Annotated in this window: 51 protein-coding genes (2 of these 51 running past the window's edge); 20 read left to right on the top strand and 31 right to left on the bottom strand. The window is 50.5% G+C overall.

From position 1 onward, the window contains the following. On the top strand, window positions 1-343 hold the 3' portion of the coding sequence (locus tag ACFORK_RS12095) for a GGDEF domain-containing protein (protein ID WP_379199083.1). Its footprint begins 800 nt before the window's first position; only the last 343 of its 1,143 coding nucleotides appear in the window; its start codon lies beyond the left edge, outside the window; the stop codon is at window positions 341-343. On the opposite strand, the gene ACFORK_RS12090 is transcribed toward ACFORK_RS12095, so the two are convergent. The 3 genes from ACFORK_RS12090 to ACFORK_RS12080 are packed head-to-tail and all read right to left on the bottom strand — an operon-like array spanning window position 336 to window position 3,905. Then, complete coding sequence (locus ACFORK_RS12090) at window positions 336-1,433, bottom strand: Ger(x)C family spore germination protein (RefSeq protein ID WP_379199081.1); 1,098 nt, start codon at window positions 1,431-1,433, stop codon at window positions 336-338. The genes ACFORK_RS12095 and ACFORK_RS12090 overlap by 8 nt on opposite strands. Beyond that, window positions 1,430-2,539: a GerAB/ArcD/ProY family transporter gene (locus tag ACFORK_RS12085; RefSeq protein WP_379199079.1), complete on the bottom strand. Its 1,110-nt coding sequence runs from the start codon at window positions 2,537-2,539 to the stop codon at window positions 1,430-1,432. Before ACFORK_RS12085 ends, ACFORK_RS12090 begins: the two co-directional genes overlap by 4 nt. Further along, on the bottom strand, window positions 2,532-3,905 hold the full coding sequence (locus ACFORK_RS12080) for a spore germination protein (protein WP_379199077.1): 1,374 nt from the start codon (window positions 3,903-3,905) through the stop codon (window positions 2,532-2,534). The genes ACFORK_RS12085 and ACFORK_RS12080 overlap by 8 nt, the downstream gene beginning before the upstream one ends. 161 nt (window positions 3,906-4,066) lie before the next feature. Between ACFORK_RS12080 and ACFORK_RS12075 the strand changes: the two genes are divergently transcribed. The 3 genes from ACFORK_RS12075 (at window position 4,067) to ACFORK_RS12065 (ending at window position 6,832) form a co-directional block, all read left to right on the top strand. Beyond that, a complete protein-coding gene (locus tag ACFORK_RS12075; protein ID WP_379199075.1) occupies window positions 4,067-5,623 on the top strand; it encodes an FAD-dependent oxidoreductase in 1,557 nt (518 codons plus the stop codon). 125 nt (window positions 5,624-5,748) lie between these two features. After that, window positions 5,749-6,468, top strand: a complete 720-nt coding sequence (locus ACFORK_RS12070; protein ID WP_379199073.1) for a 3-ketoacyl-ACP reductase — start codon at window positions 5,749-5,751, stop codon at window positions 6,466-6,468. Between the two features lie 52 nt (window positions 6,469-6,520). Next, on the top strand, window positions 6,521-6,832 hold the full coding sequence (locus ACFORK_RS12065) for an antibiotic biosynthesis monooxygenase (protein ID WP_379199071.1): 312 nt from the start codon (window positions 6,521-6,523) through the stop codon (window positions 6,830-6,832). 750 nt (window positions 6,833-7,582) lie between these two features. Here the strand turns inward: ACFORK_RS12065 and ACFORK_RS12060 are convergent. The 9 genes from ACFORK_RS12060 to cidR all read right to left on the bottom strand — a co-directional run bounded on the left by ACFORK_RS12060 (window position 7,583) and on the right by cidR (window position 18,329). Beyond that, complete coding sequence (locus ACFORK_RS12060; RefSeq protein WP_379199069.1) at window positions 7,583-8,257, bottom strand: hypothetical protein; 675 nt, start codon at window positions 8,255-8,257, stop codon at window positions 7,583-7,585. Window positions 8,258-8,360: 103 nt separating this feature from the next. Beyond that, complete coding sequence (locus ACFORK_RS12055) at window positions 8,361-10,577, bottom strand: MMPL family transporter (protein ID WP_379199067.1); 2,217 nt, start codon at window positions 10,575-10,577, stop codon at window positions 8,361-8,363. Window positions 10,578-10,895: 318 nt separating this feature from the next. Further along, a complete protein-coding gene (locus tag ACFORK_RS12050) occupies window positions 10,896-12,788 on the bottom strand; it encodes an ABC transporter ATP-binding protein (RefSeq protein WP_379199064.1) in 1,893 nt (630 codons plus the stop codon). Next, on the bottom strand, window positions 12,785-14,545 hold the full coding sequence (locus ACFORK_RS12045) for an ABC transporter ATP-binding protein (protein WP_379199062.1): 1,761 nt from the start codon (window positions 14,543-14,545) through the stop codon (window positions 12,785-12,787). Before ACFORK_RS12045 ends, ACFORK_RS12050 begins: the two co-directional genes overlap by 4 nt. Continuing rightward, the gene (locus tag ACFORK_RS12040; RefSeq protein WP_379199060.1) at window positions 14,538-14,978 is read right to left on the bottom strand and encodes a MarR family winged helix-turn-helix transcriptional regulator; all 441 of its coding nucleotides are present in this window, start codon (window positions 14,976-14,978) and stop codon (window positions 14,538-14,540) included. The genes ACFORK_RS12045 and ACFORK_RS12040 overlap by 8 nt, the downstream gene beginning before the upstream one ends. 438 nt (window positions 14,979-15,416) lie before the next feature. Further along, window positions 15,417-15,545 (bottom strand): hypothetical protein, encoded by a 129-nt coding sequence (locus ACFORK_RS12035; protein ID WP_379199058.1) that lies wholly within the window; start codon window positions 15,543-15,545, stop codon window positions 15,417-15,419. Further along, window positions 15,499-16,899: a DNA-binding protein gene (locus tag ACFORK_RS12030; RefSeq protein ID WP_379199056.1), complete on the bottom strand. Its 1,401-nt coding sequence runs from the start codon at window positions 16,897-16,899 to the stop codon at window positions 15,499-15,501. The genes ACFORK_RS12035 and ACFORK_RS12030 overlap by 47 nt, the downstream gene beginning before the upstream one ends. 147 nt (window positions 16,900-17,046) lie before the next feature. Continuing rightward, a complete protein-coding gene (locus ACFORK_RS12025) occupies window positions 17,047-17,331 on the bottom strand; it encodes an aspartyl-phosphate phosphatase Spo0E family protein (RefSeq protein ID WP_379199054.1) in 285 nt (94 codons plus the stop codon). Between the two features lie 110 nt (window positions 17,332-17,441). Further along, on the bottom strand, window positions 17,442-18,329 hold the full coding sequence (gene cidR, locus ACFORK_RS12020; protein WP_379199052.1) for a cidABC operon transcriptional activator CidR: 888 nt from the start codon (window positions 18,327-18,329) through the stop codon (window positions 17,442-17,444). Window positions 18,330-18,441: 112 nt separating this feature from the next. Between cidR and ACFORK_RS12015 the strand changes: the two genes are divergently transcribed. Continuing rightward, a complete protein-coding gene (locus ACFORK_RS12015) occupies window positions 18,442-18,813 on the top strand; it encodes a CidA/LrgA family protein (RefSeq protein ID WP_379199050.1) in 372 nt (123 codons plus the stop codon). Next, a complete protein-coding gene (locus tag ACFORK_RS12010) occupies window positions 18,813-19,493 on the top strand; it encodes a CidB/LrgB family autolysis modulator (protein WP_379199355.1) in 681 nt (226 codons plus the stop codon). Before ACFORK_RS12015 ends, ACFORK_RS12010 begins: the two co-directional genes overlap by 1 nt. A 100-nt stretch (window positions 19,494-19,593) precedes the next feature. Here the strand turns inward: ACFORK_RS12010 and ACFORK_RS12005 are convergent, their stop codons facing one another. Both ACFORK_RS12005 and ACFORK_RS12000 read right to left on the bottom strand, forming a co-directional pair. Further along, the gene (locus ACFORK_RS12005; RefSeq protein WP_379199048.1) at window positions 19,594-20,562 is read right to left on the bottom strand and encodes a Gfo/Idh/MocA family protein; all 969 of its coding nucleotides are present in this window, start codon (window positions 20,560-20,562) and stop codon (window positions 19,594-19,596) included. Window positions 20,563-20,614: 52 nt separating this feature from the next. After that, entirely contained in the window at window positions 20,615-22,921 is a 2,307-nt protein-coding gene (locus ACFORK_RS12000; RefSeq protein WP_379199046.1) for a helicase C-terminal domain-containing protein, read from the bottom strand. 284 nt (window positions 22,922-23,205) lie between these two features. On the opposite strand from ACFORK_RS12000, the gene ACFORK_RS11995 reads away from it, so the two are divergent. Continuing rightward, window positions 23,206-25,071, top strand: a complete 1,866-nt coding sequence (locus ACFORK_RS11995) for an LTA synthase family protein (protein ID WP_379199044.1) — start codon at window positions 23,206-23,208, stop codon at window positions 25,069-25,071. A gap of 77 nt (window positions 25,072-25,148) precedes the next feature. On the opposite strand, the gene ACFORK_RS11990 is transcribed toward ACFORK_RS11995, so the two are convergent. Beyond that, entirely contained in the window at window positions 25,149-25,580 is a 432-nt protein-coding gene (locus ACFORK_RS11990) for a MarR family winged helix-turn-helix transcriptional regulator (protein ID WP_379199042.1), read from the bottom strand. A gap of 233 nt (window positions 25,581-25,813) precedes the next feature. Between ACFORK_RS11990 and ACFORK_RS11985 the strand changes: the two genes are divergently transcribed. Continuing rightward, entirely contained in the window at window positions 25,814-27,508 is a 1,695-nt protein-coding gene (locus ACFORK_RS11985; protein WP_379199040.1) for a methyl-accepting chemotaxis protein, read from the top strand. A gap of 184 nt (window positions 27,509-27,692) precedes the next feature. Here the strand turns inward: ACFORK_RS11985 and ACFORK_RS11980 are convergent, their stop codons facing one another. The 4 genes from ACFORK_RS11980 to ACFORK_RS11965 form a co-directional block, all read right to left on the bottom strand. Then, window positions 27,693-29,705 (bottom strand): putative bifunctional diguanylate cyclase/phosphodiesterase, encoded by a 2,013-nt coding sequence (locus ACFORK_RS11980; protein WP_379199038.1) that lies wholly within the window; start codon window positions 29,703-29,705, stop codon window positions 27,693-27,695. Window positions 29,706-29,910: 205 nt separating this feature from the next. Further along, window positions 29,911-31,575: a hypothetical protein gene (locus ACFORK_RS11975; protein ID WP_379199036.1), complete on the bottom strand. Its 1,665-nt coding sequence runs from the start codon at window positions 31,573-31,575 to the stop codon at window positions 29,911-29,913. Then, window positions 31,568-32,368 (bottom strand): ABC transporter ATP-binding protein, encoded by an 801-nt coding sequence (locus ACFORK_RS11970; RefSeq protein ID WP_379199353.1) that lies wholly within the window; start codon window positions 32,366-32,368, stop codon window positions 31,568-31,570. Before ACFORK_RS11970 ends, ACFORK_RS11975 begins: the two co-directional genes overlap by 8 nt. 356 nt (window positions 32,369-32,724) lie before the next feature. Further along, window positions 32,725-33,678 (bottom strand): 1,4-dihydroxy-2-naphthoate polyprenyltransferase, encoded by a 954-nt coding sequence (locus ACFORK_RS11965; RefSeq protein WP_379199034.1) that lies wholly within the window; start codon window positions 33,676-33,678, stop codon window positions 32,725-32,727. A 214-nt stretch (window positions 33,679-33,892) separates the two neighbouring features. Between ACFORK_RS11965 and ACFORK_RS11960 the strand changes: the two genes are divergently transcribed. The 3 genes from ACFORK_RS11960 to ACFORK_RS11950 all read left to right on the top strand — a co-directional run bounded on the left by ACFORK_RS11960 (window position 33,893) and on the right by ACFORK_RS11950 (window position 36,792). Beyond that, window positions 33,893-34,516 (top strand): acetate uptake transporter, encoded by a 624-nt coding sequence (locus ACFORK_RS11960; RefSeq protein WP_379199032.1) that lies wholly within the window; start codon window positions 33,893-33,895, stop codon window positions 34,514-34,516. 209 nt (window positions 34,517-34,725) lie between these two features. Then, a complete protein-coding gene (locus ACFORK_RS11955) occupies window positions 34,726-35,202 on the top strand; it encodes a DsrE/DsrF/DrsH-like family protein (protein WP_379199030.1) in 477 nt (158 codons plus the stop codon). A 75-nt stretch (window positions 35,203-35,277) separates the two neighbouring features. Then, window positions 35,278-36,792 carry an aminotransferase class V-fold PLP-dependent enzyme gene (locus ACFORK_RS11950; protein WP_379199028.1) on the top strand — a complete coding sequence of 505 codons (1,515 nt, stop codon included), beginning with the start codon at window positions 35,278-35,280 and terminating at the stop codon, window positions 36,790-36,792. A gap of 82 nt (window positions 36,793-36,874) precedes the next feature. Here the strand turns inward: ACFORK_RS11950 and ACFORK_RS11945 are convergent, their stop codons facing one another. Continuing rightward, window positions 36,875-37,792, bottom strand: coding sequence for an aldo/keto reductase (locus ACFORK_RS11945; protein ID WP_379199026.1), 918 nt, complete (start codon window positions 37,790-37,792; stop codon window positions 36,875-36,877). A 63-nt stretch (window positions 37,793-37,855) separates the two neighbouring features. Continuing rightward, window positions 37,856-38,494 (bottom strand): TVP38/TMEM64 family protein, encoded by a 639-nt coding sequence (locus ACFORK_RS11940; RefSeq protein WP_379199024.1) that lies wholly within the window; start codon window positions 38,492-38,494, stop codon window positions 37,856-37,858. Window positions 38,495-38,669: 175 nt separating this feature from the next. Here ACFORK_RS11940 and ACFORK_RS11935 point away from each other — a divergent pair, with 175 nt between their 5' ends. The 3 genes from ACFORK_RS11935 to ACFORK_RS11925 all read left to right on the top strand — a co-directional run bounded on the left by ACFORK_RS11935 (window position 38,670) and on the right by ACFORK_RS11925 (window position 41,752). Next, the gene (locus ACFORK_RS11935; protein ID WP_379199022.1) at window positions 38,670-39,173 is read left to right on the top strand and encodes a GNAT family N-acetyltransferase; all 504 of its coding nucleotides are present in this window, start codon (window positions 38,670-38,672) and stop codon (window positions 39,171-39,173) included. Window positions 39,174-39,313: 140 nt separating this feature from the next. After that, the gene (locus tag ACFORK_RS11930) at window positions 39,314-40,159 is read left to right on the top strand and encodes a DUF72 domain-containing protein (protein WP_379199020.1); all 846 of its coding nucleotides are present in this window, start codon (window positions 39,314-39,316) and stop codon (window positions 40,157-40,159) included. 123 nt (window positions 40,160-40,282) lie between these two features. Beyond that, window positions 40,283-41,752 carry an alpha-amylase gene (locus tag ACFORK_RS11925; protein WP_379199018.1) on the top strand — a complete coding sequence of 490 codons (1,470 nt, stop codon included), beginning with the start codon at window positions 40,283-40,285 and terminating at the stop codon, window positions 41,750-41,752. Window positions 41,753-41,852: 100 nt separating this feature from the next. On the opposite strand, the gene mprF is transcribed toward ACFORK_RS11925, so the two are convergent. Further along, window positions 41,853-44,504, bottom strand: coding sequence for a bifunctional lysylphosphatidylglycerol flippase/synthetase MprF (gene mprF, locus ACFORK_RS11920; RefSeq protein WP_379199016.1), 2,652 nt, complete (start codon window positions 44,502-44,504; stop codon window positions 41,853-41,855). Window positions 44,505-44,903: 399 nt separating this feature from the next. On the opposite strand from mprF, the gene ACFORK_RS11915 reads away from it, so the two are divergent. After that, window positions 44,904-45,347 (top strand): hypothetical protein, encoded by a 444-nt coding sequence (locus ACFORK_RS11915; protein ID WP_379199014.1) that lies wholly within the window; start codon window positions 44,904-44,906, stop codon window positions 45,345-45,347. Window positions 45,348-45,446: 99 nt separating this feature from the next. On the opposite strand, the gene ACFORK_RS11910 is transcribed toward ACFORK_RS11915, so the two are convergent. The 8 genes from ACFORK_RS11910 to ACFORK_RS11875 form a co-directional block, all read right to left on the bottom strand. Continuing rightward, window positions 45,447-46,352 carry a DMT family transporter gene (locus ACFORK_RS11910; RefSeq protein ID WP_379199012.1) on the bottom strand — a complete coding sequence of 302 codons (906 nt, stop codon included), beginning with the start codon at window positions 46,350-46,352 and terminating at the stop codon, window positions 45,447-45,449. An 86-nt stretch (window positions 46,353-46,438) separates the two neighbouring features. Next, window positions 46,439-48,100 carry a glycerol-3-phosphate dehydrogenase/oxidase gene (locus tag ACFORK_RS11905; RefSeq protein ID WP_379199010.1) on the bottom strand — a complete coding sequence of 554 codons (1,662 nt, stop codon included), beginning with the start codon at window positions 48,098-48,100 and terminating at the stop codon, window positions 46,439-46,441. A gap of 232 nt (window positions 48,101-48,332) precedes the next feature. Continuing rightward, a complete protein-coding gene (gene glpK, locus ACFORK_RS11900) occupies window positions 48,333-49,826 on the bottom strand; it encodes a glycerol kinase GlpK (RefSeq protein ID WP_379199008.1) in 1,494 nt (497 codons plus the stop codon). 15 nt (window positions 49,827-49,841) lie between these two features. Further along, window positions 49,842-50,405 (bottom strand): glycerol-3-phosphate responsive antiterminator, encoded by a 564-nt coding sequence (locus ACFORK_RS11895; protein ID WP_379199006.1) that lies wholly within the window; start codon window positions 50,403-50,405, stop codon window positions 49,842-49,844. Between the two features lie 228 nt (window positions 50,406-50,633). Next, on the bottom strand, window positions 50,634-51,236 hold the full coding sequence (locus tag ACFORK_RS11890; protein WP_379199004.1) for an alpha/beta hydrolase: 603 nt from the start codon (window positions 51,234-51,236) through the stop codon (window positions 50,634-50,636). Beyond that, a complete protein-coding gene (locus ACFORK_RS11885; protein ID WP_379199002.1) occupies window positions 51,233-52,183 on the bottom strand; it encodes a ring-cleaving dioxygenase in 951 nt (316 codons plus the stop codon). Before ACFORK_RS11885 ends, ACFORK_RS11890 begins: the two co-directional genes overlap by 4 nt. Before the next feature lie 17 nt (window positions 52,184-52,200). Then, window positions 52,201-52,602: a DoxX family protein gene (locus ACFORK_RS11880; protein ID WP_379199000.1), complete on the bottom strand. Its 402-nt coding sequence runs from the start codon at window positions 52,600-52,602 to the stop codon at window positions 52,201-52,203. Between the two features lie 148 nt (window positions 52,603-52,750). Next, the gene (locus tag ACFORK_RS11875; protein ID WP_379198998.1) at window positions 52,751-53,227 is read right to left on the bottom strand and encodes a MarR family winged helix-turn-helix transcriptional regulator; all 477 of its coding nucleotides are present in this window, start codon (window positions 53,225-53,227) and stop codon (window positions 52,751-52,753) included. A gap of 371 nt (window positions 53,228-53,598) precedes the next feature. Here ACFORK_RS11875 and ACFORK_RS11870 point away from each other — a divergent pair, with 371 nt between their 5' ends. From ACFORK_RS11870 to ACFORK_RS11850, 5 genes are all read left to right on the top strand, one after another. Beyond that, window positions 53,599-54,279, top strand: a complete 681-nt coding sequence (locus tag ACFORK_RS11870; protein ID WP_379198996.1) for a futalosine hydrolase — start codon at window positions 53,599-53,601, stop codon at window positions 54,277-54,279. Then, entirely contained in the window at window positions 54,279-55,130 is an 852-nt protein-coding gene (locus ACFORK_RS11865) for a 1,4-dihydroxy-6-naphtoate synthase (RefSeq protein WP_379198994.1), read from the top strand. Before ACFORK_RS11870 ends, ACFORK_RS11865 begins: the two co-directional genes overlap by 1 nt. A gap of 310 nt (window positions 55,131-55,440) precedes the next feature. After that, complete coding sequence (locus ACFORK_RS11860; protein ID WP_379198992.1) at window positions 55,441-56,262, top strand: class I SAM-dependent methyltransferase; 822 nt, start codon at window positions 55,441-55,443, stop codon at window positions 56,260-56,262. 374 nt (window positions 56,263-56,636) lie between these two features. Beyond that, complete coding sequence (locus ACFORK_RS11855) at window positions 56,637-56,894, top strand: hypothetical protein (RefSeq protein ID WP_379198990.1); 258 nt, start codon at window positions 56,637-56,639, stop codon at window positions 56,892-56,894. Next, the gene (locus ACFORK_RS11850) at window positions 56,891-57,277 is read left to right on the top strand and encodes a retropepsin-like aspartic protease (protein ID WP_379198988.1); all 387 of its coding nucleotides are present in this window, start codon (window positions 56,891-56,893) and stop codon (window positions 57,275-57,277) included. Before ACFORK_RS11855 ends, ACFORK_RS11850 begins: the two co-directional genes overlap by 4 nt. A gap of 148 nt (window positions 57,278-57,425) precedes the next feature. Here ACFORK_RS11850 and ACFORK_RS11845 read toward each other — a convergent pair whose 3' ends face one another. Then, on the bottom strand, window positions 57,426-57,671 hold the 3' end of the coding sequence (locus tag ACFORK_RS11845) for an ABC transporter substrate-binding protein (RefSeq protein ID WP_379198986.1). The gene runs 828 nt beyond the window's last position; 246 of the gene's 1,074 nt are visible here — the last part of the coding sequence; its start codon lies off the right edge, out of view — the gene reads right to left on this strand; it ends in the stop codon at window positions 57,426-57,428.

Below are 57,671 nucleotides of genomic sequence, written 5' to 3'. Positions count from 1 at the left end.
CGAAGCAGCTCGTCCTCAGGATATTGTCTCCCGCAACGGTGGCGAGGAATTCTCAGTACTGCTGCCCGTCTGTTCGCTACATGAAGCAGAGAAAGCTGGGGAACGCATTCGCGCAGCTGTAGAGCAGGACTTGTTCTTGCTCCCGGATGGACAGCGGATTCCCGTTACCATCTCCGTCGGTGCGGCTTGCTGCCACCCTGATTATGATGAAGCTGTCAGTCGCCTGCTGACCCATCACGCGGACCAAGCGCTCTACCGTGCCAAAAATTCAGGGCGAAACAAGGTCTGCTCCGAATCACCTTATTCTCACGAGAATGAAGCCTATGAGAGGCAGCTTATTTAATCATGCCAGAGTATTTGATATCCACATCCACCATCGTTTTAAATTCCAGCTTTGGATAAATAGCCTTCCATTCCTTCATCTCAGTGTCATTGTTAAAATGTCTTGAAGCGTAGCGCAATCCCCAGCCAAAAGGGTCCAGCCCGCTTCGTTGAATTTTGACCAGAAGCTTCTCAATCCCCTCCTTCAACTCCTCTCCACCAGCCTTGGAGATCTGCAGAAGGTCCTGATGAGTAACCATATCCTGAGAGCTATTCTCTTCGAGAATACCCACGATCTTTAACTTGTATTTAATGAAAGGCGTTCCCTGCTCAGGCGTATGAATTCGATAGCTTGCTGAGGAACTCTCCGTATAGTATTGGTACATCCCCCCTTTGTAATGAGCGGGAAGATTGGTCCGGAGCTCCCGGCGTGTCAGCAGATTAAAAAGCCGAGTCTCATCCGGCGAAAGTGTCATCCGGATTTTCTGCTTATCAAGCAGGGCAATTTTGTTAATCAGAAATTGCTCTTTTCCTCTAGACTCAACAATCGGAAGAGTGGGATCTATTCCCTCCTCATAGACGTTTTTCATCAGCTGGTAGGAGTACACGCTAGCGATAAATGGCGACTCCGTCCCTTCCCCGCTCATCGCCATGATCAGTGAATTAGAGGGAATATGCTCCGACTGAGGCTTTATACTTAGCACCTTCAGCGCCTCTGGTCTACCTACACCAAAGTTCAGGATCAGCTGGATATCCCTGCGCCGTACAGCCCAGTCCAGGACATGGCGGATATCTTTTTCCGCAAGCTTCTCTCCCATAATGATGGATTTGCAATGCACGTAATCCAATTCCTTCTCCACTCTGGATTTCATTAAGCGGAGCGCTTCTGAGATGCTGTAGGATTCTTCCGTCAATATCTGCATTTTCTCATCTATCTTGGTAATATCGCCTTGCGGTACGGCCAGCTTCAGACTAACCTTGAGGTTGCCTTCTTTCTCTCCAGGGTCCACCCCCATGGCAACGACGAATATTCGCCGATCGATATCTTTGAAATCACAGCCGGCCGTTAGTAGCAACAGAATGGCTATTAGCAACAAACCGGTTTTCTTCACAGATCCCGCCTCCTGGCCTTCCGCATTTTTATAGCGCAGTAGAACAGTGTAGCTATCATCGACATTTCTCCGAGCCAGCGAATCTGCAGAAACCACTCAGCCAGTTGATTAAGCTCATACTGATCCATATACATCAGCAGCAGAGTAGCTGCGCAGAATACCCCTAGAATGATCCCTTCTTTCCATAGCTTCGCTCTAGACGAATTTTTGTCTGCGAATGGCATAATACTTTTGAACAGCTCCAGCCCCACATGCCAGTGTACGATCACACTCATGATAGATAGGGTCATATAGGCAATATAAAAAATAAACAACATCCGTTCAATCAAAAACGTCTCGATCCGAATGCTGTCTGCAGTTGAGAACCAAGTGTATACATGACGTTCGACTCCGATCGTTCCAAAATATCCGATGGGTACCAGAAACGTCACTAATAGCACTATCAAGCCCTCCACAGCGATGAGCCAGACATGTCTTAGCTTAATTTTGTGAAATAGCCGGTTGAAAATGGCCAAATTGATGTAGCCACTAAATAGAAAAGTACCGGCAGCCACACTCTTGATATCCGGCTTATGCCAGATAAACGTCATAATCTGAAACACAGAGTCCCAACTAAAATTAGGGTTGATCAATGCTTTTACACTCGCATACAGAATTAGAGGCAAGGTAATGCCCAAGATCACCTCGAGCCCGTACAATAAGGACAGCCCATCTGCCCGGCAGCAAAGACAAACCAGAATTAAAAACCCAATAACTACCGGGTAAGCCCCAGTGTCGGGGCTGATGAATCGCAAGGTGATGTCCACGAATGAGAGCAATGTGATCACCCCGGCTGTATACCATAACACCGCGTAGATTAAGAGCATCGGCGTCGTCACAAGTTTGGGCATAAGCGAATTGAAGATTTCGGGAATTCCCTTGCCAGGGAACTTGTCCATCAATTTGGTAAACACATAGACAAACATGGTGCCGATCGGCACCGCAATCAGGATCGACATCAACGCTCCGTCAAAACGTCTGTCCATCAGCTCTCTTGGCACAAAGTTAATAATGTTGATCAGACTGTTCATCAGAAAAAGACAGTAGAAATAACGGCTTTTAACCATCAGTGCCCCCGCCTTTCTTGAATTTGCGGAAGTTGATGTTGTCCATGAAGAACAGCCGGAAATACGGCTGGCCAAAACTCCGCTGGCTGCATAGATAAATAATTAAACCTACCAGACAAGCTACAACACCGACCAAGCCTAGAAGAGCGGCGGCAATTACGAAGAAATATTTTAGTACACGGACAGAGAAGCTCATCATATTCAGTGGAATTAAAAAGTTGGAGATGGCGACTGCCGAGACTAGAATGATCATAATGTTGCCGACCAGACCGGCTTGGGTTGCCGCCTGACCTAGAATCAAACCGCCAACCGTGGTCGCCGTCGGACCAATCGCCTTGGGAAGCCTGATACTCGCTTCTGTCAGGAATTCCATCATGATGAGCATAATCAGTACTTCCACAAAAGAAGGATATGGCACGGTGGCACGGCTACCTGCAACAAGCAGCGCAATCTGCACCCGGATAATCTCCGGGTTGTACGAGGTGAACGCAACATACAGAGCCGGCAGCCACAGCGTCATCGCCACCCCGATGACCCGCAGAAACTTCAGGAATCTTCCGACAAAGGGAAACTGGATTTTGTCATCCATTGCCGTATAGAAATCATTGAAGATGGAGGGCAGAACAATGGCATAGCCTGTAGTATCCATCATCAGCGCCACTTTGCCTTCGGAGAGGTTAAATACAACGCGGTCCGGCCGCTCCGTTACAATAGTCTTGGGAAAAATCCGCAGCTTGTCGCTGCTTAAATACTTTTCAAGCTCGCCTGTGGCCTGCAGAATATCCACTCTCAGGGTCTGAAGCTTTTCTTTGACTTCAGCCAGCACATCATGATTCACACGGCTCTCATCATATAGAATTGCCGTCTTGGTCCGTGACAGATTGCCAATCAGCATCGATTCCATTTTTAGTTGCGAGGATTGATAGCGTCGCCGCACCATATTCAGATTGATTGCCAGATTCTCGGTGAATCCGTCGGACGGTCCCTGGGTCACACTCTCTGTGATGGTCTCCGACACAGCGCTGTTCTCGGACTTTAGAACATCAAAGAAATAGAGCTGCTCCAGGACACCAACAGCAGCATAGCCGCTCAGTAGAAGCTCCAGTGCCCGCTCACCCGTCGTTGCCTCTTCGGTGCCTGGATAGGTACGAATGTAATCCTTATAAGCTTCGGTATCCTCCATCTCATAGAATGGAGCAATCACACTATGGCTGACCTTATCTGAATCTGTAATGCTCTTGATAAAGACTAGCCGGGCATCACCGGCAGGCGCAAGCAGCCGCTTGTCCTCCAGATCTGCGATATTATCCAGCTTTCCAGTGATCCATTCCAAGGAAGCCGCGTGCTTCTGAGGTTGTTCAGACACTCTAAATCCCTCCCCTCTCTGGTTGCATTTTATGAAAGACGTGCCCTTATTTTGGCATCATCGTCCGCAAATCATGCACTAACCTCTGAACTGAAGTTTCTTTTGCCCAGGTTATGGTAATAATTGAACAACGTAATGCAAAAGTATGGAGGGATCAGAGCATGAAGCCAGAGAATCGGCTTACGGCCAATTTGCCGCAATTTCCCGAATCGTTATGGCGGGATACTGTCGATATGCCGGCCTTTCCGCGACTGAACGGGAATCACCAGACGGACGTCGCGGTGGTAGGAGGGGGAATCACGGGCATTACGACAGCCTACCTGCTCTCCAAAGCCGGCTATAAGGTGACCCTGCTAGAAGCAGGGACCATCCTTAATGGAACCACCGGATTCACCAGCGCCAAAATCACTGCCCAACACGGTTTGATCTACCACGATCTCTTGAAACACTTTGGAGAGGAGCAGGCCCGGCTCTACTATAAATCGAACAACGAGGCCATGGAATGGATGATCCGTACCGCGCAAGACCTGCACCTGTCCTGCCAAATGACACGAGATGATGCCATTCTGTATGCCGATGCCGGAGATGACAAGACACGGGAGCAGCTTGAGCAGGAATTCGCCGCTTATCAGACCTTGGGGTTGCCGGGAAAATGGCTGGATAAAGTATCTCTCCCCCTGCGGGCAGAAGGGGCCATTACCTTGCCAGGACAAGCTCGCTTTCACCCCCTGCAATATTTGCTGGGGCTACTTCAGGCATTTCTTGAAAACGGCGGTATAGTGTACGAACACACAACCATTGCTGAAAATGTAGAGAACAGCGGCAAGCTCACGCTTTTCACCGAGCAGGATCAGCATGCCATTACCTGCAGTCACGCCGTCTCCGCTTCCCACTTCCCGTTCTATGACGGTGGGGCGCTCTACTTCACGCGCCTGCATGCCGAGCGCTCCTACTGCCTGGCCATTCAGCCTGAAATGGAGTTTGAAGGCGGCATGTATCTGAGCGCCGGGCAGCCAACCCGCTCCTTGCGAACCGTGGAATGGGATGGCAAGAAGCTAGTGATCGTCGGCGGGGAGAATCATAAGACAGGCCAAGGTATTTGCACCTTTGGACACTATGAGAACCTTGAGAGGTTCGGTGGACAATTGCTGGGAATTAAGCTAATGCCATACCGCTGGTCGACCCAGGACCTGGTCACGCTCGACAGAGTTCCTTATATCGGCAAGGTCTCCGCCGAAGAAGAAATCTACATCGCCACCGGCTTCGGCAAATGGGGGATGACCAGCGGCACCTTGGCAGCACAAGTGATTGCGGATCAAATTCAGCGCAAGGATAACCCCTACACAGCGCTGTACAATCCTTCACGCTTCAAAGCAAATCCCAGCATCAAGAACTTCATCGTGCAGAACGCCAATGTCGCCAAGGAGTTTGTTTCAGGCAAGGTCGAGATTGTCCATAAGAAGACCAGTGAACTCAAGCGGGACGAGGGGGCGGTTGTATTTCATGATGGAAAGCGCGTCGGCGCGTACAGAGACCTTGAAGGCAACCTTCATCTGGTCGACCGAACATGTACGCATCTGGGCTGCGAATGTGAGTGGAATAATGGAGAACGAACCTGGGATTGCCCCTGCCACGGCTCCCGCTTCTCCTATGATGGTGCCGTGCTGGAAGGACCGGCCACACTCCCGCTGGACACCATCAGTCCGGAGATCCCCTGAGCATCGGATACCTAAGACAAGCACAGCGCCGCTACCTACTGGGGCGGCGTGCTTGTCTTTGCCCACTCAGGTATAATTAAAGTGGAAGTTGTTATCGATACTTTAAAAGGACGTGAAGCGAAGTTATGGATCTGAGAGGAAAAAGCGTTGTGATTACCGGGGCAGGTAAAGGAATCGGGAAAGCACTGGCCCTTGCACTAGCCAAAGAAGGAGCTAACCTGGGCCTAATCTCCAGAACATCGGGAGATTTGGAAGCTTTGAAATCAGCATTGACGGAAGTCTACGACGTCAAGGTTAGCATTGCCGTTGCCGACATTTCAGTACAGGAAGAAGCCGAACGCGCTGTGGTTTCGCTCCAGAATGACCTTGGGGCTTTCGATGCCCTTATCAATAACGCCGGGGTCGCCCAGTTCGGTACTTTTCTGGAGATGGATCCTGCGGACTGGAAACGCCACATTGAGATCAATCTCTTCGGTGTTTACTATGTTACCAGAGCAGCATTGCCAGCTATGATCGAGCGCAGCAGCGGTAATATCATCAACATCTCTTCCACAGCGGGTGAACGCGGATTTGCTACAGGCTCTGCCTACTGTTCCTCCAAGTTCGCACTGATGGGTATGACCGAATCGCTGGCTCAAGAGGTGCGCAAACACAATATCCGCGTGACCGCGCTGACACCAAGTACAGTCAACACGCCACTGGCTGAGAATGCAGGCCTGAAGATTGGCGACGAGGATCGTATGATGCAGCCAGAGGACGTAGCAGAACTGACTATTGCAGCCCTGAAGCTGCCGGATCGTGTCTTCCTCAAGACCGCCGGTATTTGGACCACGAACCCGCAATAAATCATCTACTGCTCATATTCTTTTATTCATACTGCCTTAGGGAGGTAATTGCATGCTAGTAGTTACGAATACGATTAAAGTCAAGGAAGGCCATGGGGCCGCTATGGCCCAGCGTTTTGCAGGTTCAGGCGGTGTTCAGGATATGCCGGGCTTTGTGCGCATGGAAGTATGGCATGGCAGTGCCAAGGAAGGCGTGGAGGAATTAAAGATCAGTACCGTGTGGGAGAATGAAGAGGGCTTCAAGAGCTGGACCTCCAGCGAATCCTTCAAGCAATCTCACCGCGGTGCCGGCGGCAGCGACGTCATTCTGGGCGCCTCGCTCGACAAGTACGAGCTGCTGATTAGCCGTACGCCTGGGAACTAGCACAGCTGAGAACTAGTACACATTAGCCTTTGAAGCTAGTTTTTGATTTGTTGAAAAAGATTGTTCAGAACTATCCCCAGTTCTACAATCATAAGTGTTTCCAAGTGGAACAAAGCAGCCTGACTCCTCTTTAACCTAGGACTCAGGCTGCTTTGTTATTGCATTTGGAGAGCTACATAAGGCGGAATAAGATGAACCTAATGTCCGAATGAAAGTCTCGGTCGTCACTACGATGGATTGTTGGGCTGCCAATCGCTATTGTCTCTAGATTTCTTCTATTTAACCGCTTGTAGCAGTTAAGATTCGGATAGCAGCTCTTGCTTTATTAACCCTTGTAGCGGTTGAGATCGAGAAGCAGTTCATATATATACATGAGCTTTTCTCTGGAGACCTTTCAGTTGAGCGCCTCACTCCTACAGGCCCTAACTTCCCCTCCGCTCCTCCCCACCTTGTATTGAGTAGAAAAGAGAAGTACGCACATCACTTCCAAAGACGATATAACGGCATTTTTGCACCTTAAATAGGCTGCAGCTAAGCATCGAGTTCAATTAGAGGCAATTTTGTACCTTAATTCTTCCAAAATGCCCCCTCCAGTGGATTTTTCAAAAAAATAAGGTACATTAATGCCTCTATATCCCTATTTCAGCTAAAAATGAGGAAATTAAGGTGCAAAAACGCACTTAGTTGGGAGTGTATAGCTTTATTTCGCTGTTTCCCTTTGTAAACTGATAAGGCGACCTCTGCTAATGCTTATTTCTTCGATAAAACATACTCCTTCAAGTCTTTAAACTCATCTTTGTTTTCTTTTGCCCACTGTATTTCATCAGCTGCTGTAAAGGACTTTGCTTGAGAACTTGGAATAAGAGACCCCACCACCGGGAAAAGTTCCGTCTTCCCAGACTCTACCTGATCAATAATAAATGGCACTGCTGGTACACCTAGCTTTGTTAACAAAGCTAGCTTCTGATCTTCAGGCAACTCAGAATTTGCAATTTTTTCAACTTCCTCAGGAAGAGTACTTAGTTTTAGTTTCCATTTCGCAGAAAAAATATCTCCTGAAGCCCAAGTCGTACTCTGATCTTCTTTAAGATTAACCTTCGAGATTTCCTCAATGGCCGCTGCAAAGATGTAAGCGAAAAGACTACTTCCTTCACTCTCATCAATTTTCTTTTCCAATACCGGGATAGCATCCGTACCAAGATTTACAATATTCGCATACTCCACACTATTTTTAAGGTAATCATAAGGATTACTACTCATGGCAAGCTCAGCTTTATTAGCGACTTCAGTTTGTAACTGTTTTGCCAAACCATTAAGATTCTCATCAATTTGTTTCTCAACAGATGCATCGGCACGCATTGCATAAATAGAGGCCGTAACAGTAAAACCGAGAGCGAAAATGCCGACAAGTAATTTTTTATTCATTCTTATCACCTCAATGATTTAATGATCTTATTACTTGCAGTTCCGATCGGCGAAGCTGTTCTAAACGCATCATTTATTCTGGCTTCATAGGTGAACCTCTCTCTTACTCCCCAACCTCAGACTGCATCTCCGCCACTTCCACATGCTTGCCCGGCCAGAAAGCCACCCGACCGAATAACAAGGTAATGGCCGGTACGAGGAACGGGCGTACTACAAAGGTATCCAGCAGAACACCGAGGGCTGTGATAATACCAAATTGCACAAGCACTTGAATCGGCAGCGTAGCCAGCACAGCAAAGGTCCCGGCTAAGATGAGACCGGCAGAAGTAATGACGGAGCCTGTCTCGTTAACACCTTCCGCAATCGCCTGTTTCAAGGGCATAACCTTGCGTTTTTTCCATATGTTCGAGATCATAAAGATGTTATAGTCCTCGCCAAGTGCCACCAGAAATACAAAGGAATAGAGTGGAATCGCTCCCTGAATGGCCTCTGCGCCCAGGACATAGTGAATAATGATCCAGCCCAGTCCAAGCGCCGAGAAGAAGGATAGAATTACGGTCCCCACCAGATAGATGGTAGCGATGATTGAGCGTAAATACAGGAGCAACAGCAATGTGATCATTCCGATGACTACTGGAATAATGAGATCCATATCCCGCTCGCCAGTGGCTCTATTGTCATACTGTGTTGCTGTTTGGCCGCTAATCCAAACTTTTCCTTCAGGATTCTCCACCCCCACATCCACAAGCGCCTGCTCTCCCGTCGCCTGAAGCGCCGGAATATGGCTCATGGCCTCAAGGGAGTAGGGATTACTCTTGAATTCAATATCGAAGCCCAGAATCTCCTTATTGACTGCGCCTTGCTGAGGATCAGAAACCTTACTCACATAAGAGAGTGCGCCCAGGACAACTTTAAGATCTTCGCCCTCCGCCTTGCCTTGAGTATCAATCATCAGTTTGGCCGGAGCCAGCTCGCCAGGCGAGAACTGTGTGCCAATAAGATCAAATCCCTGACGTGACTCCATATTCTTCGGAAAAGAAGACAGGATATCATACGTGAACTTAATTCCGCTGGAGAAGGAAGCCAGTACACCAAGCAGCAGTACAGTTACGCCTACAATGGCCCATGGACGGGCAACCACCAGCTCGCCGATGCCTTTTTTGCGGGACATTCGTGGCTGTGGTAGCGGCTTGCCCTTGGCCTTTGCCCGCTCTGCTTCCATTTGCGGTGTACGCGGAATGAATGGATAGAACGAAGCCCGGCCAAAAATCGATAGCAGTGCCGGAACTAGTGTCAGACTAGCGATTCCCATAATAAAGATCGCCAGACTGAAAGGAACCGCAAAGCGGTGGTACGCCCCGAACTTCGCCAGCAACAGCGCAAACAGTGCCAGCACTACGGTGAAGCCGCTCATGGCGATTGCCCCGGAAGAATCCGTAACCGCATAGAGCAGTGCACGCCCCTTACTATCCTCTGTCTTCAGCAATTGACGGAACCGCGAAATGAGGAAGAGGCAATAATCTGTGCCTGCTCCGAATAGCAGGACGGTCATAATCGAGATGGCTTGCGAGTCTACAGTAATCCAGCCGTCCTGCGCCATTTTACCCAGTAGCGGTCCCGTAACCCCATAAGCGAAGCCCACCGCAACCAGCGGAATGAATGCCAGAATCGGCGAACGATAGATTAGTAGCAGAAAAATAAGTACAAGCAGAACAGTCGCAATAAGCAAGGATACATCGGCATTTTTGAACAAACTGCTGGCATCAATGGAGATACCTACAGGTCCGGTGACGCGCAGACTTAACTCGCTGTCCGCTGTATCGGCTGCTGTCAGATCACTGCCGGTTTCCGTGCGGATGATCTCCTTGAGCTCCGTGACCGCTTGTTTAAGCTGTCCACTATCTGCTGAAGAATCGAAGAGTACAGGCGTCACCAACGTGCTGCCGTCCTCCGAGAGCGAAGCTTGAAGCGCCTGTGGAGGAATTTTGCCTAGCGGGGGCACGAAATTTTGATACGACACCGGCTGCTGCTCCAATGTATTGTAGATTGCCCCGATATGTACCAGATCCTCCGAAGACATTCCGCCTTCTCGGTGCCACACCAATAAAGCTGGAACACCGCTGCCGCCAGGGAATTCTCTTCCTGCCACAGCTTCCGCGCGAACCGATTGCGCATTCTCTGGCAGATTGGGGGCATTGTTTACCACCTGTGAATTCACAGCAGGCCATAGCATGTTAAGGAGGCCGACTACTGCAATCCACACGAGAAGCGTGATCCACTTAGTTTTGCTGCCCGTAATCCATTTTCCGTAGCCTGACATCTATTTCATCCTCTCTGCAGAGCCTGCGGAACATGAAATGAACCGCGGGTCATTTTTATATTCATATCATACACGCAGACCTATCTAAAAACCATCCGTGATTTCACGCATTCAGAGCCTCTTGTAAAATGAAAAACCGCGCAATTGCGCGGTTTAAATTACGAATCAAGCTGCATTTCGTGCAGCTTGTACACGGCCTGGACAGCATGAGTCATTCCATGTCCTGAAAGATAAATACCCCTCGCCACCGCACATTACGCACGGCGGCAAGGGGTATTTTAAGGCCACTAACCGTTATTACACTTCTTGCTGTCAACCTCAGATAACTTCCGGAACAGGGTCCTCAGAGAACTGACTGTTGTAAAGATCAGCATAGAAGCCATTTTGCGCCATCAGCTCTTCATGGTTGCCTTTCTCAATGACACTTCCCTTGTTCATAACCAAAATCAGGTCCGCATCACGAATTGTAGACAGGCGGTGGGCGATGACAAAGCTTGTTCTACCTTCCATCAGCGTGTTCATCGCCTTCTGGATCTGCACTTCTGTCCGAGTGTCGACGCTACTTGTAGCCTCATCTAGAATGAGGATGGACGGATCAGCCAGGATAGCGCGGGCAATGGTCAGAAGCTGCTTCTGCCCTTGCGAGATGTTAGAGGCTTCTTCGTTCAGCACCGTATTGTAGCCCAGCGGCAGTGTGCGGATAAAGTGGTCCGCATGTGCTGCCTTGGCCGCACGCACCACATCGGCTTCACTGGCACCCTCACGTCCGTAGGCAATATTGTCACGGATCGTACCATTGAAGAGCCACGTATCTTGAAGCACCATCCCGAATTTGCTGCGCAGATCACTGCGCTTCATATCCGTAATATCAACACCGTCGATGAGGATTTGGCCGCCGTTCAGCTCATAGAAGCGCATCAGCAGATTGATCATCGTGGTCTTGCCGGCACCGGTCGGTCCTACAATTGCGATCGTCTGGCCCGGATTGACCTCAATATTCATATCCTCAATGAGGATAGCATCCTCTTTATATCCAAACTTCACATGACGGAATTCCACCGCGCCTTCTTCCACAGCTCCGTGTTTCACAGCAGCCGATTTCTCCGGAACTTCCTCTTCTTCATCTAACAGCTCGAATACCCGCTCTGCGGAGGCAACTGTCGACTGAATGATGTTAGCAATGTTCGCGGTTTGTGTGATCGGCATAGTGAATTGTCGTGAATACTGGATAAAGGCCTGGATATCCCCGACTTCGATCATCTTTTTGGTGACAAAAATACCGCCGACTACGCAGACAAGCACATAACCTAGGTTCCCGATAAAAGTCATCAGCGGCATAATCATGCCTGACATGAACTGGGCGCGCCAGCCGGAATTGTAGAGATCGTCGTTAATCGTGTTAAACTGACGAAGCGATTCCTTTTCACGGCCGAAGGCTTTGATAATACGGTGACCGGTGTACATTTCTTCTACGTGTCCGTTCAACTGCCCAAGTGATTTTTGCTGGCCAATAAAATAGGTTTGCGAGCGTTTCGTGATCCCCATTATGGCAATGAAGCTAAGCGGCAGTGTCACCACTGTAATCAGGGTCAGCCAAGGACTGATCGTCAGCATCATGATAATAACACCAATAATAGTAACAATAGATGTTATCAGTTGTGTTAAGCTCTGCTGCAAGGTGGTACTGATGTTGTCTACATCATTGGTAGCCCGGCTGAGAATCTCCCCATGGGTTCTGGAGTCAAAATATTTCAGCGGCAGCCGTTCCAATTTGAGATTGATCTGCTCACGCATATCATAGACAACCTTCTGGGCCACACCAGCCATGATATATTGCTGCAAATAGCTGAACAGGGCACTGAACAGATAAAGACCACCCAGAATCAGCAGGATATCGTTAATATAGCCAAAATCAATAAAGGCCCCTTCTACGCCCATCAACTTCCCATAGGCGCCTTCGAACAGCTTGGTCGTTGCTTTACCCATAATCTTCGGGCTTAGAATACTAAATACCGTACTGGCAATCGCCATAATAAAGATAACAATCAACTGCACCTGGCGTGGGCGCAGGTAGCGAATCAGACGGCGGAGTGTACCCTTGAAGTCCTTGGCCTTCTCCGCTGGCAGCATCATTCCAGGACCGCCAGGACCGCCAGGTCCCCGTCCTCTTCCACCGCCCGGAAGTTTCATCTGGCTGTTCTTCTCACTCATGCTATTTCCTCCTCTGACAACTGCGAGGACACAATCTCGCGGTACACTTCACTGTTCTCCAGCAGTTCCTTGTGCGTTCCCGTACCAGCGATTCTGCCTTCATCCAGCACAATAATCCGATCCGCATCCATTACTGTGCTGACCCGCTGAGCCACAATAAGCACGGTGGATTCTGTCGTCTCCCCTTTGAGAGCGGCGCGCAGATTGGCATCTGTCTTGAAATCAAGCGCCGAGAAGCTGTCATCGAAGAGGTATACTTCTGGTCTTCTGACCAGTGCACGGGCAATAGACAGACGCTGCTTTTGACCCCCAGAGACGTTATTCCCGCCCTGAGCAATTTCCGAATCGAATCCATCCTTCATGCCCGATACAAAATCGAAGGCTTGTGCCACTTTGGCTGCATGGATAATTTCTTCATCGGTCGCATCCTCTTTACCGTAACGGATATTCTCCTTGATCGTGCCAGTGAACAGCACTGCTTTCTGTGGAATGTAGCCGATCTTGCTGCGCAGCTCTTCTTGAGTCATTTCACGAACATCGACGCCATCCACTCGTACGGCACCTTCAGCCACATCATAGAATCTAGGGAGCAAGCTCAGCATTGTGGATTTACCAGACCCGGTACCCCCAATAATCGCCGTGACTTCACCCGGCCGGGCACTGAAGCTGATCCCAGACAACGCAGGCTGTTCTGCACCCGGGTAGGAGAAGCTAACGTTCTCGAATTCCACGTATCCGCGCAACCCATCGCGGCCATCACGCTTAGTCAATACAGCAGTGTTGTCAAGCTCACTTGCCGACGGATCCAGAATTTCCGGCTTCATATCCAATACCTCGTTGATCCGTACAGCCGATGCGGAAGCACGGGGAATCAACACGAACATCATCGAAACCATAATCAGCGAGAACATAATCTGCATGGCGTATTGAATGAAGGCCATCAACGAACCAACTTTCAGGTCACCGTCACCAATACGGATGCCTCCATAATACAGAATAGCAATCATGGAAAAGTTCATAACAATCATCATGAGCGGCATCAGTCCAGCCATGATCTTGTTAACCTTAATGGCCGTTTCGGTCAGATCACGGTTAGCTTCCGAGAACCTTTTGTTCTCATGGTTAATTCGGTTGAACGAGCGAATAACACGGATACCTGTCAGATGTTCTCTCAGCACAAGGTTGAGCTTATCCAGCTTGACCTGTATTGCTTTAAACAACGGCAAGCCCTTCATACCTATCAGGAAAATCGCACCCACAAGCAATGGAATGACGACTACAAAAATCAATGACAACTTGGCATCCTCGGAGACCGCCATAATGATCCCGCCGATCATCATCATCGGTGCCGCGATCATCATCCGCAGCATCATTGTCAAGACGGTCTGTACTTGTGTAATATCATTAGTCGTACGGGTAATCAGTGATGCTGTACCCACCTTGTCAAACTCGTGGAGCGTAAAGTTTTCTACATGATTGAACATTAGCGCTCGCGTATTTTTGCCGAAACCTGCAGCAATCTTGGCTGAGAAATAACTGGCAATGATTGAACACAGCGCTCCGCCGGCAGCCACCAGTAGCATGAACCCGCCGACTCTCCAGATATAGCTGCGGTCGCCTTGCACAATCCCTTTATCTACGATGTCAGACATCAGTGTAGGGAGATACAAATCACCCATGGATTGCAAAAATACAAGGATCAGTACACCGATAACCGCCAGCCTAAAGGGCTTTAGTTGTCTTAGTAATTTAATCAAGATTCTCATCTCCGTTCATTGGTAACCGATCGAAATCAGGTCGGGGACTGCTAAGGGCATACGCATGGACTTTCAACAGCAGATCACACAGCTGGTTGCTCTCGTCTTCACCCAAGTACTCCACCAGCTTAACAAGCTCTTCATTCATATAAGCATGCACTCTTCGCGTGACCTTTTTTCCCTGTTCTGTTAATTGAATGCGAACAGCCCTCCGGTCCTCGGAATCAGCCTGCCGCTCCACCATTCCTCTAGCTTCCAGACTATTAACCAACTGAGTAACCGTAGGAGCAGCCCATCCGAGAATGCGTCCGATCTCCGAGACCTTCAGTCCCTGTTCGTTGGAATGCCGGTGTTTGCGAATGCATATCATCAAAGTCATCTCACTCGGCTTATTGCCCTCGACCGTATGCTGCCATTGGACTTTGTGCAACATGCGCAATGCAACGAAAAGCCTATTCGCGACTGTATTTTCTCCATTTATCCCAATCTTTATCACCTCGCAAATTAATTAGGTTAGCTAATAATTAAACTATTTATTAATTAGGTAACCTAAATTATATTTACGGCAAAACACTTTGTCAAATATTGAACACGTTATCATTTTCACGAAATCCAAAACACTCATGGCCTTGCTTCTTGCACTAAAAAGAACCCTTCGTTCTGCTGTTTAAAGCAGCTTCGAAGGGTATTAAAAAAGATGACCCCTAAGATACCGGGCATCATCTTCTGTCATTACAGCGCGCCACCAAAGTTATCTTGGGAGTCATTACTGTTCTGCTGGTATAAAAGTAATATTACAATGCAGCATACTGCCGCGTTCTGTGATCATAAAAGGTCAAAAAGTGGTTACATCCCTGAATGTTCCTACGGATTAATACCCCACCCCGTGCTCCAGTGTGGTAAACGTTCCTCCGTTACCTCCTTTGCCTGCCGGTGTTCCAATGATAATAAAACTAAACAACGCTAAAACGGCGGTCATCGTCAGCAGCGATTTTTTCATTTTGTCTCACCTCCTTCATAAGATCTGTGTACAGTTGCTTCTGCCTGTCGCTGGCATATTCCCTGTTAATCTCGAAGAGAGTGACACAATTGATGAAGCCTTTCTCATTATTCAGTCTGGCAGACAGCTGGAGACATTCGATAATATGGTCGATTCCCCGTGGGTACTCCTGATGGTTGATAAGGTATATGGCTATCTGATAGTTGAGCCGGAATAGCCTGTCTACATTGATGGGGTCTTGGAATTGGCCGAAGCGCAGCATTTCCCGTGAGAATTTGGTCAGTGCGGTATCGGCAGAAAAGCCGAACTGGTTCGCCGATTCCATGATCGTGATTAGGCCAGGCAGAATTTCGCCCGGATGATCGGCTAGGAAGGAAATATAAGATGGAAGGATGGAAATGTTGCCGTCCAGCATCTCCAGCGTGAAGCTGTTGGCTTCGGAGAAGAGCTTGAAGTCCTCAACCGCTTTGTGACCTTCTTCATCCAAAATCTCAAACCAGCTCAGGTCCGCATATCCGGCCGTATACCGCTTGGCTTCTTCATATCGCCCCTGCTTGGTCAGCGCAGCCGCCTTCAACAAATAGCCATGGCCGTAATACACCACGAGTGGCCGCTCCGTATCCATCATTTCCCGGCGCTTGCCAGCATTCTTACGCACTTCATCCCGGTACAGTCCATTGGCCAGCGCACGAAGTTCGTCCGCATATTTCTCCACATCCCGCCAGCGGTGCAGCGTAAAGCAGACGTTGGCCAGCTTCAGCAAGCCATCCAGCTGCATCGCCTCTGGCAGACGTCCCCGAAACGGCTCGAATGTGATCACCGCCCTGAACTTCTCCTCCATATCAACTACAGACTGCATGGATTTGAAAATGCGATATTGACTGATAGCCAGACGCTCCGAGTAACTGTCCTGCTCATTCTCGGCTACAATTTTATAGAAAATGACAGATTCACTGATCTTTCCATGATTGAAAAGCTTCTCTGCGACTGAATAAATCAAGTCAATCTGTTTCGGATACTCAAGAATTCTGCTCAGAAGCTCATCAATACAAGGCTGCTTGCCGATCTCAGCGCATCGGATCAGGAACGGCTCGGCTCTGCGACGGGAAACCTTGTCCTCATAAAAACATTCATCAATATAAAGCGGATATAGCCAACCGTCAGGAAACCCGAAAGCCCGAGTAATGGCGTCCATTTGCCCTAAAGAGATAGGCTTTGGGGGATTCCCATGCAATATAGCACTGAGACTGCCGCGGTTCAGGCCCGAAACTTTCGCAAAAGAAGCGAGATTATGACCCGAACGGGATAGATTCTTCTCAATTTCTGAGCGTATAGTTGTAAATTTCGCCTCCACCCGGCACCTCCTGTGATGATATATATAGCAACTCCTAATTATTTACATAATTATAGGATAACTGTTCAGAAAGCACAACAAAAAGAGGAGCTGTTCTCTCCCCTAATTCTACCATCTATATGATTATGGATGCAAAAGACTAACGAACTATTGCAACGCGGTCTGGCTTCTCAACGGCGAAGTCCTAGAATTTTTGGCAGATGGGCCATTTGCCGCCTTTCGGCTGCGCAGACTCTCCATCATTTTGTTCTGGGCCAGCAAAATATAACCGTCCAGCCGTTCGCTCAACTCTACTACAGCACGATCACTCAGACTACGCTGCTCGGCAACCTCATGCAGTTGGCATCTCAAGCTTTCAATCGTAATCAGCAGCTCGTCTTCTCTTATATCTCTCCTATGAATGTTACGGGAGGAAGCATCGTAAAGGCTCACGATTCTCTCACCTTCTCTCTATCAACTTCTTCCCTATCATATAGCATGATGCCAAAAAACATATTTTCAAAAAAAAGAAAAATTTGTCGATGATTCAACAAAACGGGAGACTAATGACCTAGGAAGATTCCCTTAGCAAAAGAAATCCATTCCCGCGCCGCAAAAGATAGGTAGCGATCCCGGCGCCAGATAATGCCCAGCTGCCAAGGAATGACCGGGGCTGTAAGAGGAATCACAGCGATCCGTGAGCGGTCGATGTCACGGCAGATCGTCTCTGGCAGCAGCGCAATTCCGAGCCCCGCCCCTACCATTCCACTGATCAGATCCCACTGTGAGCTCTCGTATACCACCTTAGGTTGAAAGCCTACTTTGACGCATTCTGTAATAATCCGGTCATGCAGCATAAAATCCTCACGGAACAGGATAAACTCTTCTTCTGCCAGTTCCGCCAGCTTCACACATTCCTGTCCAGCCAGGCGGTGCCCTGCCGGAACCAGCAGCTCCAGCTTCTCCTCCAGAATTGAGAAGAATTGAAACTTGCCCTGATCCACAGGCAGCACAATGACACCGATATCCAGCAGCCCCGTCTCCACATCATTCTCCACTTTCTTGGCACCATCCTCATGCAGGCGGATCGTCACCCCCGGGTATCGATGATGAAACTCGCCGATAACGGCGGGGAAGAAGCTTGCACCTACCATTGGCGGCAGCCCCATCTGAATATGGCCCTGCTTCAGCTCGCGCAAGCTGTCCAGCTCAGAGGACAGGCTGGTGAATGAATCAACAATATTCTGCGCCTTGGTCAGCAGAATCTCACCCGCATCGGTCAGCCGTATACTTTTGCCTTCCCGATAGAACAGGTCGGCGCCCAGTTCAGTCTCCAGATTTCTGATCATTTTGCTAATCGTGGGCTGTGAGATATATAGCGATTTGGCCGCCTGGGAAAAGCTGTTCAGTCTGGCGATTTGAACGAAATATTGCAGCTGCCGGATGTCCATGGTTCAGCCTCCTATATATAGACGAAAGGAATGTCAGCTATTCTATCTATTCATTTTACCTATGAAAATAAATAATGTAAACTTTCATTACGATGAAAGGAGCGGAGCTCTTATGAAAAAAACGATCTCAGGATTGCTGCAAATAGGCGGCCTTACTATATTCTCTCTGCTGATCAACTCACTGGCTTCATGGTTGCATTTTCCCATCCCCGGTAGCATTCTGGGCATGGTTATCTTATTCCTTCTGCTTGAATTCGGCGTCGTACGCTTGAACTGGGTGGAGGTCGGAGCCTCCTGGCTGCTGGCTGAGCTGCTCCTGTTCTTCATTCCTTCCGCGATCGGCGTCATGAAATATACAGATATGCTGGAGACCGATGGGCTGCGGGTGCTGGCAGTCGTAGTAGTCGGCACATTCGCAGTCATGACCTGCTCCGGTCTGCTCACAGGAGCTATATCCAAGGCAAAGGAGCATAAACCCTCATGATGACCGGATTGTTATTCCTTACGCTGACCATAGGACTTTATCTCCTTGCCAAGCGCGCCTATAAGTTCCACAGCAAAGTATATCTATCTCCGCTTATCATCACGCCTCTGCTGATTGTTGGCATTCTGTTGATGACAGGCATCCCTTATGAATCTTACAATGCGGGAGGCAAGTGGCTGACTAACCTGCTGCAGCCGGCAACCATTGCGTTTGCTATCCCTTTGCATAAGAACTTCAAGGTACTCAAAAAACACGCCGCCGAAATTGCGGCAGGCGTGCTCTCAGGTACGATAATAGCGGTGATCTCCTCCATGCTGCTTGCCAAATGGCTGCATCTTAGCAGCGATCTGGCTACCAGCCTGGTCCCGCGATCGGTTACTACTCCGATCGCCATGAGTATCTCGCAGCGTATTGGGGGTGTACCCAGTATCACGGCAGTCTTCGTTATCCTGACCGGGATACTCGGCACCATGATGGGGCCTTCAGTGCTGCGTCTCTTCCGCATTGACAATGAAATTGCGCGCGGCGTATCGCTGGGAACCGCAGCGCACGGTACAGGTACCTCCAAGGCCTTCGAGCTTAGCTCGCTGACCGGTACCATCTCCAGCATCGCGATGATTCTGACGGCGCTACTGACTATCGGCATTGCGCCGCCACTGCTCGCGGTGTTCCTCCACTAAGGCCGTCCCGGCTTGGGCCAAAGCACATAGCTCCGAAGAAGTCCCCGGAGCTACGTGCTTTTTTTCTATGATCTCACTATGATTTCGATTCTACTTCACTTTATAGTTTAACAGGTAGTCCAGTTTGTGCCGACTCGTAAGCCGCACAGGTCACCTTGAGTGTCTTGTAACCGTCTTCGTAGTCGCTGAGAATCCGGGAGCGATCGCCAGTGCGTACAGCATGCAGGAATGCTTCACTCTCGGCGGCATAGGGATTACCACTGTTCGCATACTCTGTGCTGTCTCCGGTGCGAACGGTCAGCAGACGATCAAGATTCCAGTCCAGCAACCCTTGTTCATTGTAGAAAGTCAGATTGACCCGGCCGATATCTCCAGGGAGCACGCAAGTGTTGGAAATATTGGCAATGATACCACTGGCAAGCCTTAACGTCACCGTACCGATATCGGCAACTGTAACGTTCTCATGCTTCTCATGCATAATACGATTGCCATACAAGCCGTATACTTCTTCTACCTCACCGCCCAGATAGCGTAGCAAATCTACGATATGCGTCGTCTGCTCCGTGAACTGTCCACCGGACTGCTCCTGGTTGCGCCACCAAGCTACTCCTGGCATACCGCCCATCCACTGACCGACAACCATCCCGATTTTATCCCCGGTCAACGTTTCCTTCAGCCTTTGGATATTATCCTGATAACGGAAGTGGTAACCCACTGAGGTCAACAGATTGCGCTCCTTAATCTCCTGAAGCAGACTGGCCGGGATTTCGGTACTGTGGCTCAGCGGTTTCTCGATAAAAAAGGGAATGTCTCGGCGAATCAACGCACGCTCAATGTCACCATGCGACTGTGGGGGAACGCATATATAAGCAGCATCCAGCTTATGAGCTTCTAACATCTCCGTAATATCGCCATAGCCCTCAGCATCATAATGACGGGCCATCTCCTCCGCCTTCTCCTTGCTGCTACCGCATACCGCTACTAGACGAACATCCTCCATGCCAGCTAGTAAATCCGCGTGAACCTTACCAAACCAGCCTGTACCAATCAATCCGATGTTAAGTGTCATGATCTGCCTCCTGTGAGTCTGAAATGTATGCCCTTTCATAGATTATACGATGTTATTGCCAGATAAGGTAGTCCCGCCACTCTTCGGGGAGCAACCTATGATACGGCTGCTGCGTAAAACGGTCGTCCGCCAGCACAATTATGCCATGGTCGTTCTCGGTGCGGATCAGCCTTCCTCCAGCCTGCAACACCTTGCACATTCCCGGATAGACATAGGCATAGTCAAAGCCATTTTTACCCTGGCGATTGAAGTAGGAGCGTAGCAAATTACGTTCCAGCCCCAGCTGCGGCAGCCCTACTCCAACCACCATGACCCCGTTTAACCGGTCTCCAGGCAGATCCACTCCCTCCGAGAAAATACCGCCCAACACGGCAAATCCAAGAAGTGTCTGGCTTGTGTCTGGACGGAACGCTGCGAGGAAATCTTCGCGTGCTTCCTCACTCATGCCGGAGTCCTGTACCAAGGTAGGCACTTCCGGATGGCGCTCGCTAAATAAATCATATACATTTTGCAAGTATACATAGGAAGGGAAGAAGACCAAGTAATTCCCCGGTCTGCTGCACATTCTGTGCAAGGCCTCGCTCAATGGCGGCAGAGAGGCCTCCCGATCATGATAGCGCGTTGACAGCGGGAGTAGAGAGACCTCCCATTGCTCCTTCTGAAAAGGAGAAGACACGGTCAAGCTGTAGTCCTCTTCTGTGGCACCGATCATATCTCTGTAATACGACATCGGCGCCAGGGTGGCCGAGAACAGAATTTGGCTGCGATAGCCCTTGGACATCTGCCGCAGCAGATAGGAAGGGTCCAGGTTAAAGAGCTTCAGATACACATCACTGCGACGGTTCTCGGCATAGGTCACATAGCGCTCGTCATAGGTCTTGAAGGTGCGAAGCATCCCTTGTACAGCATAGAAGGTCTCCAGCAGACTGGCTTCTCCTTCCTCTGGAACGGCAGCCAGCATGATCGACGGATGGATTAATTCCAGTTCCGCCTCTGCGGTGAAGGTCTCCAGCAGACCCGGCAGCTCTTCAGGGAAGTCGTTCCACCAGCCCTGTCCCTCTGCGTTGCACAACTTACGTATCGTAATGAAGAACGTGTTCACCGACTTGGCAGCAGCGCTTAAGCTGGGATTGCTCACCTTGTACTGCCGCTGCAGTCCCAGGAACGGAGCTTTCTGCAACGCTGCTGAGAACATCTCCCTTCCCCGGTCCACCAAGTTATGGGCTTCATCGACGAGTAGAACTGTATCCTTCTTTCGTTCCTCGGCCAGCCTTTTCAGGCTAATTCGGGGATCATAGATGTAGTTATAGTCACAAATCACAGCATCACAAGCATAAGCGGCATCTAGTGAGAACTCGAAGGGGCAGACCCCGTGCTTCTTGGCATAACTGGCGATAACCTCGCGCGTCATCAGTATTTCCTGCCCCAGCATGTCCAACAGCGCCCCATTGATCCGGTCGTAGTATCCTTCGGCGAACGGGCAATGCTCACTACTACACAGCCCCTCCTCCCGGAAGCATGCTTTATCCTTGGCGGTCAGTGTTATGACATGCAGAATTAGGCCCCTGGCCGACAGGAGCGCCAGCGCCTCCTGGGCGGCCATACGGGTAATTGTCTTGGCGGTCAGATAGAAGAATCCTTTGGCCCGCCCTTCACCAATGGCCTTAATCACCGGGAACAGGGTGGACATCGTCTTGCCGATTCCCGTCGGCGCCTGGGCGAAGAGATTGACGCCTTCCGAGACCGCCTTGTACACGGCGCCAGCGAAATGCCGCTGCCCCTTCCGATAGGCAGGGAAGGGGAAACCCAATTCGCGAATGCTCTGCTCCTTGGCGATATCATGCCGAAGCAGCATTTCAGCATAGGGTGCATAGCGGGCCACTGTATCAGCGGCAAAGTCCGCCAATTCCTCCATGCTGACACTCCGCTGCAGGCTCCGCTCCTCCTCTCCCCCTCGGCGAACATAGGTAAGCCGAACTTCCATGGAAGTAAGCTCTTGCTCAAGCGCGATCATATAGGCGTACATCAATGCCTGCGCCCAGTGGACCTCACGACCTTCACCCAGCAAGTCCAGCGGCTCCCCCGTGGACTTGATTTCCTCAACCACCAGTGAGCCTTCTTCCGACAGCAGAAGACCATCACAGCGGCCGTCTACCACCAGCAGCAATTCCTTATATGGAATCTCTGTTTTCAAATAGACTTCCTTCTGGTCGCCTTCCTTGTACCGCTTCTGAATCTTCTGATGAATACGCGTTCCTTCCGCCATCGAAGCCGCACTACGGAATCCCGGCTCAAGGCTCCCGCTGCGGAATACATACTCCACAAGCGTTCTGACGGATATGGATATCCTATGCTTCATACTTCCACCTCTTTTCCGGTCCCTTACTGTCAACCTAGCGCATTCCGTTCGTCGTTTTTGTCTTTTATTCGCTGTATAAAGTCATCTGGCGGCAGGAACAGCAGGGGCTGCTGCACTGTCACCCACTTCCGCTTTACATTGCGCTAATGCTGGCACGCAGTGTTTTTGACATTTACTATGCAGGGGGAGATAATAAAATTTGTTAATATGGAATTCCTTTGTCCTTACGCCGCTTCCTCTCTTCCGGGAAGAAGTGTGTCATCACGTAGAAAGAAGGCGGAGCTGTGTCATCCAATACCTTGAAACGGTGGATCATCAAACCCTTTGTGTTCTTCACCATTATTTTCGTTCTGAAGAGCTTTCTAGCCTGGGGCGTTATCTTTGGTGATGTTCTTTCCTGGAAGTCCCTAATTACGGAGATTCCTTTTGTGTGGGCACTTTTTTGCATTATTGAACGTTTTGCTTCCAAACGCAAATTAGGATATTACATGACGGTGAACCTGCTGGTGACCGCCATCTTTTTTGCTGCCATTATGTATTTCAAATACTATGGAGTTATTGTCACCTATCATGCTGCCGAGCAGGTGAATCAGGTCACGGCTGTCCGCAAAAGCGTATTTTCACTGATGGACCCTTATTATCTCCTGATCTTCACTGATGTCATCGTACTCGGCTTCTACTTCTTCTTCAACAAGAATGGACGGAATTACAAGAAGACGAAGATCAACCGTGGTAGCGGAACAGCGAAATTCAGTATTTTATTTGCAGTGTCGCTAGCACTGTGCCTGTTCAATATTTTGCCTAACAAGGCCAGTATGAATGAAATCAAGAAAGCACAGGAGATGGGGATTCTCAATTATGAGGCCTACACCATCTTTGCCAAAGACAAAACAGAACTTGTGAGTGCTAGTGATATCACGCAGGATGCTGTGAACACGCTAAAAGGGGTCCGCGCAGAAGACCGCTCAGCCCTGCAAGGCGTTGCCAAGGGTAAGAATCTGATCATTATCCAGATGGAATCGTTCCAGAACTTCTTGCTTGGACTCAAACTCGATGGCAAGGAAGTCACGCCAAATCTGAACCGTCTGATGGAGAACAGTCTGTATTTCCCGAATTTTTATCAAATGGTGGGTCAGGGCAACACCTCGGATGCCGAGTTTGTCGTGAATACGTCCTTCTACATTCCTCCCCGCGGCGCAGCCACGATGTCGTATGTAGACAAGAAACTGCCGAGTCTGCCGCGCCTGCTTCAGTCCAATGGCTACCAGACAGCCACCTTCCATACGAATGATGTGGAATTCTGGAACCGCGGAGAATTGTATAGTTCCCTGGGCTGGGAGCATTATTATGATCGCCAATTCTTCGGTGATGAGGACTCATTCTTCTTCGGGGCATCCGATGAAGTGCTATACCGTAAGACAGCGGATAAATTAAAGGAAATGGATATGGCGGATCAGCCATTCTATTCTCAGATCATATCAATGTCTGCCCATCATCCGTTCACCATTCCGGCCGAGAAATACCGGATGAAGCTGCCTGAGCGTTATGAAGGCACCTTCGTCGGTGATTATATCCGGTCCCAGAACTATGCAGATGAGGCGTTCGGCCAATTTGTGGCAGAGCTAAAAGCAAACGGCGTCTGGGATAACAGCCTGATTATGATCTACGGCGACCATATGGGGCTGCCCATCTACTCGCTGGATCATGACGACAAGGCACTGATGCAAGAAATCTACGACCATGATTACGGCTATGCTAATATGATGAACATCCCGTTGATTATACATGGCGGAGGCATCACAAATCCTCAGGTACTGGATCAGGTTGGCGGGGAGGTTGACATCATGCCGACAGCCGCCGCGCTGCTCGGTGTCTCTATGGAGAACAATCTGCATTTCGGCCAGGACCTGCTCAGTCAGCCTGTCAATCTGCTGCCGCAGCGTTATTATCTACCATCAGGATCGTTCATTGCCAGCTCCGGCCTGCTAATCCCGGGCAGTAGCTTTGAGGACAATACACAATATCCGATCGCCACAGGTGGCAAAACGCCTGCCGCGACGGAGGAGGAATATAACCGGGCGCTGCGGCTGCTGCAGCTCTCGGACAGCTATGTAACCCAATTGCCGCTTAAGGCAGAAGACACTAAATAGAGCAACCACAAGAAGAAACGGCCACGCCCCTAAATATGGAGTGTGGCCGTTTTTGTATGGTTGAAGGCGTAGTCTGTTCAGCGCTCCTGCTTGTCCAGTATTTCATAGTACTTGGCAAAGGCTTTAAGCTCTTCCGGTTCCAGTATGGCCAAATGCTCAGCCAGCAGTACCTTGGAGCGGTATTGTGCTTCCTTCAGCGATTCCTCACCTTTGGCCGTGATGGTGACCACAACTGCCCTGCGGTCCTGCTCATCCGGCACCCGGGCGATGAAGCCCAGCAGCTCCAGGCGATCCAGCATCACCGTTACGGCGCTGGATTTCACCTCCATTTTCTCAGCTAACTGGATCACACGTGATTTCTTCTCATGGGCAATCATATTGAGCAGGCCTAATTGAGGAAAAGTCAGGCCAATTTCCTTATGCAAAGACATTTGGGACACAATTTTTCGCTGCACCCTCCACATGGATATCCCGATGCCTTCAATCACCGGATCTATTTGTTTCGACATTCCTTCAGCTCCCAATCACTTTGTCCTGAAACCAGCGTACCATTTTAACACTCCCGGATTCAATGACTCTGAGGTAATATTTTGCTGATTTAGACATAGAGTTGTCACAACTATTCTTCAAACAAGCAATTTTCGACACAAGCATGCTGAGTTTGTTGCGCTATAATCGTAGCAGTTCGCATGGAGAAGGTGACTCTTTGCAAACAATTAGTCATAATTGGTGGGGAAGAAGAATGAAATTGGCAACAAAATTAACCTGGATGATGTTCAGTGTGCTGCTACTTGTGGGCTCATCCATCGGATTCTTCGGATATCGTGCCGCTTACAACCAAGTGGACGAGGCCGCCGGGGTTGAATTGGTAGGCTGCGCCAATATTACAACCGGCTTGGTGAATCCAGAAGACATCTCCGCACTTGCTGCGGGAGATTCAAGCAAGCTTGCTAAGATAGAAGAGCGCATAGGCTGGATCACTGCTCACAAGCCTATTTTCAAAGAAGCCTTCATCCTGTCGCTGGATGGCAAAGTTCTAGCCGCTGATAGCAACTTCCAGAAGCGCGGCTATAAAGCAGGCGATACGTTTTATTTTAGCGACGAAGACAAGTTAATGATCAACAAAATGCAGCATTCCACATATTCCAAAGTTTATACATACGATGGAACCTCCCTCAAAACCGGTTACGGTCCTATCTACCAGGATCACGATCCTGCCAAACCCATTATCGCCTTAATGGCTATTAATTTTGACGGCTCAATTATTCAGGAAAGAACGCTGGATGTGGTTGTACAGCCTTTTATTATCGGCGCAGCCATTTTTGTGATGGCCATTGTAGTCGCTTATCTGCTTATCCGCCGCATGGTCAGCCCGTTAACCCGGTTGTCTCGTTCCGTCAATCTCGTAGCCCAAGGTGATCTAACACAGGACCCTATTGTTCTCGGTAGTAAAGATGAGGTCGGAACTTTGGCCCGTGACTTCAATGCCATGACTGGCAGTCTTCGCTTACTGATCACAGAGGTGAATGATACGTCGCATCAGGTGGCTTCCTCCTCTGGAGAGTTGTCGGCCAGCGCTCAGGAGACCAACCGGGCCGGGGAACATAGTGTGGGAATTACCCTTGAGCTTGCCGATGGGGCGAATGCCCAGCTCCAGAATCTCGAAGACAGTTACAAGGCCGTACAGAACATGTCGAACTTCATTTCGGAGATTGCTGCTATGGCAGGTGGCGCGCTTGATCTTGCCAATGAAAATGCTGAGAAGGCCCGAACGGGCAGAGAGTCGATGGATTCCACCACAGAACAGCTGATGACCATGAGCGGCAGCATCAGCATGCTCTCAGGCATGATCAATCTTCTATCAAGCAACTCCAAGGAAATCGAGAGCATTGTTACCGTCATCTCCAGCATTGCCGAGGAGACCCATCTGCTCTCACTGAATGCAGCCATCGAAGCTGCACGGGCTGATGAGGAAGGTCGGGGCTTCGCCGTTGTCGCCCAGTCCGTCCGCAAGTTAGCAGAACGATCTTCTCATTCCGCTACCCAGATTAGCGATCTCATCAAAAAGACCGTGAGCCAGATGGAAAAGGCGACGGAGATGATGTTCTACTCCACACAAGAAATGGAACAGAGTAGCGAAATGATCGACCGGGCCGGGGCTTCTTTTAGCGAAATTGAGATGTCGGCAACCGGTATGGCAGAGCAAAACCGACAAATCTCTACCGTAGTGAGCCAACTCGCCGAGTTAGCCTCCGGACTGGTCACGACCATTCAGCATATCGTTCAGGTATCCAACCAAACTGCGGCAGGGGCGGAAAGCCTGTCGGCCTCATCCCAGCAGCAGCTTGCCGCGATGGAAGAGGTAGAGGCAGCTGCAACCATACTGTCCTCAATGGCCGACAAGCTAAGGTTTTTGGTGGAGCAGTTCAAGATTTGAAACAGTAGCAGCCATAGGTCTTAAGTAGAACACCTTTCAATGCAGCAAAGCAGGCCGAGGAACGCCCCGGCCTGCTTTTTGGTATAACAGAATTATGTAGCCGTAGACAAGTTGTCTCTTGTTCGGCATGATTCCACAAGTTATGTATATCGGTCATGAAAACAAATGGTTACATGTAATTTCGTTATACGGCAGCATTCTCGATAAACCACTGCCCCAACTCATTTACAGGCATCGGCCGGCCATAATAATATCCTTGCATCACTCTGCAGCCCAGCGATTGCAGCAGCTCGATCTGCTCGGTCGTTTCTACGCCTTCAGCAACGACATCCATATTCAGGTTACTGGCAATGGCAATAATATTGCTGATAATCGCCTTCTTCGAATTCATCTTGCTCTTGCGGATAAACACCTGATCAATCTTGAGCGTATTAACCGGAATCTCGTCCAGATTGCCGAGTGAAGAAAAGCCTGTACCGAAATCATCCAGCGAGACCCGTACGCCCAGCTGCCGAAGCTTGGATAATTGGGCTACAGTCTCCTCCATGTTGTTCATAGCGATAGATTCCGTAATCTCCAGTTCCAGAAAATGCGGCTCCAGCCCCGATTGCGCCAGCGCTTCTTCCACAACCTCATACAGCCCGCCCCCTTCAAACATCCGTGCCGACATATTGACAGAGACGGCGACGCTCGCCACTTCCTCCTTGTGCCAGAGCCTGTTCTGTTTGCATACATCATGCAGCATCCAATAGGTGATCGGCACGATCAACCCGGTCTCCTCCGCTATCGGAATAAATTCCGACGGAGAGATGATTCCATGGTCGGGATGTCTCCACCGCAGCAAGGCTTCAAGCCCAACGGTTACATTCAACAGCGAATCCCATTTAGGCTGATATACGACCATGAATTCGGAACGAGCCAGCGCCTTACGCAGATCCTTCTCCAGCGACATCCGCCGCAGCTGGTGACGATTCATCTCCTGATCGAAAATGCTGAATTTATTCTTGCCGGAATCCTTGGAGGTATATAGCGCAGTATCTGCGGCCTTCATCAAGGACGACCGGTCAGTGCCATGTAGAGGAGTTAAGCTAATCCCGAGACTTGCTGTCACGTACAGTTCATTACCCTGGATGCTATAAAAATGCTTGAGCTCCTGTAGAATGCGCTCGGCTATTTCCTCTGCTTCTCGCACGGAACACTGAGGCAGGGCGATCAGGAATTCGTCCCCGCCCAGCCGAAACACCTTCCCCAAGGTACCGACACAGTCCTCCAGTCTTCTGGCAACCTCCTGCAGCAGCATGTCGCCGATATCATGACCTAGTGTATCGTTGATCGATTTGAAGCGGTCCAGATCTACAAAGAATACAGCCCCGGATGTTCCACCGAAGAAATCTTCAAGAAAGTAACGCTCCAGACCATGTCGGTTAGGCAATCCGGTCAGCGGATCATGATAAGCCATCCGTTCAAGGATATGCCGATCCAGAAAAACGGCACCTCCGGAGACTGCAAGCATCAGTACCGTTACAATCGATACGCCGCTCAATAGAATTACATCCGTATCCATCAGGAGGGAGGAGGAGCCGGCCCCTTTATAATATTCCCACCAGCTGGCTCTAAGGCTGAAATAATGCAGGCCTGTCACCGATAGTCCAATTAATATTGCTAAATAGAGTTTCCACTTATTGAAGTTAGGATGATCCTTGGACTTGCGGAGCAAATAGAGCCCCATGGAGGACATCAGCACAGCCGCCAGAATCGAGATGACCTGTGAGAGGATTGGACTCTGGCCCCCCTCCTCCAGCAGGATCGAAGACATCCCGATATCATGCATAGCGAAACTCCCCACGCCAAGCAGCAGGCCACCGACACCAGCTCGCCAAAGCTTGAGACGATGCGCTAGTACAATCCAGAACGCAGCATAACAGGATAACATACTCACCAGCAGGGACAGCAGCGATTTACCTGGCTGGTAGCTGACTTCAAATGGTAAACGGCCGGCCATAATGCCTATATAATGCATTGCCCATAGACCACTACCAAGAACACAGGATGCTGACAGCAACCACATATGCCGGATTCTGCCAGCAGAACGGGTAACCTGTGAAATCAAATTCAATGCAGCATAAACCGCGGCAGAGACCAGCGCGAAAGTTAGTAAAACGATCCAAATATTATAACGGATTCCCATTTGATCCATATGTCAACCTCTTCACCGGTATAGTAATTATCATCATCGCCATAGTGCGTTTCTCAAGAAGGATCAGTACACGTATATCGGATATATGGAAGAGTGCGTAAAGATTATAGGCTATCCCTGGAAAGCAACTTTAGGTGTAATTCTACCTTTTATTAACCTGAGTGTCTAAGTAAATACTGGAACTTGCCCCCTGTTTTAGGGTCCGTTAAAAAATGTCCATATTTGACATTGTGGAGGATTTCATCCTGCTCCCTTCAGGGAATATCCGGCGCCAGAGCAGATAATTACTGACAACCAGCAGCACAAGATATATATAGACACCGCCTGTCAGTAAGGTTGCCAAATAATGCACGCCCACCATGCCGAACAACAGGAATAGCATCAAGAAGCTGCTTCCCATGAATTCCTTCTGCTTGGCTGCCTCAAAGCGTTCTGAAAAAGGAAGCGATCGAGGCATCAGCAGGAAACACAGCACTGCATAAATAAACGTGGCAAACATTACAACCACAAGATCCGGCAGGATCCGAATCCCGTAGAGCATAGTGAACACCACTGCTTCTGCCAGGAAGAGGGGTACAAATAACCGGAGCAGGGCAGCCTTTAGCATGCCCCTGTATACTGTATGCTCCCCAGGCAACGGAATGACTTTGTAAATCCAGGCTCCCTTATAACTTCCTGAATACCGCAGCATCTGCACAACGGTCATCATCAGCGTGGCGCTAAAGTAAATCCACAGGTATGACTTTGAATTTGCGAAGCCTCTCCCTTGCCCTTGCCATGTCATATTTAACATGAAAATGAAAGGGAAGACGATGGAGAAGCCCAGCGTCGGATACACCTTTAGCTTAAAGTCTCGTTCTGTCTTCATCATGGACCAGGTGAAACGAAAGAACATGCCCTCTTCCCGGCTCCGGCACACCACAGAAGATAGCCATCCTGACAATCTCGCTGCTCCATGGCCACCGACCTCTTGCGCGGAAAGCTTTTGCAGGCTTTTCTCAAATTGGGGCATAAGTTTAATGTATGTAATGATCAGGAGGAGCGGAAGAATAATGGCCAAACCGGACAACACAGTAAAATGAATGCCTCTCCCTCCGCCAAATGCCAGCTCGAACGGGGCAGCAAACCAGACTGGAGGAATAAGATACTGCCACCATGCCGGTTTGAAGGACGCGCTAAACTCCGCCAGGTTAAACAGCCTTGAAATCAGTTGATAGCCAACCGTTATAGCAATCATCAGTACAATCTGCACATAGTTGATGATATCCTTCAATCTTTCTCCGTCGAAAAGCTTCAGGATCAGCAGGTACAACAGCCCTGTAATCACCAGGATGAAGCAGTTCATCAGCACAATGGCTGCACAGTATAAAAGAAAGAACAACGGCCCCTGCCGGAACAGTGAGACGATCAGCGTGGGCCCGGCAAGGCTTAACGTGAGCGTGAACAGATAGATCAGCACATGGATGTTCTTGGCCATATTCAGGGTACGGCGATTCACTGGTTTGGAGAAGAGAATGTTCTTGTCCCGAAGATCCAGTAGTACGGACGAAAAGTCGGAGACCAGTGTAGTGGTAATCATGAACATCACCACCCCCAGAACCAAACTCATTTGCAGCATGTAATGGCCGGATGAAATCATGAGCGGGATCAAGAACACGCCCATTAACAAGTAAACCCACTGCGGGCGAAACGGCGAACCCTCCTTCGGCTCAGCCGATCTTTGTGTAGCCGCAAGAACCGTGGGCGGCCTTCTCCCATCCATCGTTAGCTTCACTTGCAGAATGCTGCGCATAATGCCGTAATCAATGCCGATTCTGCAGAACAATCCCTCCAGCCGATCCAACAGCTTCAGTACCCGAAAATCATTCATGTGGAGCACCTTCTTGAATCACGGACACGAATTCACCCGCGATGTCCCGGTATTTGTCAAAGCCAGTTAACTGGTTAAAAATCTCTTCAAGCGAGCCTTCTCGGCTCTTGTCCTTCAGCTCCGCAAAACTGCCATCGGCCACAATGTCCCCTCCGGCAATAAGCACAATACGGCTGCTGATCTTCTCGACAACATCCATGATATGAGAAGAGTAGAAAATGGTCTTGCCCCGAGCAGCCAGTGAAGCGAAAATTTCCTTCACCACCATGACACTGTTGGCATCGAGACCGCTTAACGGCTCGTCGAGGAACAGAATATCCGGGTCATGCAGCATACTGGAGATCAGTAGTACCTTCTGCTTCATTCCTTTGGAGAAGGAAGAAATTCGCATGTCGTAAGCCTTCTCCAGACCAAGCAAAGCGGCCAATCGCTTGGCCTTGTCATCAGCATCGCTCCGCTGCATGCCGTACAGTTCGCCTATGAAACACAGATACTCCCGTGCCGTAAGGCTATCATATAATTCTGCAACTTCCGGCACATAGCCGATCCGCCTTTTATAAGCGTTGTCGCCATCAGCGATATCCTTCCCGAAGATCTCTACGGTTCCGTTATATCCCTCAACCAAACCGAGCATAATCTTAACCGTCGTGCTTTTGCCAGCACCGTTCGGACCGATATAACCAATAATCTGCCCCGGGTAGACTTCCAGATCAATCCCCCGGAGAACCATTCTGTCCGAGTAGTTCATCCACAAACCAGAGATCGAAATCACCGGCTTCTCTGCAACAGCCATCCCTTTCAGCTCCCTCCAAGTTAGCCTGTTGTACCAGGCTGATCCTCCGGCCGCTCTTGCCGAGGCCAGAGCAACCTTGATTAGCGCCATAATAAGCACCGCATCTTCCGGAGCAACCATACTCTTGCCTGTTGAAACTGTGTCCGTAAGAATATCCGGAAACTGACGGAGGTAATCCCTTATATTGGATTACATTACCTTATTCTAGCGGAAACCGTGCCCTCTTACTATCCTTAATGACACATTGTTCGGGAAAAAGATGACGCTTTGCACAAACTGCAATAATTTGGCACAATTCAAAAAGCAGCACCCTCGGAACCCTTCCGAAAGGTGCTGCTAGAATAAAATGAATGATATCAAACGAAATTCTGCAGGAGTATTGCTATTCCCAGAACTATAATGCGGGCAGCATTCATCAGGATGAAATTTATGACTGAAAGAATAAATGTGCTGGCCTTCTCCTGCTTCGCATGGAATGCTACGACATTGCGACGAAGCGGAATCAGGGTCAGGAGAATCAGCAGGACGAGCACCGGATGGACCTTAAGAAGCAATAGCACTACAAGGTCAAGATAAGAGACATAATATAGTAGCTTGAACAATAAAAGTGCACGGTCTTTACCGATATAGACAGGAAGAGTGTATCGACGGTTCTCGATATCCTCCTCAATGTCGCATATATTGTTCGCCAGCATAATGCCCGAAATCCCCAGAATGGCTGGTACAGAGAACCAGAAGAGGTAGATGACCTCTACAAGATTAATATGAAGATTAACCCAGCCTTCCTGAATCAGTAGCGAGACGACACTATTGTCGGTATGTATATAGGCCGAGATGAAAATAATGACGAAGCCCATGAATAACCCTGAGAACAGCTCACCCAGCGGCATCCGCGAGATCGGGATCGGTCCGAAGGAATACAGAACACCAATGAGGAACGACAATCCGCCCAGCAGGAAGACCAGCAGCCCTGTCTGTGATACCAGTGCAATTCCGCCCCCGGCAGCCAGCGCCAGCAGGATGATAATGGTCGTGACCACCGTGCGCTCTTTCAGCTTAAAATGAACGATGGCATTATGTGTCTCATAGCCGTATCCATCGGTTTTGGACGCTTTTTTGAAATCATAATAATTGTTAATCGCCGTCGTAGCCATATCAAAGCTCAGCAAAGAAATGAACATCAGTCCAAACCGCAGTACATAAAAATCCTCGAACCGGTACAAGGCATATAGCGTCCCCATTAGAAAAGGAATCATGCTGGCTGCCTTCGTCGGCAACTCTACAAACTTCAGAAAACTTTTTACATTCAAATCCATCACCCTTATCACTTAAATGAAACGTTCATAACATAGAGACATTATATCGTAAATTGTAAGTTGCCTGTCAGGAATCGACAGGAAATGAACAAAAAATCATTCCAGAGAAGCAGGGCAATATGATATGATAGGCAGGCCAATAACAGCGCCCTTTCCGGGTGCTGTTGTCATGAGCGAACACTTTTAAATAATGGAGGCATTAACTGTTATGTCAGCGCAACCGCAATCCCCCCAATCCGTCAAGATCATCACTGCCGATCCTGGTGCCATTGGCCTGTTCGGACTAGCTATCGTCACGCTGGTCGCATCTTCACAGAAGCTCGAGATTACCTCGGGTCTCAGCTATGTCATTCCCTGGGCTATTTTCCTGGGCGCCTTCGCCCAGCTATTTGCCAGCATTCAGGATGCCAAGCACAATAATACCTTCGGTATGACCGCCTTTGGAGCCTATGCTTTCTTCTGGTTCGGTATGGCTGCTAGCTGGCTGATCAAGCTCGGTGTATTCGGAACAACCCTGGCTGAAGCTGTGGATCCTAAGCAACTCGGATTTGTGTTCCTTGGATACCTGATCTTCACCCTCTTCATGACGATCGGTGCCGTGGAAGCCAATAAGGTCCTGCTGATCATCTTCATCCTGATCGACTTCCTGTTCCTGGGTCTGACGTTTGATTCTTTCGGGATTGCGGCTGAAGCCTTTCATAAGCTGGCTGCCTTTGCAGAGCTAGGTATCGCTATGGTCTCCTTCTATGGCTGTGGTGCATCGGTTCTGAACGCTCACTTTGGACGTTCGTTCCTGCCAATGGGCGCACCACTGCGTATTTTCAAAAAATAAGGATTCAATTCCTGTATCAAAAACAACGGATAAACGTACACATCTGCCATTCTGGGGGAGCACGTTTATCCTTTTTTTATGCAGATGTGCTGTTCCTCACGGGTTTTCATAAGCTCCTGCTGGAGTGCGAACAAGTTGTGACAAAAGCATAGTTCTTGCTGGCCTAACCATACTAAGCTCATTCCAAGAGGATCACGGAGGGATGGCTGATGGGTAAAAAGATGAATCTGCTGATGTTCAGCGGGGACTATGACAAAGCAATGGCCGGATTGATTCTGGCGAATACTGCTCGGGATATCGAATGTGAGGTGACCATGTTCTTTGCGTTTTGGGGACTGTTCCTAGTGCGTGATCCGGAGAAGATGACACTGGAGGACAAAACTATTTACGAGAAGCTGATGGATGTCATGACTCCCAAAGGGCCGGAACAGCTGCCCCTGTCGCGGATGAATTTCAGCGGGCTGGGCCGGATGATGCTGGAGGAGATGATGGAAGCGCAGGGTGCGCCGAAGCTGATTCATTTTCTCAAGGGGGCACGTAAAAAGAACATCAAGTTCTACGCCTGCAAGCTTTCTGTGGAAATCATGGGCTTCAAGCCGGAGGAATTTCTGCCGGAAGTTGAGATTATTGATGCGGCAGCCTATTTGAAGGATGCGCTTGAGAGTGACATGCAGCTGTTCATATAGTTCATGGGCTTAGGCGTTAACCTATTCCCGGGGCGGGGCATATACTGAGGCCAAAGAAACTACAGGCTGGAGGGAATGTCCTTGCTGAATATCATCCCCACCTCTCCCCGGAAGACGCCGTCTTCGCTGCAAACTTATTTTGCATCCTTTCGGGAGCATATCATCGGAACAGGATTTACCCTTACGACGCCCTATGGCAGACAGCCTCTCTTGTACGCTGACTGGACCGCCAGCGGACGTCTCTATGAGCCCATTGAGCGCCGAATGCTGGAGACTTTCGGCCCTTATGTCAGTAACCCTCATACTGAATCTAACACTACTGGACTGACGATGACCCTGGCCTATACTGAGGCCCGGAATATTATTAAAGCCCATGTCCACGCTGGGCCACAGGATGTACTGCTCTTCTGCGGCAACGGCACCACTGGGGCAATTAACAAGCTCCAGCGCATTCTGGGTCTGAAAATGCCAGAATGGCTGGACGGTAGGCACCTTAGCCCCGAAGACCGCCCGGTCATCTTCGTCAGCCACATGGAGCATCATTCCAACCTCCTGCCCTGGCAGGAGAGTCTGGCTGATGTCGTTACCATTCCGCCGAGAGCGGACGGAAACATCGACCTCAATCAGCTTGAATACCTGCTGCGTATATATCGGCACCGGCGCCTGAAGATCGGCGCCTTCACGGCCTGCTCCAATGTGACAGGCATCCGCACGCCCTACCATAGGCTCGCCGCGGCCATGCATCGCCACGACGGGGTTTGCTTTGTTGATTTTGCCGCAAGTGCACCCTATGAGCCGATTGATATGCATCCGGCTTCACCGCTGGAGAAGCTCGATGCGATCTTCTTCTCCCCGCACAAATTCCTCGGCGGGCCCGGAAGCAGCGGCGTGCTGCTGTTCGACTCCGCCCTCTATAGCAGCCGCCTTCCTGATGAGCCCGGTGGTGGCACCGTTGTCTGGGTCGATGCCTGGGGCGGCCGCAGCTACATAGAGGATATAGAAACCCGTGAGGACGGTGGCACGCCTGGATTTCTGCAGGCCTTCCGCACTGCACTAGCTATTCACCTGAAGGAGGCTATGAACGGAGACGGTGAATACATACTGCTCAGGGAGAGGGAACTGTGCCAACAGCTACTGGCCGGACTACAAACCATACCCGGCTTAACCGTATTGGCTGGAGACCAGCAGGAGCGACTCGGGATTGTTTCCTTTACGATGCGTGATATCCACTATAACCTCGCAGTACAGCTACTGAACGATCGGTTTGGCATTCAGGCCCGTGGCGGCTGTTCTTGCGCAGGTCCCTATGGCCATCATCTGCTGGGGCTCGGTCCCAAGGTCTCCGCTGGTTTCATCAAGGCTATTCACAATGGGGATCAGTCACTCAAGCCAGGCTGGGTCCGGCTTTCGCTCCACCCCACCATGACGGATAAAGAAGTGGCGCGAATGGTCTCAGCCATTCGCGCCATCATACTGCATATTGAAGAGTGGAGACAGGATTACAGGTATAATCCCACGACCAATGGCTGGCAGCACATCACTACCGCCGCTCCGGCGACGAAGGATGCCGCCGGGTGGTTTACTTTGTGAGGGCCGTTTAACTTGCTGATCTCCCGCATAACGAAAATCTGGATTTCTGGTCAGCGAGGCGCCCTATTAGCAAAACATCCCACTATTGGGATTGCCCGTCCTTTACCATGTCCAGATCGGCGGCAGCCGCATTGGCGATAACCTGTGCAACATCCTTACAACCAGGAATTACACTTGTAACTGCAGAATGCTGAAGGCACCAACCCAAAGCCCATTGCGCCATCGGAATCCCCTCCGGCACTTCGTTCTCTGCAATCCTCGCAACTTCCAGCAGCTGCTTATGCCGCGTGTCCGCATTATGATTCGCCCGAACATCACCGGCCGGGAAGGCTGCATCCGGTTTATATTTGCCGCTAAGATAGCCACTGGCAAGCGGTACCCGTGCTAGCACACCCAGGTTATGCTTAGCGCATAGCGGGAAGACTTCTTCTTCGGGTCCGCGCTCCAGGCGATTGTACACGACTTGAATCGCTTCTGCTCCAACTGCCTGAGCAGAGGCTGTCTGGTGAACACCTTTGCCAGAGGCGCTGATGGAGATCCCTAAGTGGCGAATTTTGCCGGCCTGCACCTGTCTATCCAGCATGCTCCAGAGTTTATCGTTATCAAACTCGGCATCGGTTCCCGAATGGAACTGGTAGAGATCGATATACTCGGTGTGGAGCGATTTAAGCGAATCATCCAGTTGCTTCAGCACTTGATCGGCGCTCCAAAGCTGTTCCCGCTGAAGATGTCCCGTGAATCCGTGGCCGAACTTAGTCGCCACAATCCAGTCCTCGCGATTGCGACGAGCCAGATAGTTACCAATGAACCTCTCCGACAAATGGTCGCCGTAACATTCTGCCGTATCAATCAGATTGATACCAAGTTCTCCGGATTTGTCCAGCATGGAATCAACTTCGTTCTGGGTAAAATCCTTTCCCCATTCCCCGCCAAACTGCCAGGTCCCAATTCCGATCACAGACACATTGAGTCCCGTGCTTCCAAGCTTACGGTATTTCATAACGGCACCTCTTCCTTTCATATCTGGAGTTTAATTTAAACTTAGATCTTCACTACTTGTCCTCTATGTTACTTTCTGTTCAATCTCTTTGCCACTGCTGCCATCAATTGCTGTTCTGGTAAAATAGCTTTCGATGGCTTTGACGCCCCAGAAAGACAACGCTATAAAGAGCAGTACATACAGTCCTTCCGCAGGATGATGAATAAATCGCTCCAGATCATTGCCGATATAAGAGACGGCAAACACCATAATGGCTTTGCCCGCGATCAAGGCGAGCAGATAGGAACGCAGCCGCATTCCGGCAAGTCCTGCAGCCATATTAATGACGACGAATGGCCCAACGGGAAACAAACTAAGCAGAAACACATAGCTGAAGCCCCGTTGGCGTACCCAAGTCATGCTCTTCGCCACCTTTGGGCGCAAAGCCCATTTGCGCAGATAAGGGTGAGAAGCGATTTTGCGGACAATCAGAAAGGTCGTTACACAGCCCGCGACCAGACCAATCCACGAATACAGAAAGCCTAGCCACAAGCCATACACTGCACCGTTCAAACCGACGATAGCAATGGTAGGCAGGGGCGGCACAAATGATTTCATAAAAGTTAACGCAATGCCCGGAAAAGGTCCGAACGAACGATATTGTTCCAGCATGTGCCGCAGATTATCCTCTGTCAGCCATGAAGCGATATCCAGATAGTACATAACGGGCCGCTCTCCTCATCCATCCTGTAATAGTAGCTCCATGCCACCTCAGGTTAATCATCTAATTATACAATACATTAGGACAAATTGACGTCGTGAATTCGGCATGGACACCTTCATCTTACACCCATAGCTCTGTTATAATCTGGGTTAATTGATGGGAAGGAGACCGATCATGTATATTCAATCGAGTTCCATACACTTACGGACAACCACTGAGCAGGACCTTGACTTCGTGCTGGCCGCTGAACAGGCGGAGGACAACCGCAGATATATTGGCCAATGGAAGCGGGAGCAGCATAAGGCGGCGCTTGCTGAAGAGGATGTACTTCATTTCATCATACTGGATGCCAATGGAGAACGGGCCGGATATGTTATTCTGACAGGAATGCACGACCCCAATCTAACCGTTTGCATCATGCGCCTTGTCATTGTGGCCAAAGGGCACGGATATGGACCTGAAGCACTGCGACTGTTGATCGATTGGATATTTAACCATACGGAGACGCACCGGCTATGGCTGGACGTCAGGGATGAGAACACGCGGGCGCAGCGTATTTACCATCGCCAGGGATTCAGACTGGAAGGGACTCTGCGAGAATGCATCAAGGTCGGCGACACCTTTGAATCACTGCGGATCATGTCCATCCTACGGCCCGAGTATGAAGGACGGGCCTAGGTCCGGCCATTAAAATACCCTACGGTCCTTAACCTGCCGTTGATGTATTGTCTGTTTGCGAAAGAGTATTTTTAGTTTATATAGAAGTTACATTGTATTTTAAGAACATCCAGAGAAAGCAGCCAAGGAGGAGAACACCTTTGATCAAAATAGGGCTGACGGGCTTCGGCGACCATGAAGAATTGTACGGTAAAATCAAACCGGCCGAGCGATTGTCTACGTACAGCGCCCATTTTTCCATCGTAGAAATCGATAGTTCCTTCTACGCGGTTCAGCCAGTCAGAAATTATATGAAATGGGTCAACCAGACACCAGACGGATTTCAGTTCATCGTGAAGGCCTATCAGGGGATGACTGGCCATTTACGCGATAAAAAGAATTACTTTGATACAAAAGACGCCATGTTCGCCGCTTTCCACGAATCGATCCAGCCTGTTATCCAATCCGGCAAGTTGGCCATGACCCTGTTCCAATTCCCACCCTGGTTCGACTGCACGAAGGAGAATGTGGATATGCTGCGCGATATCAGAGCTCGGATGAAAGAGGTGCCCTGCGCTCTGGAATTTCGCCATGAGAGCTGGTACAGCCCGGCGTTCCGCGATAAGACGCTGCATTTCATGGCGCGTGAGGGTTGGATTCATACCGTAGTGGATGAACCACAGGCCGGGGCTGGCTCGATTCCAATTGTAGCCGTAGCGACTTCCCCGGATATCACTTATGTGCGGCTGCACGGCCGCAATATCTCCGGCTGGCATCAAAGCAGCCACCCCGATTGGCGTAAACTGCGCTATCTATACCGGTATGACCGGGAGGAACTCATTGAGTGGAAGGAACGTCTGCAACAGCTGGAGAAGAACTGTCGTAAGCTCTACGTAGTCTTCAACAACAATTCCGGCGGCGATGCTACAGACAACGCCAAGGAGCTTCAGGACATGCTCGGCATAGACGGTGGCCTGGCTCCGCGCCAGCTAGATCTGTTTCAATGACTTGAAAAAAGATCATGACATCTGCAAGAAACTGGTATTCCCTCCCTTTAAAAAGTGAAGAATAACAGAAGAAGCCTAAAGAGAGATCTGAAAGTTGCTAACAGCAGCGAAGGAGGCAGATGGATGCAGAGAAATCATACGATGATGCAGTTTTTCGAGTGGCATGTCACCGCCGACGGGAAGCACTGGAAACATCTCGCGGAAATGGCGCCAGGGCTGAGAAGCACCGGTATTGACGCCATATGGATTCCGCCCGTGACCAAGGCCGTCTCCGCAGAAGACACCGGATATGGTGTCTATGACCTCTATGATCTGGGTGAATATGACCAAAAAGGTACAGTACGCACCAAATATGGTACCAAGCAAGAGCTGATCGACGCCATTGCCGAGTGCCAAAAAAACGCCATCGCTGTATATGTGGATCTGGTCATGAACCATAAAGCCGGTGCGGATGAGACTGAGGTATTCAAGGTAGTCGAGGTCGATCCCCATGACCGAACGAAAGAAATTTCGCAGCCGTTCGAAATCGAGGGATGGACCAAGTTCACTTTTCCGGGACGCGGAGAGGAGCATTCTCCCTTCAAGTGGAATTTCGACCATTTCAATGGCACAGACTTCAATGCCAAGGAAGGCCGCTCCGGCGTATTTCGTATTGTAGGTGAGAACAAGACCTGGAATAAGAATGTGGATGATGAATTCGGCAACTATGATTATCTGATGTTCGCGAATATTGATTACAGTCATCCCGAAGTCAGAAAGGAAATGCTCCGGTGGGGAGGGTGGCTGGTGGATACACTGCAATGCAGCGGCTATCGTCTCGACGCCATCAAGCACATTAACCATGAATTCATAAAGGAATTTGCAGCGGAAATGGTACACAAGCGCGGGGAGGATTTCTACCTTGTAGGGGAATTCTGGAATCCCGACCTTGCCTCCTGCCGCGAATTTCTGGACACGGTGGATTATCGGATTGATCTCTTTGACGTATCGTTGCATTACAAGCTGTACTCTGCAGCCCTTGGCGGACGGGATTTTGATCTCCGCACCATTTTTAATGATACATTGGTGCAGAGCCATCCCGGCAATGCCGTCACCTTCGTCGACAACCATGACTCCCAGCCCCATGAGGCGCTGGAATCATGGGTCGGTGACTGGTTCAAGCAGATTGCCTATGCCCTCATTCTGCTGCGCCGCGACGGGTACCCGGTCGTCTTCTACGGCGACTATTACGGAATCGGCGGCCCAGCCCCGATCGAAGGCAAAAAAGCCGCGATCGACCCGTTGCTATATGCTCGCTACCACAAGGCTTACGGGGAGCAGAAGGATTATTTTGACCACCCCAATACGATCGGCTGGGTACGTCTTGGTGTGAAGGAGATTGCAGGCTCCGGCTGTGCAGTTGTGATCTCCAATGGAGACAAGGGTGAGAAGCGGATGCTGGTAGGCAAGCACCGAGCTGGTGAGGTATGGGTGGATTTCACCGGTACCCACAAGGAATCGCTTACCATTGGACAGGACGGCTGGGCCGTCTTTCCCGTGAGTGGCGGAAGCGTCTCCGTCTGGGCCCTTCCCGGCGAGGCGAATGAAGAATAGGGCAGACAATATCAATCACATATTTGGCAGCAAATAAAAGAACCCATCTCTCCACGTAATGGTGAGAATGGGTTCTTTATGTATATCTAGTCCAGAAAATCTACTCCTCCGTCTCCGGATGCTTGGATACGAGCCGCACGAGATCCACTGTCAGAATCGGTAGTTGCAGGGAAGCCGGGTACGCAAGATAACGAGGTTCCCACTCCGGACCAAACTTCTCCTTGTAGCGGCGTAGACCGGAGAAGCCGTACCAATGGCCCCCCTTCTTGAAGACCAGACGGGCGAGCTTCTCTTCTCGAAGCGCACCAGCATTCTGACCGACACTGGAGAGAGGGGCATTGCCAAGATTGAATCTTCGATAGCCCTGCTCCTTGGCCCATTCCATCAATGTGATGAATAGATAATCCATTGTCCCGTTCGGCGCCTGTTTCCGGTGACGCATCAGATCGATGGAGAGTGTCATACCCCCGTCATACCCCGGAACAAGGGTGGCAAAGGCCACCACCTCCCCGGAAGCCCCTCTCAGCAGTGCAATCGGAGCAAGCTGCAGATAGGATTCCTTGAACCAGCCGAGCGAATACCCTTTTTCCGTCCGTCCGCCCAGCCACTCCCCCGAAATCGAGTGCAAATCTGTAATCAGGAGGGCAGAATGCGGCGGCTGCGATATTTCAAACTGGTATCCTTCCCGTTCAAAACGGTTGTTAACACTGCGCAGGTCGGCATTCTTGCGGCCACTGAGCGTGAACGTCTCCAATGGTACCATAGCTTCTTCCCCAAGTTTGAAGAAATGGTAGCCTTGCTCATGATACACCGGCAAGAACGCAGGCGTAGCCTGATAGAAGACAACAGACAGCCCATACTTGTCCGCCTCCTGCCGGAACTCGCTGATGGCGTTGTTAATAAGCTCCTTCGGTCCCAACGGATCACCAAGTACTACAAGCTTGTCACGCACCCGGGAATAAGGGAGCAGCACTTCCCCACCCTGTGCCCAATAGAAGCTTTTATCCCCTAGAAACAGCATATGGGTCAGGGAATTACCGGGCACCTTATTCAGAAACTGTGTGAGCCGGTCCATGTCCGCAGGGCCAGATAGCTCCTCTGAGCTGCGGTGGGGCCTGAGTGTGACGAACATCGTCAACAGGAGCCAGGAGAAGATAAGCCCGCTGGCAGCAGTAAAGGCAACATTACTGTGTCGTTGCAGCCACTCCGGATGAATGCCTGGCGGAAGATGCTTCAGAAAACCACGATGCACATGACTGCCGAGCAAATAATAGATCACGGCAATCACTGAAGTCAGCGCCAACCACCTAGCCGTACTCTGCCGGCTGACCGGTGCACTGACCCGGTAAAACCGCGCTCTAGAAATCCAAAGGATCACCCCAACCACCAGCAGGAAGATAGCCTCTTCGTAATCAAAACCTTTGGTAAACGCAAACAGCGCACCGCCCAAGAGCGAGAGGCTGGTCCAAGTATAGGCCCTGCGGATCCGCAGGGAGATGCCTCGCGACAACAGGATGAGCATAAAGCCAATCAAGACAGATAAATGATGCGATAGCCGCATGATCGGAAATGACAGCAGCTCTTCCGTGATCTCCAGCCGGTACAACAGTTCCGGCGTTGCTGCCGACAGCAGCAGAATGAGACCGCTGGCAAAGACCAGTTTGCCTAGCGCCCATACCCCAAGGTCGCTGAGGAAGGTGTACTGTCCCGGCCAGCGCCAGATTTTCTGCCACAGGTTCAGTGAGGGCTCCAGTCCCTGCGTTGCGCGTTCAAGCATCTTTCTGCCCTGCAGCCCGATTTCCAATGCGGCCAGCACGAGGCCGATCAGCCAAGGAATCAGATAATAGAACAAACGGAATATTACCAGCACCGCCATAGCCTGATCAGTCTGATACCCCATTTGGGTCAGCCCCAGAAGCGCGATAAGGTCGAACGCCCCGATCCCGCCGGGAGCCATACTGAGAATACCAGCGATGGCCGCAACCGTATAAATGCTGAAGATGGTCACAAAATGTACACCACCCAGCAGATGATGACCAATCGACCAGAATGTAATACCGGCAAACAGCCATTCGAGGAAAGATGCACCGACCGAACTGCCTACCGTGATCCACGGTGTTCGTCCCTGCCCACGGTTAATCCACTTCGCATACAGCGCCGACCGCTGTACGAATACAAAGAATGGCAGGTAAAGCGCCATACCCCAGACTGCGAACACCAGCCACCGGTGCTCATGCATCAGTCCCGCTGCGGGTAGAATACCAAAGATGTTGCCCCAGGATAACAGGGACAACCCTGTAATCATAAGTGGCGACAGGAAGACGATCGCCGGTGTCAGAACGGCCGAGGACACGCCGCTCTTCTTGTATAGCAAGGTCCGTAAGCCTACACCAGCCAGCCCGGCAAAGCCAATCAGGTTGTTGAATGTATTGGCAATCCATGCATAACGGAACGTGCTCCATACACTAACCTTCAGCTTGAAATGAGCACGAATCAAATAGTCATACGCACTCATTACCGCTACCGCAAGCAATGCAATGCCCATCATCTGAAAGATGGATGATGCCGGAACTCCCTTTAGCTCGCGGAGCGTGCGTCCCAAATGAACCTGTTTCAGTTCATGCTGTCCTTCCCAATATACAAGCGCAATAATCGCCAGCGGAAAAAGAGCGCGTACTGCCCGAATCCGGTAAATGGATATCAATAGCCTTACAATCTTGAACCGCTCCAGCGCCTCTTTCATTGAATGCATAACTCCACCTGCCCTTGCTGCTGCCACACGTTCCACCGGCAAAACCTGCCGCACTGTCCTTGGTTCGGACAGCAGTTCATGTGCAAGAATTTCAACTTGTCCATTATAACAATACGTAAACCGGCTGGCATGTAACAAACAGCACCAGTAGCCATCTGATTACCTCTAATCTATAAGACTGAATTTAAAGCCTATTCCCTGCAATATGAACTTTTTTATTTTACCAAAAACTAGTTCTGGTATCCCCTTTACCATCCATCCTATAGGAGCCTGCTTCCATAGTTTACTAAGAGCGTAACCAAAAAAGTACGCCTGTGCAACTTTATAGTGGAAACGCAGGTATTGATAGCTACGTAAAAAAGAAATAGGTGATGAATAGCACATAACGGAGGGAGCCGCATGAGAGAACTTTATTTCAGTGACAATTTCTTCAGTAAGGGAATTACTCCGATCATGGACGTATCCGGCCAGTTCGCCGGGGAACTCGACCTACACAGCGCATTTAGTACTGCAATATCGGTATACGGACCGGATAAAAACAAGCTTTTCCACGGTCGGTTCCCCTTCTTCTCTTCTAAGTGGGAAGTGTCGAATCACGAAGGAAATGTACTGGGCAGGCTACGTTCCAGATTCTCATTCGGTTCCAAAAAATACGAATACGATGCGGGAGCGAGAGGCATCTACAGTATTGTCTCCCCGATGTTTTCCAAACTCTATACCATTGAAAACAACTACGGCAGACAGTCTGCCACTTTCCAACAGGTAAACGGCTGGCTGCAATCGAGAGCTTATCGGCTGCTTGGTTCCAAGAAAAAAAGGACGAAGTCAGGTATAACCACCTGATTCCGTCCTCTTTCGCTGAAAGAGAGCCCCGTCCAATTGTTAAAGGCACCTTCCCCCATATTAGATTGCCTAGTTCCCAGGTAAGAAAACGAACTGGAGCTATGCCCCCTTGTCCAAATTCCCGGCTATATCGACCGTCTTACGCCGGCCGCCTCTTCGGTTAACCAGTGTTACACTCAGCAAGATAATGACCAAGCCGAGTATCGTGTTCAAATATACTTGTTCATGTAGAAATAACACACCCCAGACCACCCCGAAGACAGGCACTAGGAATGTTACACTGGCCGTTTTCACGGCGCCCACATTGTGGATCAGTCTAAAGTAGATTAGATATGCGATGGAGGTACACAAGATCGATAACCCAATAACCGAGTATACCGCCGCCGCTGTAGGCATCTGCCGGGGCATAAATATAATTGCGAGTGGCAAGAGCAGTACACTCGCTCCGAGCTGCTGTCCGATCGCAAGCGTCAACGGCTCTACCCCTTTCCCGGCGCGGGCAGCATACAAGCCCCCAAAACCATAAGACAACGCGGCGCCAAGGGAGAACAATACCGACATCAATACCTTGCCCTCCAGCGGCACCGGACTCCAGCCCACAAGGACAATGACACCAAGCACACCAATGATCAATCCTAGGCTCTTAGAACGTCCGGGCTTCTCTTGGTGCGTGCCCCAAGCTGCCAACGCTGTGAACATGGGCGTGGTGGCATTCAGTATGGCGGCCAGCGAAGCACTCAGATGCAGCTCAGCCATACAGATCAGCGTGAAGGGCAACGCCGCATTCAAACCACCCAGCACGAGAAATGGCTTCCAGTGTCGCCACAACCCCAGTTTACGCCGGGTCACCAGCGCATAGAGAAGCAGAGCGGCGGCAGCCATACTCACCCGCAGCTCCGTGGTGAAGACAGGACCAAACACAGGGGAAGCAATCCGCATGAACAAGAAGGATGCGCCCCAGATGAGAGCCAATAAAAGCAGCATTGAGAAATCTTTACGGCCCAATTTCAAAGCCCCTCCCTTCTAGATCACTCTTTTTAACGTAATCTTTATACTACTACAGGAGGGGTAGAATTCAACGATTTTTGTGCTTAAGCATCCGCAGCCTGAATCGCCTCGGCCAACCGGTCATTTAATTCCTGGGCATACTGAGCCGTCAATTCTGTCGTCCATCCGAAATATTTTTCCATATAGGCAATTACTTCATCCTTCCATTCCACTACCCAGGCTATATTGAAGAAAAGCGCACCCGTGCGGCGGATAAAAAAGTCCACCGGCTTCAGCGTCATTTCCTCTTCTATTGAATACAGAAGAGCAGCCAGCAAGGATACCGGCAGTCTTGCCGACTCTGCTTCAAGATCGTGCTTCTCCATTAACGCATAAACTTCGCCGATGTTAGAACCGTATCTCCGTACCAGTTGCTCCGCCTCAAGCGGCGATAGCCCCAGTCTCGTTCCTTCCGGAATACGTTCCTGCACAAAGTTCTTATATTGAATGGAGCCCCCGACATCACCGCCGGAGATCGGCATGTGCACAGTCTGGCATCCAGAAATAGCATTAAGTCCGGCAGCGCTCCGTTGCTTTGCGACCAAATCCACCACCGTCTCCGCCATTTTGCGGTAGCCGGTCAGCTTGCCTCCAGCCATAGAGATCAAACCTGAGGCCGAGACAAAAATTTCATCCTTGCGGGAAATCTCGGACGGGCTTTTACCCTCTTGATGTATCAGAGGACGCAATCCTGCCCAGCTGGATTCCACATCATCGTCCGTCAGCTTCATGCCGGGGAACATCTCATTGGCCGCCTGAAGGATATATACCCTATCAGCTTCAGTAACCAGCGGATTTATCAGATCGCCTTTATAATTTGTATCGGTCGTCCCAACATAAGTTTTGTTGTCCCGCGGGATCGCGAACATCATGCGCCCATCCGGAGTATCAAAGTAAATCGCCTGCTTCAGCGGAAAACGCCTCTGGTCGAACACCAGGTGAACGCCCTTGGATAAATGCAGCATTTTACCCTCTTTGGAATGGTCCTTCTCCCGCAGGGTATCTACCCAAGGTCCGGCGGCATTAATGATATGCTTCGCACGAAGCTCATAAGAACGTCCGCTGAACTGATCTAATACTTCAACACCCGCCAACTGCTTATTATCATAAATAAACTGTTCCACCTTGGCGTAGTTCACAGCCAGCGCCCCGTGCCTCACAGCCTCCTTCAATACTTCAATCGTCAGACGGGCATCGTCCGTCCGATACTCCACATAATAGCCCCCGCCCTTAAGACCTTGCTGCCTCAGCAGCGGCTCTTTGCTCAGTGTCTCCCCGGCACTCAGCATCGTTCGGCGCTCTCCCTTCTTGACACCGGCCAAATAGTCGTAGACTCGGAGTCCAAAGGATGTCGAGATTTTCCCGAAGGTACCCCCCTCGTAAATCGGCAGCAGCATCCATTCCGGCGTAGTGACATGAGGCCCATTCTCGTAAACAATCGCCCGCTCTTTGCCCACCTCTGCCACCACCCCAATCTCCAACTGCTTCAAATAGCGGAGTCCGCCATGTACAAGCTTGGTCGAGCGGCTAGAAGTACCCCCGGCAAAATCCTGCATCTCCAAAAGGACAGTCCGCAGGCCGCGGGTCTGTGCGTCCAAAGCAATTCCCGCACCTGTGATGCCTCCCCCGATCACCAATACATCCCATTCCTGTTCCGTCATTTGCTTCAGATATTGATCCCGTTTGCCTGCCGAAAAAGTTCCCATGTCTGTTTCCTCCCATACAAGTAGAAACGGCTTGCCGTCCTCTAAGAGGCGGCATCCGTTACAGCGAGAAATATAAGGATGATTTACACTGTAAAACATATAAATTCTTATATTTGCAAAAAAAAACCACAAACATGCCGGCTGCGATATCTTGCGCAGCGGCTGTTGTGGTTTCTCCAGTTCTCCAACCTATTGTATTAACTTGTTGAGGTAAGTATACCATGCCTACTTTTTAGTGAAAAGCCTGTGCGGCACGCACCGCTTTTTTCCATCCACTGTACAGAGCATCTGCTGCCCCTTCGTCCATCGTTCTGTCGAAGGCGCGCTGAATCTGCCATAAGGCAGAAATCTCATCTTGATCCTGCCAGAACCCTACAGCTAGCCCCGCGAGATACGCCGCTCCAAGCGCCGTGGTCTCGCTAATCACTGGCCGCTCTACCGTAACACCCAGCATATCGCTCTGGAACTGCATCAGGAAGTTATTTCGGGCCGCGCCACCTCCCACCCGCAGCTTCTTAAGCGAAATACCGGAATCCTCCTCCATGGCCGCAAGTACATCACGGGTCTGGTAAGCCAGCGATTCCAAAGTCGCACGGATCAAATGCTCCTTCGAGGTACCTCGTGTCAGGCCGAATACCGAACCCCGGACCTCACTGTCCCAATACGGCGTGCCCAGGCCAACAAAGGCAGGTACCACGTAGACGCCTTCTGTTGAATTCACCCGCGAAGCGTATTCTTCGCTAACTGCGGCATTCTTGATCATCCGCAGCCCGTCACGAAGCCACTGAATCGCCGATCCAGCGACAAAGATGCTGCCCTCCAGCGCGTACTCGACCTTCCCGTTCAATCCCCAGGCAATCGTGGTCAGCAATCCATTCCCTGAGGTAATCGCCTGCTCTCCGGTATGCATCAGCATAAACGCCCCGGTGCCGTATGTATTGTTCGCGGTCCCTTGCTCAAAGCAGGTCTGCCCGAATAATGCGGCCTGTTGGTCACCCGCAGCGCCCGAGATCGGTACAGCGGCATTGAAAAAATGCTGCCGGTTCGTATAGCCATAGACTTCGGAGGACGACCGGACTTCTGGCAGCATGGAGCGCGGAATATTCAGCAGCGCCAAGAGCTCCTCATCCCACTGCAACTCGTGGATGTTGTACATCAGCGTTCGTGATGCATTAGAGTAATCGGTAACATGAGTGCTTCCGTCGGTCAGTCGCCAGATTAACCAAGTGTCCATCGTCCCGAACAGCAGATCTCCGCGTTCTGCCTTCTCCCGCGCGCCCGGAACATGGTCCAGAATCCACTTTACCTTTGTGCCCGAGAAGTACGCGTCGAGACGCAGCCCCGTCTTCTGTTTGAAGACTTCTTCATGACCCTGAGCCTTGAGTTCTTCGCAAATCTCTGTTGTTTGTCTGGACTGCCAGACGATTGCATGATACGCCGGCATCCCTGTGGTTCGATCCCAAACTACAGTCGTCTCCCGCTGATTGGTGATCCCGATGGCGGCAACCTCTTCCGGAGAAATCGCCGTCTCGGTGAACAATGACGAGATGACCGCCAGAATGGAGATCCAGATCTCATTGGCATCATGCTCCACCCAGCCAGGTTGGGGAAAATGCTGCTTGAATTCCTGCTGGGCAATATGAATAATCGTACCTGTACGATCAAATAGAATGGCTCTTGAGCTGGTCGTGCCTTGGTCCAAGGCCAGAATATACTTTTTGTCCATGCTGCACCCCCAGATTCATTTTTTCTTCGCGTAATGCCGGCACAGATCCATTTGGGAAGTCGTCACAGCGGTTGCCCCTGCTGCCAATGCTTTCTCCACATCGTCCACCGTACGGATCAAGCCGCCAGCAAAAATCGGGATACCTGTACGCTCCCTCACTTCTGTGATGAGGCCCGGGATGACACCCGGAAGCACCTCAATATAATCGGGCTGTGTCCGTTCTAGCAGAGCATAGCTTTTGTCCAGAGCGCTGGAGTCCAGCAGAAATACCCGCTGAATGGCCAGCAAGCCGTTTTGCCTTGCTTTGAGGATCACATTGGCTCGGGTTGAGATCAAACCTGCAGGCTTGATGCTCTGGCATAGAAAATCTGCGGCGGCCTCATCATTCTTCAATCCCTCTACCAAATCCATATGCAGCAGCAGCTTTTTCCGGTGCGATTTTGCCAGATCAACAATGTCCTTCAGTTGCCCGATATGACTCTCGAGCAGCACAATATATTCGTAGGAGGATTGCAATAGCTTCTCCAGATGCTTCATCTTTCGGATAGCAGGTAAAACAGTCTGTCCCTCAATGGACATGGGCGCTGCCCCTTTCCTAGCATGAGTGTGTCGCTCTATCCGCTACTACCAATATAACATTTATTACAGCAGAAAGAGCAGATAACGCGCACGTCCATCGCCCTGCCGAGATTAGCAAATGGATATACTGTTTCTGCTCTCTATTACCCTTTGAATTCATTCAATACGCCGAACTTGTTTGAAAATGTAGTTGTCCGCTGTCGCTGTACACACGCAGCCCCAATAGGCTTATTGAAGCTTCAGCCAGTCCCTGGCCGCTTCCGCCTCTTCCACATTCAGACGGTGCCCCTGATTGCCCCAATACGTATTCACAACTGCACCTGCGCCCTGCAGCAGTTCTTCCAGCTCCCGGCTCTCATGCGCCGGAACCATGTGATCATTCATCGATGTTCCGATGAAGACCGGAAGACCGCTCATATCCGCCAGCTCAAGACCCCGCAACGGCACCATTGGGTGCAGCAGTACTGCGGCCCGGTAGGCCTTTCCATAGTGGAACAGCAGGCTTCCGGCAATATTGGCGCCATTGGAATAACCAACGACAACCACATTGTCGACTGAGAACCCGTACTTGACTGCCGCCTCGTCCAGGAACTGCTTAAGCTCCTGCGTGCGGAAGATCAGATCTTCTTCATCGAATACCCCTTCGGACAACCGCCGGAAGAAACGGGGCATCCCGTTCTCGAGCACATTGCCACGGATGCCGAGCACGGATGAACCTGGGGAGAGCAATTCTGCCAGCGGCAGCAAATCCTGCTCATCACCTCCGGTTCCGTGGAACATAACCATTACGGGCTGCGTCTCATCTGTCCCCTTACGAAATACATGTATCATCTTGGTCTCACTCCAATCTCTCGAATGTCAAACGGCTGCAAATTAGCTTCAATCGCTGCACGATGCGGCTCGTACCAGGCAGGGAGCATCAGCTTCTCACCTAGCGCGTCCGGGTCCTCGTCGCGGGCAAATCCAGGAGGGTCGGTCGCAATCTCAAACAGGATACCGCCTTCTTCACGGAAGTAAATAGCGTTGAAGTACTGGCGGTCCTGGACAGGCGTTGGCTGGTAGCCGTGGCTCTGCACAAGATGACTCCAGGCAAGCTGTTCGGCATCATCACTGGCCCGCCAGGCAATATGATGTACCGTTCCTGTGCCTCCCGAGCCATGCGGTACAGGCTCTGCCTTCAGATCAATAATATTGCCGATTTCCCCTGCTGCCCTGAAGCGGATATAACCGTCACCTTCCGCAATGACTTCCATACCCAGTGTACGGGACAGCGTATCCGCTGTCTTAGCTGGCTCTGTGCTGTACAGGACCGCCCCGCCAAAGCCCTTGATAGCGTGTTCAGCAGGAACACCGCCAAAGGACCAGGTGCTAAGCGGGCCCTCTTCACGCTCCACAAGCTCAATTCGCAGACCGTCGTAGTCAGCAAAGGACAAGTAGGATTCGGAGATTCGACTGACTTTGGTTACCGAGATCTGGTATGCTGCGAGTCGCTGCTCCCAGAAGTCCAGCGATCCGACCGGAATGGCATAGGTGGTTACACCAACCTGCCCGCCGCCAATTCTCCCCTTACGGCCCATCGACCAAGGAAAGAACGTAATAATCGTGCCGGGAGACCCGCTTTCGTTCCCGAAATAGAGGTGGTACACCTCAGGTGCATCGAAATTGATTGTTTTTTTCACCAGCCGCAGTCCGAGAATACCAGCATAAAAGTCAGCATTCCGCTGCACGTCGCCCACAAAAGCTGTAATATGATGAATACCTGCGCTTCGTAATGTCATATTGATCTACCCCTCTCTTAGTTAAACCACAGTGCGTCAAGTGAAATCGATCCGGCCCCGGTCAGAGCCACTCCGGCGGCAACTACCAGCAGGGTCAATGGAAACTCAATCCCGCCCGCCGTTGCCCAGAACCCGTTCGGCGCGTGAACCTTCACAATCGCTCCAAACATGGTGGCAATAATCAGCGCCGAAGCTAGCGGAGTCAGCAGCCCGAAGGTGAACAGCACTCCGCCAACCAGTTCCATCACTCCCGCCAGCACCGCCATGGCTACACCAGGCTTCATGCCGATGGACTCCATCCAACCTCCGGTTCCCTTGGGGCCATAACCTCCGAACCAGCCAAACAGCTTTTGGCTACCATGTCCGATGAAAGAAATCCCGATCACCAGTCTGAGCAACAATAAGCCTACGCTAACCATTTTTACCCCACTCCATTCTCTTTGATTTAATTATCTTAACATTAAGATATTAGGCAAAAAAATTAAGTCCTTCTTGTTTAGATCGATTTCTTTGCTCCTAACACTATTGTTACCGGCCTTTAGGCAAGGACAGCAGTTCATTGCCGCCCTATACGCCTTTGCCAAGTCTCTTCAGTAGTTCGGTTGCTTGTTCCTTCTCTTCCGTATTTAATCCGCCCATCAAACGATGCAGGGAAGAAACATGAAGCGGAAAGATATTATCGAATAGCTCCCGGCCTGCAGTTGTAATCTCAGCATAGGTTACCCGCCGATCGTCGCTGCACGGAACACGCTTCAGCAAGCCCTTATTCTCCAGCTTGTCGATATTGTACGTAATACTGCCGCTAGTCACCAGAATCTTCTCTCCGATCTGCTGCAGCGGAATGCGGGTTCTGTGATACAGTACTTCCAGAATCATAAATTCAGCGGAAGACAAGCCGTGACTCTTCATATCCTTCACTGCCAGATCCATTAAGGTCTTATAGGCTTTGGAGAGGACAACGAACAATTTCAGGGAAGATGCTTCATCCCGTTCCTGCTCTGCTCCGTTCGCATTTCCTTGTAAAGGCTCTTGTTCAATGCTCATGGGTTTCCACCTCCCCGTAATTACTTTATGAATGAATCAATTTCATAAATCCATAAGTGAGCGTCTAATCATCGATATCTAGTTGTACATGATTTGGGTATAACTAGATATCATACCTATTCGGATTGAAATCCGCATTATGAAATTGCTTCGAATGAAAGTGCATTTGTCTTTAAGTTAATTATCTTTAATTTAAGATAAATATATACCCCATCCTTACCATTGTCAACAATCTTCCGTGGGAATTTTGTCCGAATTGACCTGGCTCGCAAAACGGCGTATTCTTTGTCTTACGAATATCTAAAATGTAAGCCTCTTCATTTCTTAACAAATACCACTATATTACTTTTCGTTTTTAAGGAGGCCTACTCATGACATCTGCTACACCAAATGACGCCGCGGGGCAGGCTGAGCGGCGTGTACTGATCGTGACTGCGGTCGCGGCAGAACGCGACGCCATCCTGCGCGGACTGCAGGGCAGCAGTAGGTTCCACGTAGTGGCTGCGGGCGCGGGCACCGCAGCCGCTGCGGCGGGTACCGCCGCGGCCCTGGCAGCCGGCTCCTACGGCTGCGTGATCAACGCCGGGATCGGCGGCGGGTTCCCGGGGGTGGCCCCGGTAGGCTCGCTGGTGATTGCCAGCGAGCTGATTGCGGCCGACCTCGGGGCGGAGACGCCGGAGGGCTTCCGCAGTGCTGCCGAGCTTGGCTTCGGCAGCGTGACCGTGCCGGCGGATTCCGGCACGGTGGAGGTCGTTACGGCCGCGCTGAGAGCGGCCGGTCTTACCGTCAGCACAGGTCCTGTGCTGACGGTGTCCACGGCGACCGGCACGGCAGAGACGGCCGCCGCTCTTGCGGCGCGCCATCCCGGGGCGGCCGCCGAAGCCATGGAAGGCCACGGGGTTGCCGTGGCCGCACAGGCGCTGGGGCTCCCGGTGCTGGAGCTCCGCGCGATTTCGAACCCGGTCGGTCCCCGCGACCGGGCAGCTTGGGCCATCGGCGAAGCGATGGACGCGCTTGCGGCAGCAGCCGCTATCCTAAAGGAGGTGCTGTAATGAATAACGAGCTTAATATTGCATTTTCCCCTTGTCCAAATGATACCTTTGTATTTCATGCCTGGGCGCATGGGCTGGTGGCGGATGCCCCGGCACTGAATGTGATGTACGCCGATATCGACATTACAAACGGACTCGCTGCCGACGGCACTGGACCGGAAGTACTCAAAATCTCCTACGCCGCCCTGCCTTGGGTGTTGGAGAAATACCGCCTTCTGCCCTGTGGTGGCGCGCTGGGCCGCGGCTGCGGACCACTAGTGCTGACCGGCAACGGACCGCTCGCGGTAAGACGTCCGGCCGGACTCGCCGGACGCAGAATCGCTGTACCTAGTGAACGATCCACTGCCTATCTGCTGTTCCGCTTGTGGGCAGCCCAGCACGTTCCAGGTGGTGTGGGAGAGATCGTCGTCATGCCTTTCGATGAGATCATGCCTGCCGTGCGCGACGGAAAAATCGATGCCGGGCTGGTAATTCACGAAGCACGCTTCACCTATTCTTCCTATGGTCTTAATCTCTTGACCGACCTAGGCAGCTGGTGGGAAGAAGATACTGGACTTCCAATCCCGCTCGGAGCGATTGTCGCTCGCCGCGACCTGGATGCCGAAGCCATCTCCGGATGGATTCGCAGCTCCCTGCAATACGCCTGGGATCATCCGACGGAATCCCGCGATTACGTGCTGAGCCATGCTCAGGAGCTATCCCCGGAAGTGGCAAAGTCTCATATCGATCTCTACGTCAACGACTTTAGCATGAACCTCGGTGACAGTGGCTATGATGCCATCACATCTTTACTGACCCGAGCCGCTGCTGAAGGTCTTGTTCCGGCAATAGACCCCGAGTTGCTCCGGTAGCCTTCGACAGTTACGGTGAAACCCTCTACAACTAGGTTGCTCAGGTAGCACCCGAGGGCTATTGTGGACCTATACAACTATATTGTTCCCGGAATTACTCCAGTAACACCGGTAATCTACAGGACTGCCCTCTACAAACCATACCATCCCCGGTCATGCCATTTGGCACCGGGGATTCTTAATATGTAAGCCACCTAATAATGTGACTTTGCGAAATAAAACTGCTATTCTTGCATTGAATCAGGAAGGTGTATAGTAACTATAGACTCAGGAATAGATGAGCTCACTTTACCCCAAGGAGGAGAACCCTATGATTCCTGCCAGAAACAGCAAGGCCAATATCGACCGTTTTCTTGGCTTTCAGGAGGACTATGATCGCTACCGCCCTGAAGCCCCACAACTGGTAACTGAATTGCTTACCACTTACCTCGGGCATCGCCCCGCCCTTGTCGCAGATATTGGTTGTGGCACCGGACTGTCCACCTTTATCTGGAACCATGCCGCAGATGCCGTGCTGGGCGTTGAGCCAAATCCTGACATGCTGGGCAAAGCGCAGGAGAAGCTTGCAGAGATGTCGGATGCTGCAGCAATATCTTTTGTACAAGGCTATTCCAACCAATTGCCCTTCGCAACAGGCAGTGTAGACATTGTCACCTGCTCGCAGTCCTTTCACTGGATGGAGCCTGTGAGCACACTCCAGGAAGTCTCCCGTGTCCTGCGGGACGGAGGTGTGTTCGCTGCATATGACTGTGATTGGCCGCTAGCTCTGCAAGCCAATGTCGAAGTTCTCTATAACAACTTGATCGACAAGGCCAATGAGATATTGGACACGCTGGTACCAGCATCGGAAAGAGCACACAAGTGGGGTAAAGAGAGCCACCTGGACAGCATCAAGAACAGCGGATTGTTCTCCTTCGCTCGTGAAATCGTATTTCACAATAAGGAGACCTGTGATGCAGCGCGATATATCGGCCTGGCCCTCAGCCAGGGAGGCATCCAAACCGTGTGGAAGCTCGGCTCCAAGGATCTTGACAACTATATCACCGAATTCCAGACCGCGGTTGAGCAGCATTTTCAAGGCAGAACTCTGGATGTGTTGATCAGCTACCGGATGCGGCTGGGGGTTAAATAAAACATATTAGTGTTTTCGCGCTTAAAGCTCTACACAAACCTATATTCATTGTTCAAACAGGAAACGGGCTTAATCAGCGATCGTAAGATCCTCCGATCCTGCATCGTTACTATTCACCTGGCAACAACCGCTGAGTTTGGTTTTGAGTCCTCCTCCAAAATACACATTAACTAGACTGGTCAGAGAACGGAATTTACCCTATACTGACCAGTAAGAGACGAAGAACGTCCCGATCCCTTTAAGCAAGGGATTCGGGGCGTTTTTTTATGTTTATGAAAGGGTGAGAATAGTGGGATTTGAGGAAGCATTTCCTGATATTTTTGTAATGAAAAATGGTATAATAACAGCAATTATCCAACCCGGAGGTGTCCAGGATGCGATGGGATGAAATTAAGGAGCGTTTTCCCGATGAATGGGTCGTTCTTGAGGCAACTAAAGCATATTCAAAGGAAGGGCACCGTTATATTGAAGAGATGGACGTCATTGAATCCTTTGACGATTCTACTAAGGCATTGAAACGATATAGTGAGTTACACAAGGAGGCCCCCCACCGAGAGTATTGTTTCTTCCACACTTCCCGTCCTAGCGTGGTGGCGAAGGAAAGATATGTAGGAATACGAGGGTTAAGATGAACATTATAGAAAGATACGAACTCCCCTTTATTAGCCTCGTTGTAGCATTTCGGGGGACAGAAGTGCAGCTCGGAAAAGTACTCTTGGATACTGGATCTGCCAGCACACTACTGAACGCCGATATTGTAAGAGACATAGGAATGGTACCCGAAGAAAACGACGTAGTTGATATTATTCGAGGTGTGGGCGGGGTCGAGTATGTTTACACTAAAACTCTAGATTCCTTAACGCTCGGCGATACGGCACTTAATAATTTTCAAGTTGAAATCGGAAATATGGACTATGGCATGGAAATCGACGGCATACTCGGTTTTAATTTCTTAAAACAAGCCGGTGCCATCCTTAATCTCAGGCTAATGAAAATAAAAATAACAGGTTGCTAACTACACTCAAACCTCTTAACCCTGCTCCCCAATCCAAAGAAGCGCCCAACCGCGGTACTCCGCAGTTGGGCGCTTCTTTTGTCCATCAGCCTTCTCGTAAGAGGACTGATGATTACTTTAGTTCACCATCCCCATATACGGACGGTGATTATTTCTTGTTCATCTTGAACTTCAAGAACAACTCGTTATAATGGGCGAGCATTTTTTTGCCCAGGTTGTCGTAGACCTCCAGGTGGTCTGTGATTTCGGGCGGCGGGTAGAAGCGAGTGTCCTCGGAAACATCCGGCGGCAGCAGCTTCAGCGCCGGAGCGTTCGGCGTGGAGTAGCCGACGTACTCGGCATTTTTTGCCGCTACATCAGGACGCAGCATGAAGTTGATGAACTTGTGCGCACC

This window comes from Paenibacillus sp. GCM10012306 (assembly GCF_042649265.1).
GTDB lineage: Bacteria > Bacillota > Bacilli > Paenibacillales > Paenibacillaceae > Paenibacillus_AQ.
The sequence above is the reverse complement of the archived record's forward strand: the minus strand, read 5'-3'. Positions and strand labels throughout refer to the sequence as shown.

Coding starts and splice junctions, on each gene's coding strand:
- ACFORK_RS12085 (WP_379199079.1), bottom strand. CDS start 2,539: ATGGTTAAAAGCCGTTATTTCTACTGTCTTTTTCTGATGAACAGTCTG.
- ACFORK_RS11880 (WP_379199000.1), bottom strand. CDS start 52,602: ATGGTTAGCGTAGGCTTATTGTTGCTCAGACTGGTGATCGGGATTTCT.
- ACFORK_RS11945 (WP_379199026.1), bottom strand. CDS start 37,792: ATGAAATACCGTAAGCTTGGAAGCACGGGACTCAATGTGTCTGTGATC.
- ACFORK_RS11915 (WP_379199014.1), top strand. CDS start 44,904: ATGAGAGAACTTTATTTCAGTGACAATTTCTTCAGTAAGGGAATTACT.
- ACFORK_RS11990 (WP_379199042.1), bottom strand. CDS start 25,580: ATGTCGAAACAAATAGATCCGGTGATTGAAGGCATCGGGATATCCATG.
- ACFORK_RS11855 (WP_379198990.1), top strand. CDS start 56,637: ATGCGATGGGATGAAATTAAGGAGCGTTTTCCCGATGAATGGGTCGTT.
- ACFORK_RS12060 (WP_379199069.1), bottom strand. CDS start 8,257: ATGAATAAAAAATTACTTGTCGGCATTTTCGCTCTCGGTTTTACTGTT.
- ACFORK_RS12050 (WP_379199064.1), bottom strand. CDS start 12,788: ATGAGTGAGAAGAACAGCCAGATGAAACTTCCGGGCGGTGGAAGAGGA.
- ACFORK_RS12010 (WP_379199355.1), top strand. CDS start 18,813: ATGACCGGATTGTTATTCCTTACGCTGACCATAGGACTTTATCTCCTT.
- ACFORK_RS11895 (WP_379199006.1), bottom strand. CDS start 50,405: ATGTCCATTGAGGGACAGACTGTTTTACCTGCTATCCGAAAGATGAAG.
- ACFORK_RS11875 (WP_379198998.1), bottom strand. CDS start 53,227: ATGAGCATTGAACAAGAGCCTTTACAAGGAAATGCGAACGGAGCAGAG.
- ACFORK_RS11980 (WP_379199038.1), bottom strand. CDS start 29,705: ATGGATCAAATGGGAATCCGTTATAATATTTGGATCGTTTTACTAACT.
- ACFORK_RS11890 (WP_379199004.1), bottom strand. CDS start 51,236: ATGATACATGTATTTCGTAAGGGGACAGATGAGACGCAGCCCGTAATG.
- ACFORK_RS11985 (WP_379199040.1), top strand. CDS start 25,814: ATGAAATTGGCAACAAAATTAACCTGGATGATGTTCAGTGTGCTGCTA.
- ACFORK_RS12000 (WP_379199046.1), bottom strand. CDS start 22,921: ATGAAGCATAGGATATCCATATCCGTCAGAACGCTTGTGGAGTATGTA.
- ACFORK_RS12055 (WP_379199067.1), bottom strand. CDS start 10,577: ATGTCAGGCTACGGAAAATGGATTACGGGCAGCAAAACTAAGTGGATC.
- ACFORK_RS12015 (WP_379199050.1), top strand. CDS start 18,442: ATGAAAAAAACGATCTCAGGATTGCTGCAAATAGGCGGCCTTACTATA.
- ACFORK_RS11870 (WP_379198996.1), top strand. CDS start 53,599: ATGACATCTGCTACACCAAATGACGCCGCGGGGCAGGCTGAGCGGCGT.
- cidR (WP_379199052.1), bottom strand. CDS start 18,329: ATGGACATCCGGCAGCTGCAATATTTCGTTCAAATCGCCAGACTGAAC.
- ACFORK_RS11950 (WP_379199028.1), top strand. CDS start 35,278: ATGTCCTTGCTGAATATCATCCCCACCTCTCCCCGGAAGACGCCGTCT.
- mprF (WP_379199016.1), bottom strand. CDS start 44,504: ATGCATTCAATGAAAGAGGCGCTGGAGCGGTTCAAGATTGTAAGGCTA.
- ACFORK_RS11940 (WP_379199024.1), bottom strand. CDS start 38,494: ATGTACTATCTGGATATCGCTTCATGGCTGACAGAGGATAATCTGCGG.
- ACFORK_RS12040 (WP_379199060.1), bottom strand. CDS start 14,978: ATGTTGCACAAAGTCCAATGGCAGCATACGGTCGAGGGCAATAAGCCG.
- ACFORK_RS12070 (WP_379199073.1), top strand. CDS start 5,749: ATGGATCTGAGAGGAAAAAGCGTTGTGATTACCGGGGCAGGTAAAGGA.
- ACFORK_RS11905 (WP_379199010.1), bottom strand. CDS start 48,100: ATGGGAACTTTTTCGGCAGGCAAACGGGATCAATATCTGAAGCAAATG.
- ACFORK_RS11960 (WP_379199032.1), top strand. CDS start 33,893: ATGTCAGCGCAACCGCAATCCCCCCAATCCGTCAAGATCATCACTGCC.
- ACFORK_RS12005 (WP_379199048.1), bottom strand. CDS start 20,562: ATGACACTTAACATCGGATTGATTGGTACAGGCTGGTTTGGTAAGGTT.
- ACFORK_RS11975 (WP_379199036.1), bottom strand. CDS start 31,575: ATGAATGATTTTCGGGTACTGAAGCTGTTGGATCGGCTGGAGGGATTG.
- ACFORK_RS11970 (WP_379199353.1), bottom strand. CDS start 32,368: ATGGCTGTTGCAGAGAAGCCGGTGATTTCGATCTCTGGTTTGTGGATG.
- ACFORK_RS11860 (WP_379198992.1), top strand. CDS start 55,441: ATGATTCCTGCCAGAAACAGCAAGGCCAATATCGACCGTTTTCTTGGC.
- ACFORK_RS11850 (WP_379198988.1), top strand. CDS start 56,891: ATGAACATTATAGAAAGATACGAACTCCCCTTTATTAGCCTCGTTGTA.
- ACFORK_RS11955 (WP_379199030.1), top strand. CDS start 34,726: ATGGGTAAAAAGATGAATCTGCTGATGTTCAGCGGGGACTATGACAAA.
- ACFORK_RS12035 (WP_379199058.1), bottom strand. CDS start 15,545: ATGAAAAAATCGCTGCTGACGATGACCGCCGTTTTAGCGTTGTTTAGT.
- ACFORK_RS12075 (WP_379199075.1), top strand. CDS start 4,067: ATGAAGCCAGAGAATCGGCTTACGGCCAATTTGCCGCAATTTCCCGAA.
- ACFORK_RS11925 (WP_379199018.1), top strand. CDS start 40,283: ATGCAGAGAAATCATACGATGATGCAGTTTTTCGAGTGGCATGTCACC.
- ACFORK_RS11885 (WP_379199002.1), bottom strand. CDS start 52,183: ATGACATTACGAAGCGCAGGTATTCATCATATTACAGCTTTTGTGGGC.
- ACFORK_RS11935 (WP_379199022.1), top strand. CDS start 38,670: ATGTATATTCAATCGAGTTCCATACACTTACGGACAACCACTGAGCAG.
- ACFORK_RS12065 (WP_379199071.1), top strand. CDS start 6,521: ATGCTAGTAGTTACGAATACGATTAAAGTCAAGGAAGGCCATGGGGCC.
- ACFORK_RS11865 (WP_379198994.1), top strand. CDS start 54,279: ATGAATAACGAGCTTAATATTGCATTTTCCCCTTGTCCAAATGATACC.
- glpK (WP_379199008.1), bottom strand. CDS start 49,826: ATGGACAAAAAGTATATTCTGGCCTTGGACCAAGGCACGACCAGCTCA.